Below are 49,175 nucleotides of genomic sequence, written 5' to 3' on the forward strand. Positions count from 1 at the left end.
TTGCCGCTCGCTCGTGTTGGCTCCGAGGTGCATGCCAATAGGAGAGTCATTTTGTTCAGCGGCATCGCCGGGTCTGAGATCGAGGAAGTCGCAGAGGTCGGCATGGGTTGGTCTGCCGTCGGAGTGGGAATCGGCGAAATGGGCGTTGCGCAGACGGCCCTATAGGCCGCTGCGGTGTGCATGCATCTAGGCATGCTTTCCTAAGACAAATGCGGAATTCCGCACAATCGTGGTCGCCGCTGCGAAATCCTGTCAGGGTGTGTTTCCGCTTGCGGCAATCAGGGGACTGGCGTGGACGTGAAGCTTTCGGCCGAGGACATGCAGACGCTGTTCGATGCGTTGCCCGACGTGGTGTTCTTCGTGAAAGATCGCACTGGCCGCTACACGCACGCCAACCTCACCTTGGTCCGCCGATTGCGGCTGAAGCGGCGCGAGGAGGTGATCGGCCGCAGCGTCGCGGAGCTGTTTCCCAGCACGCTGGGCAGTTCCTATGCTGCGCAGGATCGGCGCGTGCTGGCTGGCGAGACCATCGCCAACCAGCTTGAAGTGCATTTGCTGCCCAATCGCGCATCGGGTTGGTGTATCACCTGCAAATACCCGCAGCGCCAGCGCGGCGAAGTATGCGGCGTGCTCGGCATCTCGCGCGACCTGCGCCACCCCGATGGGCGCCACCCGACCTATCCGCGCCTTGTGCGCGCGATGGAGTACTTGCAGGAACACTACGCCAGGAGCGTGCGGGTGAGCGAGCTGGCGGCGCTGGCCGAGGTGTCGGTGGCGCAGCTGGAACGTCATTTCCGCAACGTGTTCCAGCTTACTCCGCAGCAAGCGTTGACCAAGCTGCGCATCGACGCGGGAATGCGCTTGCTGCGTGGCGCGGGCAGCGTGGCGGAGATCGGCCTGGCGTGTGGGTTCACTGACCAGAGTGCGTTCGCGCGTCAGTTCAAAGCCACGGTGGGCATGACGCCGCGTGAGTTTCGAAGCCTGCGCGACTGAGCCGGCCGGTCAAATTGAGCGATGCGTCGTCGTCTTCGGGTCGTTGCCGAGCATGGGCGTCACCCAGACACATGGCCGGCGATTGTCTTGGCCGCGCGCCGCCATCTGCGCGGAATGGCAAAAAAAGCCACCCGTGACGGGTGGCGGATGGGGAAAGCGTCGCCATGCGGCGGAAATTCCGTTTCCGCCTGCATTCGGTTTGCGCCGATGTTGATCAGTAGTCGTAGGTCACGCCCAACTGCACGTAGCGCGGGGCTTCCGTGCTGTACGGCATGAGGTAGTACGGGTAGGGCTGCGCCGGGGTGTTGCCGTTGTAGCTGGACTGCTGCTGGATGGATTTCTGCTCGTTGAACACGTTGTGCACCTGCAGCTGGAAATCCAGCTTGTGGCCGGCGAAGGCCGGACGGTAGTCCACCTGCAGGTTCAACTGGTGTGTCCACGGCGTGTTGCCGGTGGCGCCCGGAGGCGAGGGGATGCCGTTGCACCAGTGGTATGAGCCGCCGTAGCCGCCCGGATCGGTCTGGTTGGGGCCGTAGAAGCCGTAGCAGGACAGCGGCGTGCCGGAGGCGATGCGGTAGGTGCCGCCTGCGCTCCATTCCGGCGAGATCTGGTAGGAGCCGTACAGGCGCAACTGATGCCGCTGGTTGTTGGCCTGCAAGCCGTTGGCGTACGACATGATCTCGGGGAAGTCCCACTGGATGGTGGCCGATTGCGAGCTGCCGCCCTGGCCGATGGCCGACGCCACCGGACCTTCGTAGTCGCCGTAGCTGCGCGAGAAGGTGTAGTCGATCTTGCCCCACCACCTGCCGTCGAACGGATGCTCCAGGTACATGTCCAGCGCGTAGTAGCGGCGCTTGAGCTGTGGCATGTGGAAGTCCGCCCAGGGGATCTTCACTTCGCTGTAGCCGCCGCTTCCGTTCGGGATGGTCAAGGTGTTGGCGACGCCCGGATTGATCAGGATGCTGCCGAGGACGCCGTTCGGGTCGACGGTGACACCCTGTGCTGCGGCCGCCTTCTGGATGATGCCGAGATTCTCCGATTCCGAGCCGTACCAGTCGTCGATGGCGCGACCCATCCGGTTGACCGTGCCGCTCACGCCGTACACCCAGCTCTGCTCCAGCAGGTTGAACTGCTGCTGCATGCCGAGCACGAACTGGTCCACATACTCCGCCTTGAGGTTCTGCGACGACACCAGCCTGGGATCGACCGTCGTGCCGTTCTCGCCGTTGACGTAATAGACCCCGTTCGGGAAGGTGGTCGGAATGAGCTGCAACCCTTGCGGTACGCCGTTGGGGTTGATGCCCGTGTAGCTGAAGTACTGGTTCGTATACAGCGGATTGCTGGCCTCGCGCAGCGCCACGGAGGTGGGCATGGCGAGGTAGTAGCGGCCGGCGTTACCGAACACCTTCATGCTGGAATCGCCGAACACGTCCCAGCTGAAACCGAGGCGCGGTGCCCACTGCGGCTTGGTCAGGCGCAGGTAGGGCACGCCATTCGGCGTGTAGTTGGTGAACTGGTCGTTGCGCAGGCCGATGTTCAGCAGCAGGTTGGGCGTGACCTGCCAGTTGTCCTGCAGGTACTGCGCGCGCTGCACCACGGACACGGTGGCTTCGGTGGTGTACACGTTCTTGGCCACGTAGCAGCCATACGCATTACCGGCGATGGTGCATGGCGTGCCCGGTCCCACGGTGTAGCCGTTGAGCGACTGGATGTTCACGCCCGGGGTTTGCACACCGTAGGTCCAGGCGTAGCCGGGGCCGCCAAAACCATTGCCATCGTTCTTGTCGGTATCGGTGTCGTTGTCGATGCCGAACAGGATGTCGTGGTCGCCCAGTTTCCAATCGAGATCGAGGCGCAGGTTGCGTACTTCGGAGGTGTGCTTGGGGTTGTTCGGCGCACCGGTGCCGTACGGGTTGAAGAGGAACTGGCCGGGGGAGGGCAGGTAAGCCGGGTTTTCCCAGGTGACGCTGTAGGTCGACGGCAGGCTCTGGCCGATCCTCGCCGCGTCCGAAGCCACCGGCTGGTAGTAGAAATAGCTGCCGTCCATCTTGCCGTAGGTGGCGTTCAACGTCAGGTTGTCGGTGATGTACGAGGTGTACTTCAGGATCCACAGGTCGAACGTGGTTTTGTCGCGCTGGCCCAGGCTGGAGAGCGCGCCCTGGGTATGCGTCGCGTAGTCGTAGGTGTAGGTTGCCGACGGGTCGTTGGCGGCCTGGTTGCGGATGCCGGTGATCGATACGCTGTTGCTGGCGTTGATGTTCCAGTCCAGCTTGCCGTAGATCTTGGGATCGCTGTTCTTCCAGTAGTACATGTAGTTCGTGACGTTCGGCGTATAGGCGTCGACGCTGTGTCCTTGCGACTTGTTGGCCTCGTACGACAGGAACATGAACAACGTGTCCTCGATCAGCGGGCCACCGACGTAGGCGTCGTACACCGTGTTCCAGCTGCTGTTGCCGCGGCGGTATTCGTAGATCTGCCCCGGTTGCTGCCAGGCGTACACGTTGTTCGGGTTGGCCCAGTAGTAATTCTCGGTGCTGCTCTTGGCGAATGCCGGCTGCCAGATGGCCTGTGCGCCGAAGTGCCATTCGTTGGTGCCGCTTTTGCCCACCTGGCTGATTACGCCGCCGGCCGAACGGCCGTACATGGCGCCGTAGCCGCTGGTGAGAGTCTGCTGCTGGTCGATGGAGCCGTAGGGCAATGTGATGCCGCCGGTGTTGCTGAGCGGATCGGAGGTATTGAAGCCGTTGATGTAATAGGCGTTCTCGACGATGGACGAGCCGTTGAACGAGATCACCGGCTCGCCCGTGGGGCCGCCGCCCAGTTTGGCTGCACCGGACACGGTGCCCGGCGCGAGCAGGGCGATGGAGCCCGAGTTGCGCGCCACCGGCAGCTCGGTCAGCTGCTTCGCGGTGATGGTGAGGTTCTGGGTGGTGGAGCTCACGTCGATCGCGGGCAACGCACTCGCTGTCACAGTGACTGTGCTCAGCGACTTCGCATTCGCTTCGCCACGCTGCACGAAGTCTGCTTCGGACGCGCCGCCGGCCGCCGGATTGATGTGGTCGTGCGACTGCACCACGGCGCCGTTCTGGACGAGGCTGACCGTGTAATCGCCAACCGGGACGGTCACCGAATAGTGGCCGGTGCTGTCCACCGGCACGGTGCGGTTGAAGCCGGAGCCACCGGTGACCTGCACGGTTGCGCCGGAGGTGGGCGCGCTGCCGAAGATGGTGCCGGTGGTGGCTTGCGCGAACACCTGGCCGGTTACGCTGACACCGGCAACGATAGCCACGGCCAATGCCGTGCGGCGCAACGCCAAGGCGCGCGCGCACCGATCAAATTTCATGACGTTCATGAGATGTAAGGACTCCCCAGTGAAAGGCCGGTTTCTCCCGAATGCGCGAAACACGGCATCCCCATGCCGTCGTAACGTTGGTTACGGCATTCGGAAGAAACGGATTATTTGTTGCCAAGAAAGATGGGTTTTAAGTCGCTGCAGCGACTACGACCGTCTCGGTGGAGTTAATACCGAAACCTGCGAATTCCGTTTCGCATGTCAGGCACGGTATATCGCGATCAGCGCGCTTGTCGCGGCGCGATGCTGCATTGAGAATGCGGAAAATGACACAAAGGATTTAATGCGGCATTTTTACGACGAAGTCGGCATAAACATGTTTTTGAAGCTTCTGGCCTGGCCTGTCATTCCGGCGAAGACCTGGATCCGGTGTCTGTGATCGTTCGGGTGCAAAACCGCCATCGTGCATCGGCGTTCGCCGGTGCCGCGGCGACGACAGGCAGCCTCGGTCACCGCGGCGGCATTCCACAAGCCCCGGCCGAACGCTTGGTTGTACTGGCCCGGCACCGCCGAGTACGCGGCCTCCTTCCGTGAGAGGTAGCCATCGAGGCAATTGCCCCGGTCTTTTCGCCTGCGCTGAGCCGATGTCGTAGCGGGTCTGCGGCTGGATATGGGGCGGAGTGCCGCTTTGCAGGATCTGCGCATACGTACCGGCCAGCGGTGGCACGGTAAGACGGGTGTTGAGTCCTCCATCCAGTGTATGAGCTGACAACATATTGAAAATTAAAGAAATAGTAGGTTTGCGATCCCCTTGTCCGCGCCTTGATGACGGGTTCAAGGGATGGGCACCTTTTGGGGTGCGAGCTGACATCGTCTGGGCGCTTTCGGCGGCAGGATGGACAAGCGGACCTTATTTCTGTACGATTCGGTTCACTAAAAAGCCGTGAACTATCCGCGGCTTTAGCACTCCAACCACCAGAGTGCTAACCTGAAGCCCTTGCACCGGAGGTTTCACATGTCCCAAGCCTTGGCGACCACCAACCTGTCGCTGCCCAGCGTGGTCGGCAGCCTGGATGCCTACATCTCGGCCGTGCACCGTATTCCGGTGCTGAGCCAGGAGGAGGAGCAGGCGCTGTCGCGTAGTTACAACGTGGAAGAGGATCTCTCGGCCGCCAAGAAGTTGGTGATGTCGCACCTGCGTTTCGTGGTGCACGTGGCGCGTGGCTATTCCGGCTACGGTCTGCAGCTGTCCGACCTGATCCAGGAAGGCAACATCGGCCTGATGAAGGCGGTGAAGCGTTTCGACCCGGACCAGGGCGTGCGCCTGGTCAGTTTCGCGGTGCATTGGATTCGCGCCGAGATGCACGAGTTCATCCTGAAGAACTGGCGCATCGTCAAGGTCGCCACCACAAAGGCGCAGCGCAAGCTGTTCTTCAATCTGCGCAAGAGCAAGAAGCGCCTGGGATGGATGAACGCGGCCGAGGTCAGGGCGGTAGCGCAGGATCTGGGCGTGCCCGAGGCCACCGTGCGCGAAATGGAGTCCCGTCTGTCCGGGCGCGACATCGGCTTCGAGGCGCCGGCGGATGCCGACGACGACGCCAAGCCGGCACCGGAGGCCTTCCTGATCGACGAAGGCGCGGACCCGTACGACAACGTGGCCGAGGCCGACCAGTCCGACAACCAGCTGGCGACGCTGTCCACCGCCATGGAGAAGCTGGACGAGCGCTCGCGCCACATCATCCAGCGCCGCTGGCTGGACGAAGACAAGGCGACGCTGCAGGAGCTGGCCGATGAATACGGCGTTTCCGCCGAGCGCATCCGCCAGGTCGAGGCGAACGCGATGAAGAAGATGCGCGGACTGTTCGCCGCCTGATCCGGCTCCCGGCCGGCGGTGCTACGGTTGGAACGGCCTCCCCGCGGAGGCCGTTTCCGTTCCGGAAGCCGGGCGGCCATTCTGCAGCCACGCTGGAATCGCGATGCCACGCATCCTGGTCATCGAAGACGACGAAGTCACCGCGCGCGAGATCGTCGCCGAGCTGGGCGCGCACGGCATGGCGACGGACTGGGCCGCCACCGGCTGCGCCGGTCTGGAGCGGGCGCTGGCCGGTGGCTACGACCTGATCACGCTGGACCGCATGCTGCCGGGCATGAGCGGCATCGACGTCATCACCGCGTTGCGCGAGCACCGGATGGACACGCCGGTGCTGATGATCAGCGCATTGAGCGAAGTGGACGAGCGTGTGCGCGGCCTGCGCGCCGGCGGCGACGACTATCTCACCAAGCCGTTCGCGCCCGACGAGATGGCGGCGCGGGTCGAAGTGCTGTTGCGGCGGCACCGGCCACAGGCGGAAAATCGGCTGCGCGTGGCCGACCTGGAACTCGATCTGGTGCGGCACGTCGCGCTGCGCGGCGGCCAGCCGCTGTCGTTGCTGCCCACGGAATACCGGCTGCTGGAGTTCCTCATGCGCAATTCCGGCCAGGTGCTCAGCCGCACGATGATCTTCGAGCACGTCTGGGGCTTCCATTTCGATCCGGGCACCAATGTGATCGACGTGCACATCGGTCGCCTGCGCCGCAAGATCGACGTCGCGGGGCTGCCCGCGCTGATCCATACCGTGCGCGGCTCGGGGTATCGCCTTGCGCCCGCTGATTGACGTCTGGCGTTCGGCCACCTCGCGCCTGATCCTGATCTACGGCGTGCTGTTCGTGGTGTGGTGCGTGGTCCTGCTGGGCGCGATCCAGTGGGAAAGCTCGCGCTATCTCACCCATGTGCTCGACCAGATCGTGCTGCAACGCATGCAGTACCTGGTGCGAACGGATGCCGCGCATCTGCCGAGGGCCGTGGATGCGTCGGGCACGCTCGACCCGCACGGCATCCTGTCGGCAGGTTTGTTCGATGCGCAGGGGCGGCCGCTGGCGGGCAACATCGCCAGCCTGCCGCAAGGGCTGGTCGCCGACGGCCAATTGCACCTGCTGCCCAAAGGCGTGCTGCGCGTGGATCGCATGCACAGTGATGTCAGCGCACGCGCGATGGCGCAGCGCCTCGCCAATGGCGAACTGCTGGTGCTGGCCAAGGACACCAGCACGATCAACGGACTGGGCGCGATCATCCGCCGTACGTTGCTCTGGGGGCTGTCGCTGACGGTGATCCCCGGCCTGCTCGGCGGCCTGTTGCTCAGCCGTGGCCCGGCGCGGCGCATCCGCGAGATCCAGCTGGCCACCGAGCCGATCCAGCGCGGTGATCTCACCCGGCGCTTACCGGTAAGCCGTCGCGGCGACGAGCTGGATGTGCTGGCGGGCATCGTCAACACCATGCTGGGCGAGATCGAGCGCCTGATGGGCGAGGTGAAGGGGGTGTGCGACAACATCGCGCACGATCTGCGCACGCCGCTGACGCGCCTGCGCGCGCGGCTCTATCGCACCCAGCAGCAACTGGACGGGCGACCCGAGGCGGCGTTGGTGGAAAGCTGTGTGGCCGACATCGACGCCGTGCTGACGCGCTTCCGCGCTCTTCTGCGGGTGTCCGAACTGGAGGACAGGCACCGCAGCGCCTGCTTCAGCGAGGTCGACCTCGAACGCGTGCTGCACCAGGTGCACGACTTCTATGCGCCGCTGGCGGAGGACCGTGGTTTGCACTTCCTGCTGGAACTGGCCCCGTTGGCGCCATTGCGCGGCGACGCGCATCTCTTGTTCGAAGCCTTCGCCAACCTGGTCGGCAACGCCATCAAGTTCACGCCGGCCGGTGGTCGCGTACTGCTGCGTGCGCGGATGGAACATGGCGGGCCGCGCGTGGACGTGGTGGACGGTGGGCCCGGCATCCCGGCCGAGGAACGCGACGTGGTGACCCGACGTTTCTACCGGGGAGACAACAGTCGCAGCACACCGGGTTCGGGCCTGGGCCTGAGCATCGTCAGCGCCATCGTGCGCCTGCACGGCTACCGGCTGGAGATCGGCGACGACGATGGCGGCGGTGCATGCATCAGCATGCATTGCGTGGCGGCAGCCACCGTCGAGGCCGCCTAGCGGATATCTCTTTGGCGGGAGAAGAGGGCGGCCGGCTAGATGAAATTATCTTCATCCGTCCGGGCGCTCCGCATTGCGGCCCGCGTGAGAAAATTTGCGCGACGCACCATCCGCCCTCGGGAATCCCCACCCCATGATAGGCCTAGTCCGGATCGCGCTTTCGCGGCCGTATACCTTTGTCGTCTTCTCGCTGCTCATCTTGATCACCGGTGCGCTGGCCGCTCTGCGCATGCCGGTGGATATCTTCCCGAGCATCAACATTCCGGTGATCGCGGTGGCCTGGCAGTACACCGGCCTGCCGCCCGACCAGATGGCCGGACGTATCGATACGCCGTTTGAGCGCGCGCTCACCACCACGGTGGACAACATCGAGCACATCGAGGCGAACTCGTACAACACCTTCGGCATCATCAAGATCTTCTTCCACCCGTCGGCCAACATCGCCATCGCCAACGCGCAGGTCACCGCGATCGCGCAGACCTTGCTCAAGCAGATGCCGCCGGGCACCACGCCGCCGCTGATCATCAACTACAGCGCCTCGACCGTGCCCATCATCCAGCTGGCGCTGTCTGGCAAGGGCCTCAGCGAGCAGAACCTGACCGATCTCGGCATCAACCAGGTACGTACCCGGCTGGTGACGGTGGAGGGCGCGGGCATTCCGTATCCGTTCGGCGGCAAGACGCCGCAGGTGATGTTCGACCTCGATCCTGCCGCGCTGCAGGCGCGCGGCCTCACCGGCAACGACGTCGCCAATGCGCTGGCCGCGCAGAACCTGCTGACGCCCGTGGGTACGCAGAAGGTCGGCGACACCGAGTACGTGGTCAACCTGAACAACGCGCCGTCGGGGCTGGAAGACCTCGCCAACCTGCCGATCAAATCGGTGAACGGCGCGATGGTCTACATGCGCGATGTGGCCAACGTGCATTTCGGCAGCGCGGTGCAGACCAACATGGTGCACGTGGACGGCAGCCGCTCGATCCTGCTCAGCGTGTTCAAGAGTGGCACCACTTCCACCCTGGACATCATCAGCGGCATCAAGAAGATGCTGGCGGAGATCCGGCCGTCGCTGCCCGACGCATTGCAGGTCAAGCCGGTGGGCGACCAGTCGGTGTTCGTCAGCGCGGCGGTGAGCGGCGTGATCCGCGAAGGCGTGATCGCGGCGGCGCTGACCAGTCTGATGATCTTGTTGTTCCTCGGCAGCTGGCGCTCGACCGTGATCATCGCCGTGTCGATCCCTCTGGCGGTACTGGGTTCGGTCGCCATGCTGTCGGCGTTGGGCGAGACGCTCAACATCATGACCCTGGGCGGTTTGGCGCTGGCGGTGGGCATCCTGGTCGACGACGCCACGGTGACCATCGAGAACATCAACTGGCACCTGGAACACGGCAAGAACGTGGAAGCCGCGATCATGGACGGTGCGGCGCAGATCGTGACGCCGGCCTTCGTCTCGCTGCTGTGCATCTGCATCGTGTTCGTGCCGATGTTCTTCCTGCAAGGCGTGGCGCGCTACCTGTTCGTGCCGATGGCCGAGTCGGTGATGTTCGCGATGATCTGCTCGTTCTTCCTGTCGCGCACGCTGGTGCCGACGATGGCGAAGTACCTGCTCAAACCGCATGCGTCGCATACCGACGAGCACGGCACCAACGCGGAGCTGCCACCGTCGCGCAATCCGCTGGTGCGCTTCCAGCGCCGCTTCGAGGCGGGGTTTGAGAGGATCCGTCGCGGCTACCACGGCCTGCTCGAACTGGCGCTGCAACATCGGCGCGTATTCACGATGGGCTTCCTGGCCTTCGTGGTGCTGTCGTTCGCGCTAGCGCCGTTCCTGGGCCGCAACTTCTTCCCGTCGGTGGATGCCGGCCAGATGCTGCTCCACGTACGTGTGCGCGTCGGCACGCGGCTGGAGGACACCGCCGCGAAGTTCGGCCGCATCGAGCAGGCCATCCGCCAGGTCATCCCGGCGAAGGACCTGGATACGATGGCCGACAATATCGGCGCGCCGTTCCTGTCGTCGATCAACACCATCTACAACAACACCGGCACGATCGGCGAGCAGGACGGCGACATCCAGATCGCGCTGCGCGAAGGTCATGCGCCGACGGACGATTACGTGAAGCGCCTGCGCGAGGAACTGCCGAAGCGCTTCCCCGGCGTGACCTTCTCGTTCCTGCCCGCCGACATCGTCAGCCAGATCCTCAACTTCGGCACGCCGGCCCCGATCGAGCTGCAGGTGCGTGGCCGCGATCTGCCGGCCGACTTCGCCTACGCCAACACGTTGCTGGCGCAGGTTCGCCGCGTCACCGGCGTGGCCGACGCGCGCATCCAGCAGTCGCAGTCGCTGCCCACGGTGAACGTGGACCTCGACCGCACGCGCGCACAATACGTCGGCGCCACCCCGCGCGATGTCACCAACAGCATGGTGGTGAACCTGGCCGGCAGCAGCCAGGTGGCGCCGACCTTCTGGCTCAACCCGAAGAACGGCATCACTTATCCCATCGTGATGCAGACGCCGCAGTACCGCATGGACACTTCCGCCGCGCTGGCCGACATGCCGGTCAACGCCGCAGGCAGTCCGACCACGGTGCTCGGCGGTATCGCCGACATCAAGTACGACCGCGCCAACGCGGTGGTGTCCGAGTACAACATCCAGCCGATGGTGCAGATCTTCGCCAGCACGCAAGGGCGTGACCTCGGCGCGGTGGCCGCCGACATCCAGAAGATCATCCATGCCAACGCCAAGGACGCGCCCAAGGGGGCTACCGTGGCCTTGCTCGGCCAGGTCGAGACCATGAACGGCGCGTACGAGGGCCTGCTGTTCGGCCTGCTCGGCGCGATCGCGCTGATCTACTTCCTGATCGTAGTGAACTTCCAGTCCTGGGCCGATCCATTCGTGATCATCACCGCGTTGCCCGCCGCGCTGGCCGGCATCGTGTGGATGCTGTTCGCCAGCCACACCACGCTATCGGTGCCGGCGCTCACCGGGGCGATCATGTGCATGGGTGTGGCCACCGCCAACTCGATCCTGGTGGTGAGCTTCTGCCGTGAGCGGCTGGACGAACACGGCGACGCGGCGCGGGCCGCGCTGGAGGCCGGTTTCGTGCGATTCCGCCCGGTTTGCATGACGGCGCTGGCGATGGTGATCGGCATGTTGCCGATGGCGCTTGCGTTGGGCGAGGGCGGCGAGCAGAACGCGCCGCTCGGCCGCGCGGTGATCGGTGGCCTGGTGTTCGCCACGGTGTCCACCCTGTTCTTCGTCCCTGTCGTGTTCAGCATCATCCATCGGCGCTATGGCGAGAAGCATGCGCCGCAAGGCCATCCCGGAGAGATCCATGTCCCAGCTTGATCCTCACACCCAGCCGCAAGCCGCGCCACGCGGCCTGCGCACGGCTGGCATCGCCGCTGCCGTGGTGGCGGCGATCATCGTCGTCTATGGCCTGGCCAGCCGCGTCCACGGTACCGAGCAGATGCACGACTGGACGCAGCAGCAGGCACTGCCGGTGGTCACGGTGGCGCAGCCGGAGGCGGCCTCGGGCCAGTCCGCCCTGCAATTGCCGGGTCGCCTGCAGGCCTTCGTGAGCGCACCGATCTATGCGCGCGTTTCCGGCTACCTCAAGAGCTGGAACACCGACATCGGCGCGCACGTGAAGAAGGGCGACCTGCTAGGCACCATCGAAACACCGGACGTCGACCAGCAGCTCGCGCAGGCACAGGCCAGCCTCGGCGTGGCGCAGGCCAACGCCAAGCTGGCGCAGATCAGCGCCAAACGCTGGCAGGCGATGGCCGGTACCGACGCGGTCGCACAGCAGGACATCGACCAGCGCACCAGCGCGCTGAACGCGGCCGAGGCGCAGGTGAAGGCCGCGCAGGCGCAGGTCGACCAGCTTCAGGTCGAGAAAGGTTTCGCCAGGCTTCTTGCGCCGTTCGACGGCACCGTCACCGCGCGCGACACCGACGTCGGTGCGCTGATCAACGTCGGCAGCGGCGCCGGTCCGGAATTGTTCGTGGTGTCCGATACCAGCAAGCTGCGCCTGTACGTCAACGTGCCGCAGAACTACGTGCCGCAGGTACCCAAGGGCACGCGCGCCGTGTTGCGCGTGCCGGAGCATCCGGGCAAGCCGTACACGGCTACCGTGCTCGACTCGGCGGGATCGGTCAACGCTTCCAGCGGCACCACGCTGATGCAGTTGCTGGTGGACAACAGCAAGGGCGAACTGATGCCCGGCGGCTTCGCCAGCGTGGATCTGGATCTGGGAACGGCCCACGTCGACTTGAGCGTGCCGTCCAGCGCGCTGGTCTTCAACGGTAAAGGCATGCAGGTGGCCACGCTCGGCGCCGGCGACAAAGTCACGTTCAAGCCGGTGACCGTGTTGCGCGACGACGGCAAGCAAGCCGTGATCGGCGCCGGCCTCGACGCCGGCGACAAAGTGATCGACAGCCCGCCCGATGGCATCGGCACCGGCGATCACGTCCGCGTGGCCGAGCAGCAGAAGGCGGACGACTCACATGCGAAGGGCTGACCGCCTCCTGCTCGCGTTGCCGATGGTCGCGGCGCTGGCCGGTTGCAACCTGGCGCCGACCTACAAGGTGCCAGCCACCCCGGTCGCCGCGCAGTACAAGGACACCGGCCCGTGGGTGCTGGCACAGCCGGCGGATCAATTGCCGCGGGCGGACTGGTGGTCGCTGTATGGCGACCCGCAGCTCGACCAGTTGCAGCAACGCCTGCTCGCCCACAATGCCGACCTCGCTGCCGCGCTGGCGCATTACCAGCAGGCGCAGGCCTTGTTCCACGAAGCGCGCTCCGGCTATTTCCCGCAGATCGGAGCCAGCGCCGGCGCGGTGCGCCAGCGCCAGTCCGACACCGCGCCGCTGCGCGGTCCCACGGCGCCAGCGGATTACGACACTTACACCGCAGGCGCGCAGCTCAGCTACGAAGTGGATTTGTGGGGGCAGGTGCGCGACACCGTCGCCGCCGGCAGGGACGAGGCGCAGGCCACGGCGGCCGACCTCGCCTCCGTGCAACTCAGCCTGCAGGCGCAGCTTGCCGACAATTACCTCGCGCTGCGCGGCCTCGACCAGCAGTTGCAGTTGCTGCAGCAAAGCGTCGATGCCTACCAGAAGGCGTTGCAGCTTACGCAGACCTTGCATGGCGGCGGCATCGTTTCCGGCCTCGACGTGGCGCGCGCACAGACGCAGTTGTCCACGGTGAAGTCGCAATGGGCGCAGACCGCGGCACAACGTGCGGAGATGCAGGACGCCATCGCGGTATTGGTGGGCGAATCCGCCTCGCAGTTCGACCTGCCGGCGCAAACGGCGGCCATTCCGCTGCCGAAGATTCCGCTGGCCGTGCCATCGACCTTGTTGCAGCGCCGTCCCGATATCGCCGCCGCCGAGCGTCGTACCGCCGAGGCCAATGCCGACATTGGCGTGGCGCGCTCGGCCTACTTCCCCTCGCTGACGCTGAACGCGCAAGGCGGTTTCCTCAGCAAGCGCTACGCCGACCTGCTCACCGCGCCCAATCAGGTCTGGGCACTCGGCCCCTCGCTGTTGTTCGACCTTTTCGACGGCGGCAGGCGCAAGGCACAGGTCGCAGCCGCCAAGGCTGCGGCGGACGAGGCCGGGGCGAAATACCGTGGCGTGGTGCTGGGCGCGTTCCAGCAAGTCGAGGACAACCTCGCCCTGCTCGACCGCCTCGGCTCCGCCGCGGTCGACCAGCAGGCTGCCGCGGTCGCCGCGCAGCGCGCACTGGACCTGGCGATGAAGCAGTACAAGGCGGGCGCGGCGAGTTATCTCGATGTGGTGCAGGCACAGACCGCGGCATTGCAGGCGCAGAGCGGCGTGCTGAGCCTGGGTACGCAGCAGTTGCGCGCCAGCGTGCAGCTCATCCGCGCGCTGGGTGGCGGCTGGTCGCGCGGGCAGCTGGCGCAGAAGTCCGCGCACGACGGCAGCACGATCGGCGGCGGCTGAAATTCCCGGCCTTGCAACAGGCCGGGCGCGGCATCAATCGCGATCCGCGCGCTCGTCCGCGCCGGTGATGATCCGTGCGTGCCGCGCCTGGGTCCAGTACGCCATCGCCCAGTCCAGCATCACCACCAGGCGGTTGCGGAAGCCGATCAGGAACCAGATGTGCGCGCCCAGCCATACCCACCACGCAAGCAAGCCGGACAGCCGCAGCCGACCGAATTGGGCCACCGCCGCCATGCGGCCAATGGTCGCCAGCGAGCCGGCGTCGCGGTAGCGGAACGGCTGCGGGCGACGGTCGCCGCGTAGGCGGGCGGCGATCAGGCGGCCCACGTGCTGGCCCATCTGTTTGGCGGCGGGTGCCACACCCGGCACCGGGCGTCCATCCTGCTGCACGCTGGCGAGGTCGCCCAGCACGAACACCTCCGGATGGCCGGGCAGGCTGAGATCGGCTTGCACGATCACGCGGCCCGCGCGATCCAGCGGCGCGTCGAGGCTGCGGCCCAGCGGTGAAGCGGCCACGCCCGCGGCCCACAATACGGTGTGCGCGGCGATGCGCTCGGTACCCAGCGTCACGCCTTCGCCGTCCACCGACGTCACCGCCTGACCGATGCGTACCTGTACGCCGAGATGCTCCAGCTGCCGCTGCGCCTTGGCCGACAGTGCGGGATCGAACGCCGCCAGCACGCGCGGTCCCGCTTCCACCAGCAGGATGTTGGCCGCTCGCGGCTGGGCGCGGCGGAACTCGCCGGTCAGCGTATGGCGCGCGATTTCCGCGAGGGTGCCGGCCAGTTCCACGCCGGTGGCTCCACCGCCCACCACCACGAAGTTGAGCCAAGCCTGGCGGCGGGCGGGGTCGTCCTCTTGCTCGGCGCGCTCGAACGCGGTGAGCACCCGGCGGCGGATCGCCAGCGCATCGTCCAGCGACTTCAGTCCAGGTGCATCGGCCGCCCAGCCGTCGTGGCCGAAGTAGGCATGCGCCGCGCCGGTGGCGACGAGCAGCCAGTCATAGTCCAGCCGTTCGCGCGTGAGTTGTACGCGGCGCTGCGCGAGGTCGATACCGGTGACCTCATCCATCAGTACGGTGACGTTGCGCTGGTGGCGCAGGATCTGCCGCAGCGGGGCCGCGATCGACGGCGCCGACAAGCCCGCGGTGGCGACCTGGTACAGCAGCGGCTGGAACAGATGATGATTGTGCCGGTCGACCAGGGTGATGCGCGCCGGCGTGCGGGCCAGGGCCTGCGTCGCGGTGAGCCCACCGAAACCACCGCCGAGTATCACGATGTGGGGCAGTGCGTCGGACATCGCGAAGCTCCTGGGACACAGCCCGTGATTGTAGGTCACGTCATGGCGGCTTGAAGCCGGGGCGCGATGGATGCCTGTCAGTGACCCGGCGATCCCCATCCCGGCGGCATCACGACCAGCAGCGCCCGCCTTTTCCAAGAGTCTGCCTGCCGGATATCGCGCCAGAGCAGGTCGATTTCGCCGAAGTAGGTGTCGGTGAAATCGTTGGGCTTCTGCGGGCGGCTCAGGCCGTATCTGGGCCTGACCCCGGGAATCTCGCGGCGAAGCGTGCCGAACAGCTTGTCCCAGATCGGCAAGGTGTTGCAGTAGTTCGTGTCGATGTATTCCGGATTGCTGGAGTGATGGACGCGGTGATCCGAGGGCATCAGCAGCAGCGTGTCGAGGAAGCAGCCGGTTCTGCCGGACGGCCAGGCCTCCTCGCTGAAATGGATCAGCGAGCCCCAGCATGCATCGATCACCATGCAGAGCAGCAACAGCTCCATGGGCACGCCCAGGATCGAGCAGATCGCCGTGCGTATGAAGTTCGCGTAGGTGCCTTGCAGGAAGAAGGCAGCGAAGATCACGCCGAGATTCATGTGCGTAGGGGCGTGGTGCGGCGAATGCAGCACCCACAGCAGTCGGACCCTGTGACAGGTCCAGTGGTAGACGAAGTGGCTCAGTTCCCATACGACGTAGGCGTAGAAGAACCAGAGGATATGCAGCGGCGCGGTGAATGGCGCGACCGCGGCAAAATGCCGTTGCGTCCACAGGAAGACGTCGACGTTGACCAGCACGCCGATGACCCAGTTGAACGCGTACATCAGCACGGGAATCTTGTAGACCGCATAGAGCCTGCCCGGCGAGCGGTGGTAGGCCCAGACGAGAAAGGCGATCTCGCACATCAGGATCGCGGGGAAGATCGGCGAAACCACCGCCTCGATGCCCTGGATGCTCTTGAACGAGGCCAGCGTCAGGTGATGCGTGGACCTCAGCGTCTCAAGGCCGCCAAGGCCGAAAAAGTTGACCAACGCTTCGGGCAGTTTCATGCGGTCTCCCCATCGTCATCCGGCCGATCCTAACGCGCACGGAACTTGCCGGGGCGAAACCGCGTCACGCCATCAGTAGAGGTCGATCGGATCCACGTCCAGCGACCAGCGCACCTTGCGCGCGTCGGGCAGGCGCGCGAGGTGCGCGGCCCACGGGCGCAGCGTGGCGTGGAGTTCGCGACGGCTGGCGGCTTCCAGCAGCAACTGGCCGCGTTGGCGGCCGGCGCGCAACGGCATCGGGGCGGGCATGGGGCCGGCGACCTGCAGGCCGTGATCCGGAGGAAGTGCGGCACAGGCCGCGGCGAGGAAGGTATCGACTGCCGCGCGTTGGGTGGCCTCGGCGCGCAGCAGCACCTGGTGTGCATAGGGCGGAAGCATGACCTGCCGCCGCTCGGCCAGCAGGGTCTGCGCGGCAGCGGCATAACCGTGCGCCAGCAGCTGGCGCAGCAGCGGGTGATCGGGGTGGTGGGTCTGCAGCAGTACGCGGCCCGGCTTGGCGGCGCGACCGGCGCGGCCGGCGACCTGCACGAGTTGCTGCGCCAGCCGCTCGCTGGCGCGGAAGTCCACGCTGAGCAGGCCTTCGTCCACGCCGACGATGGCGACGAGGGTGAGATTGGGCAGGTCGTGACCCTTGGCCAGCATCTGGGTACCCACCAGGATCGCGGGCTTCGCCTCGTCGCGCAGCGTGTCGAGCAAATGCTCGAAGGCATCACGACGGCGCGTGGTTTCGCGGTCGATGCGCAACACCGGTGTGCCGGGGAAGTGCGCGGCCAGCGTTTCCTCCAGCCGTTCGGTGCCCTGGCCCTGCGGCTTCAGCTCGGTGGCGCCGCAGGCCGGGCAGGCGGGAGGAACGCGGCTGTGATGATCGCAGTGGTGGCAGATCAGCGCGCGGCGACCGGCATGCAGGGTCAACGGGTGTTCGCAGCGCGGGCAGTCGGCATGCCAGCCGCAGGCATGGCATAGCAGCACTGGCGCGTAGCCGCGGCGGTTCTTGAACACCAGCACCTGTTCGCCGCGCGCCACGGTGTCGGCGACCGCGGCGAGCAGGGTCGGCGAGAGGCCGTGCTGCAGCCGTTGTGCACGCATGTCCACGATCTGCACCTGCGGCGGTCGCACGGCGCCGGGGCGCGCGCGCAGGTGCAGTGCGCGATAGCGGCCGGCCTCCACGTTTGCCAGCGATTCCAGCGAGGGCGTGCCCGAACCCAGCAGCACCGGTACGTTCAGTGCGCGGGCGCGCACGACGGCGAGATCGCGTGCGTGATAACGGAAACCTTCCTGCTGCTTGTAGGCGCCGTCGTGTTCCTCGTCGACGATCACCAGCCCGGCATGCGGCAGCGGCGTGAATACCGCCGAGCGAGTGCCCAGGATCACTTTCGCCTCGCCCGAGCGTGCACGCAGCCAGGCACGGGCGCGCTCGCCTTCCGCCAGGTTGGAGTGGATCACCTCCACCGCCACGCCGAGGCGTTCGCGCAGGCGGCGCACGGTCTGCGGGGCGAGGCCGATTTCGGGCACCAGCAACAGGGTTTGCCGGCCCTGCGCCAAGGTGCGTTCGATCAAGGCGAGGTATACCTCGGTCTTGCCGCTGCCGGTGACGCCATCGAGCAGGAAGGGTTGGTAGTGGCCAAGGCTGGCGGCCACCTCGGCCACGGCCTGCTGCTGCTCTTCGCCCAGCACGGGTGCGGCGCGGGTGGCGATGGCGTCGGTGGCCTTGCGTTCGCCGCGCTCGAGCAGGCCGGCCGTGAGCAGCCGCCGTGCCGCGGCGCGCCAGCCGGGGAGGCAGGCGTCGAGTTCGTTGGCAGCCAACGGACCGGCGGCGAGTTCGGCGAGCAGCGTGCGGCTGGCGCCACGGCGGCTGCCGGCGTCCAGAGCACTGCGGCCGGAGGTGGTGAGCGACCAGCACTCCTCGCCCAGCGGAGGCAGCGGCTTCGCTTCGCGCAGCGCCAGCGGCAGCGCATTCGCATAGGCCTCGCCGGGCGCGCCCAGCCAGTAGTCGGCGGCCCAAGCCAGGGTGTGCATCAGCTCGGCGTCGAGCAGGGGGGCGTCGTCGAGCAGGCGCAGCGCGCGTTTCAACCTGCCCGCGCCCACCGAGGGCTCCACGTCAGTGGCCACCACCACTCCCACTGCCTGGCTGCGGCCGAACGGCACCAGCACCCGGCTGCCTGGCCGCGGCTCCCCGCCGGACGCGGGCGGCAAGTAGTCGAACAGGGTGGGCAGGGGTACGGGTAGGGCGACGCGCAGGACGGCGGGCATCATGGCAACCAAGTTTAACGGCCGGGCCGGTCTTGCTGAGGCCGCATTCTCCGCGCAAGGGGCAGGCGGGACGGCGTTTGCGGAGACATGCTGTCCAAGGGTCGAGGAGTCAGGTGCAAGTCACTCAGCCGCACAGGTTTTTTCGCTTATCCACAACGCCTGTGGATAAGTCTGTGGACGGCGCGGGGACGAGGGGCGCCGAAGCGCATGGCGGCGCCCTTCGCGACAGTCTGGACACGTTTTGGTCATGTAAAAAACAATTTATGCATCAATGACTTGCAATTCGCGTCTAGCGGGCGTTCATCGAACGGACAAACAAGGCGGCGTGCCTTGACAGGTCGATGATGCTGTGCAAAACCGCGGCCAGACGGCTTCCGCTGGTGCGTCGTTCAGTGCGCCAGACCCAGCACAAATGCGAACAGCAGCACAAAACCGAGCAGCCAGAAGTAGCACCAGCCGATGCACCAGTACTTCAGCAAGGTCATCGGCCAACCCTGCCGATAGATCCGTTTTTGCATCATCAGCAGGTAGACCGGAGCCCAAAGGACCAGGAGCCGTTCCAACCAGTTCAGCGGCGTCGTCGTCCACAGCGCGTGCGGCTCCAGCCAATGGGCGAACATGGTCAGCAGCGTGCACAGCAGCAGCCACAGGAACAGAAAGGCGTGGCTGTGCAGCGCCACGATCAGGTGCTCCATGTAGAGCCGCCGCTTGAACACGTAGAACAGCTTGAGTAGCAGGGCGAACACCGGCACGAGCACCAGCATGGCGCCGGGCAGGTTGCCGAAGACGCCGCTGACCACGCGCTCTTTGGCGGCCTGGCGGCTTACCGCATCGCCATGCCGGAAGGCGTGCCAGTTGTCGTCGATGTGCTGGCGAACCGCGTTCAGGCGCTGATTGGCGAAATCGGGCAGCCAGGCGACGTGCACCGGCTCCACTTTGCTGGTGGTCGCCGAGCTCGGGCTGGCCGGAGGGGCGGTGTCTGCCTCGGCGGGCAGTGGCTGGGCATGCAACTCGACCAGCCGTTGATTGGCGGCGGCGCGCAGTCGTTGCTTCGTGGAGGTTGCCTGCGCTGCCATCGCGTCGTCGCCGAAGGTCTGTACGGCGTTCAAGGCGTTGACCTTCTCTTCGAGCTGCTCGCGTACCTCGTTCGCGCTGTCGGCCTGCGCGAAGTCGGTGCCGCGGTCGAGCAACACCTGGTGCTGGCGTTGTTCGATGCTGTGGTTGATCGCCGCCGAGGTGGCCAAGTGCAGCACGAAGAAGCACAGCAGGCTCAGTACGAACATCAGCCGGAATGGCGCGATGTAGCGGACGCGGCGTCCCGAGAAGTATTCCAGCGTGAGGAAGCCGGGCTTGACGAACAGCGGCGGCAACGTGTGCACGATGCGGCTGTCGATATGCAGCACCGTCTCCACGGTTTCCTCGACCATGTGGTGCATCGGCTTGAGCACGCTGTGCATGGATTGCCCGCACTCGTGGCAGAACTCGCCGACGAGCGGGGTCGCGCAGTTGGCGCAGTACTGGCCTTCGTGGCTGACCAGGGATTTCATCAGTGTGCCCCTCGATGTTGCTGCAGCGCGCGATCTTGGCACAGCATGCGGCTCCCGACAGCCCTGCCCGCTAGAATGGCGGCTCCTAGGAGCCTTCGATGAAACCGTTTCGCCCCGAGCGTGCCCGTGTGCGGCACGAGATCGGCGCCACCGTGCGCCTCGCCATTCCGCTGATCCTGGCGCAATTGGCCGCGGTCGGCAGCAACGTGATCGACGCGATACTCTCCGGCCACGTCAGCGCCCATGTGCTGGGCGCGGTGGCGGTGGGCGCGAGCATCTGGTCGCTGGCGATCGTTTGCGGCATCGGCATGATGATGGCGGTGCCGCCTTCGGTGGCGCAGCTGGACGGCGCCGGGCGGCGCCACGAGGTGGGCGGCGTGTTCCGCCAGGCGCTGTGGCTGGCGCTGGCGATGGGAGCGCTGCTGTGGTTCGCGGTGCGCCATGCGGGGCCGTTGATCGACCTGATCGGCGTGACGCCCAGCCTGCGCTACGACGTGGAGCGTTTCCTGTCCGCGATCAGCTGGGGCGCGCCCGCGCTGACTTGCTACTTCGCGCTGCGCGGACTGTCCGAGGGCTTGTCGCTGACCCGGCCATCGATGTATTTCGGCTTCGGCGGCCTCGTGTTGCTGGTGCCGCTTGGTTATGTACTGATGTTCGGCAAACTGGGCATTGCGCCGCAGGGCGCGCACGGCTGCGGCATCGCTACCGCCACCGCGTTATGGCTGGAGATGCTGGGTTTTGGCGTCTATGTGCTGAAACACCGCAACTACCACGGGCTGAACCTGTTCGAGCGTTTCGAGTGGCCGCACTGGCGACGTATCGGCGCGCTGCTGCACATCGGTCTGCCGATGGCGGTGACCCTGCTGGCCGAGGGTGGGCTGTTTGTGGCTACGGCGCTCGTCATCAGCACGTTGGGCGAGGACGTGATCGCCAGCCACCAAGTGGCGCTCAACGTCGCCACGGTGTTCTTCATGGTGCCGCTGGGCGTGGCGATGGCGATCACCGTGCGGGTGGGCAACGCGGTGGGGCGCGGCGACGCGCGCGGCGTGCGCTACGCCGGCCTCTGCGGTATCGCCCTGACCTTGGCCACGCAGCTGGTGTCCGCCTCGCTGATGCTGGCGCTGCCGCATTTCATCGCCATGCTGTACACGCACGACGCCAAGGTGATTGCGCTGGCGGCGCAGCTGATCGTGCTGGCGGGGTTGTTCCAGTTCTCCGACGGCATCCAGGTGGCCGCGAACGGCGCGCTGCGCGGACTCAAGGACACTCGCGTGCCGATGGCGATCACCTTGTTCGCCTACTGGGGCGTGGGCATGCCTGCCGGCTGGTGGCTGGCCTTCCACCACGGCCTGGGTGCGCGCGGCATGTGGATGGGGCTGATCGCCGGCCTCAGCGTGGCGGCGCTGCTGCTGTTCATCCGCTTCTGGCGCAGCGCCTGGCGCGAGCGCTGGCGGCGGCACATGCTGGCGCCGGCGGAGCAGCCGGTGCCAGTCGCCCCAGGCATGACGTGACGCTGCGCGAACGGCTACGCTAGGGCGAACCGCCCGGGGAACCCGCACCGATGCAGCCACCGCCCATGCCATCCCGTTCTTCGCCGCCTACAAACCGGCCGCCGCGCCAGTACGGTTTCTGGGCGGTGCTGTGCGGCATCGGCCGCGGCATCAACGTGGTGCGGCTGCTGATCATCAACGCGGTGTTCTTCTTCTTTCTGCTGATCGTGCTGCTGTTCGTGGTCGGTGTGATCGCCGGCAGCCGGGATGAGCACACGGTGGCGGACGGCAGCGTGCTGGTGCTGCAACCCGAGGGGCAACTGGTCGAGCAATACAGTGTCGGCGCGCTGCAGCGCACGCTGGCAAAGCTCTCTGGCGACAAGGCGCAGCAAGTGCAGCTGCGCGACCTGGTGGACGCCATCGATGGCGCGGCGAAAGACAAGCGCATCAGCCGCATCTTGTTGCTGCCGGACGAGCTGCACGCCGGTGGCTTCGCCGCGCTGCACGAGGTGGGGACGGCGCTGGATCGCTTCCGTGCCACCGGCAAGCCGGTGATCGCCTGGGCGGCGAACCTGGGCCAGGGCCAGTACTACCTTGCCGCGCATGCCGACCGGGTGCTGCTCGATCCGCAGGGCAGCCTGATGCTGACCGGCCTCGCGAATTACCGGTTGTTCTACAAGGATCTGCTCGACAAGCTGGGCGTGGACGTGCACCTGTTCCGCGTGGGTCAGTTCAAGAGCGCGGCGGAGCCCTTCATCCTCGACCATGCCTCGCCTTCCTCGAAGGAGGCCGACGGCTACTGGATGGGCGGGCTGTGGGACGAGTACCTCGCCGAGGTGGCGAAGCTGCGCAAGCTCGATCCCGCGACGTTGCGTGCCGATGTCGACAACCTGCCGCAGACCATTGCCAGCGCCCAGGGCGACCTTGCCAAGCTCGCGCTCGACGAGCACCTGATCGACGGCACCGCCACCCGTGCCGAGCTGATCGCAATGCTGCGCACCCAAGGCGTGCCCGCGGGGAAGAATGGCCACGGCTTCCGCGCGGTGGACCTGGCGCATTACGGCGCCGACCTGCCGAGCGGGAGTCTGTTCGCGCAGGGCGTGACCGTGGTGGTGGCCGAGGGCGAGATCGGCGGCGGCAAGCGCCCGCCGGGGGCGATCGGCGGCGAATCCACTGCGGCGCTGATCCGCGACGCGCGCGAGGACAAGCGCACCAAGGCGCTGGTGCTGCGGGTGGACTCGCCCGGCGGCGAGGTATATGCCGCGGAGCAGATCCGCCGTGAGGTCGCGCTCACCCGCGAGGCCGGCATTCCGGTCGTGGTGTCGATGGGCGACGTGGCCGCCAGCGGCGGCTACTGGATATCGATGAACGCCGATCGCATCATGGCTGAGCCGAACACCATCACCGGTTCGATCGGCATCTTCGGCATGTATTACACGGTGCCGAACACTTTGGCCAAGTTCGGCATCCAGAGCGACGGCGTGGCCACCGGGCCGATGGCCGGCGCGTTCGACATCACCCGCCCGCTCGATCCCAAGGTGGGTGCAGTGATCCAGGCGATCATCGACAAGGGCTATCGCGACTTCGTAGGCGGCGTAGCCAAGGCGCGCGGCAAGAGCTTCGATGCCATCGACGCGATCGCCCAGGGCCGCGTGTGGACCGGGAGCCAGGCGCTCGATCGCGGCCTGGTCGACCAGCTTGGCGGCCTGGGCGACGCCACGGCCGCAGCCGCCGGACTTGCCAAGCTGGGCAAGGACTACCCGGTGCGCTACCAGGAGGCACCGCTGGGCACGTTCGAGCGCCTCCTGGTCGACTCCAGCCAGAGCGCGAGCGTGCAGCTGCTGCAATCCTGGGGGCTGCGCTTGCCGCCTTGGTTCGCGCAGGTCCACGCCTTGGCGCCGGAGCTGTCGCTGTTGCGGGACGCCAGGGCCGGTACGCCGAACGTCTACGCGTATTGCTTCTGTTCGCCGCACTGAGCGCGGCGAGAGGCGTTCAATCGATCGCGGCGTGGTACCACTCGCCACGCTGCGTCGCCCGGATCGGCAGATCGAATGCCTCGCTCAGCGCGGCGTCGGTGAGCGTATCGGCCTTGTCGCCTTGCCGCAGCACGCGGCCGCGCTTGAGCAGCAGCACCTGATCGATCTCGGGGATGATTTCCTCGACATGGTGGGTCACCAGCAACAGGGTGGTGCCGCCGCGCGCCAGGGTGCGCAGGCCCTCCAGGAAGCGGCGGCGGCTGGCGAGGTCCAGTCCTGCACAGGGCTCGTCCAGCAGCAGGGCGCGCGGGCGGTGTACCAGGGCGCGGGCGATCAGCACGCGTCGTGCTTCGCCGGTGGACAAGCCCGCCATCTCGCGGCCGATCAGGTGGCTGGCGCCGAGCTGTTCGAGCGCCGCATTCGCGCGTTCGCGCATGCCTTCGCTGACCCGATGGTCCAGCCTCAGACCGCGCGCGGCGTAGAAGCCGGAAACCACCGCGTCGAACACCTCCAGCGGCATCTCGCTGGTGTAGTCGCGCTGCAGCGCGGGCGAGACGATGCCGAGCAGGCCGTGCAGCTCAGCCACGTTCCAGCGCCCGCGGCCGAACACGCGTACCGGACTGCGGCAATCACCCCGCGCCAGCGGGTAGAGCTGGCGGGCGATCAGTTGCACCAGGGTGGACTTGCCCGAGCCGTTGGGGCCGAGGATCGCGGTGTGCCGGCCCGTGTCGACGCGCAGGCTGAAGTGGTCGAGCACCGGCTGGCCGTTACGCAGTACGGTGGCGTCGTCGATCTCCAGCAATGGCGGTGCGGGGACGGGCAAGGTGTCGGCATGCATGCCGGCACGATGCCGGCAAAGCCGCCGGATGGCAAGGTATTCGGACGTCGAGACGTCCAAATGGCGATTACTGCTCCTGTGCCTCGATCTGTTTGCGCTGCTCTTCCGCTTGCTTGTCCACGATTTTCTGCACGTCCTTTGCCCGCTGCTCGTCGGCCTTCATGGCATCCCACGGTGTGGCGACGCGGCTGCTGGCTGCGGTGGCCGGTTGCGCGGTGGTCGTGGGCGTCGGCGGCTTGCCGGAACAGGCGGCGAGAGAGAGCAGGCACAGCAGCGGAAGCGTGATTTTCATCGTGCGAGCCTCATGGAATGCAGGCGTTGAGTGTCCCGCTGCATGGACCCGCCGGCAAGACCATCGTGTAAGCTCGCCTCATGAACAGCCGCACCGATGCCTGGCAACTGCACGGCCATACCGCCCTGATCACCGGCGCCAGCAAGGGCATCGGCTACGCCACCGCGCACGAACTGGCCGGGCTGGGCGCGAACCTGTTGCTGGTGGCGCGCGACGAGGATTACCTCGAGCAGGTGAGGGTGGAGCTGGCCGACGAGCACGAGGGTATCGAGGTCTATGCGCTGGGCGCCGACCTCGCCGATGCGGAGGATCGGCTCGCGGTGTTCGACTGGGTGGCCGACATCGGCCTGCCGCTGTCCTTGCTGGTCAACAACGCAGGCGGCAATGTGCCGAAGCCGGCGCTGGAGTACGGCGACGACTATAGGGAGATCTTCGAGCTGAACCTGTTCGCCGCCTTCGAGATGTGCCGGCTGGCGCATCCACAGCTGGTGCAACACGCGAACGCGGCGATCGTGAACGTGGGCTCGGTGTCCGGCGCCACCCACGTGCGCACCGGCGCACCGTACGGCATGAGCAAGGCTGCGCTGCACCAGCTCACGCGCAACCTCGCCGCGGAGTGGGCGGTGGACGGCATCCGCGTCAACGCAGTAGCGCCGTGGTACATCCGTACCCAGCGCACCGATCCCGCACTGGCCGACGAGGATTACCTGGAAGAGGTGCTGGAGCGCACGCCGCTCAAGCGCATCGGCGAGCCGGAGGAAGTGGCCGCGGCAATCGCCTTCCTGTGCCTGCCCGCGGCCAGCTACATCACCGGCCAGGTGCTGGGTGTGGACGGCGGCTTCCTCAGCTACGGTTTCTGAGGGCCTGCCCGTGATCCCGGCGTGGCCGTGCCGGGAAGCTGTTCGCGCGCAGGCGAGGCTCAGAATGCAGCCTCGTGCTCCTCGGCAGCAAAACCCAACGTCACCGCGCCTTCGCCCACATTGACCATGCCGGTGATGCTCATCGGCGCTTCCATCAGCGTGACACCGCATTCTTCGCAGGCCGTGCGCAGGCCGGCGTAGCCGGGCAGGTGCGACAGCACGGCGAGATCGCCGCCGTAGCTGGCACAGACCATCGGCACCAGCAGGCCGGCGCGCACGCGCGCGGCGGCATAGTCGAACAGCTGCTGTGCGCCCTGCTCGAAGCCGCGCGCCTTGCCTACCGGCCCGGTCTCGCCGCGGAAGCAGCGCAGGATCGGCTTGATGTCCAGCGCCGACCCCAGCATCGCGCTGAACAGGCCGACGCTGCGGTCGTTCTTCTTCTTGGCGCGGGCGCGCAGGTAGTACAGGTCGCGCGGCAGCATGTAGCCGTAGCTGTGGTTGGCGATGTGATTGAGTCGTTCGCGGATCGTGGCCGGGGCCTCGTCCGCGGCGATGAGCCGTGCGGCCTCGAAGACTGCTGGCGCTGCGCCGGCGAAGATGTTGCGGGTATCGATCACCCGCATCAGGAACGGACCATTGACACCGGCCGGCTCGCGCACCTCGCGGTAGCCGCGCAGCACCGCGAAGCTGGCACGCACCACGTTGTCGTGGATCGGGCTGCGGGTGGCGGTGATGGTGAGGCTGAACACGCAGTCCTGCTCCAGCACCAGGCGCTCAAGGAACAGCTGCTGCACTTCCTCTGCCGAGGTGGGCTCGGTTTCCGCCGAGTGGCTGCGGCTGCCGAGGCGACGGTTGATGAAACGCTGGATCTCTGCGGGATCGCGATCGTCCATGAAGGTTTCGCCATCCACCTTCACGGTGATCGGCATCACCGTGATGCGGTGCTCCTGCAGAAACGCTTGCGGCAGATCGCAGGCGGCGTCCATGGTCAGGCCCATGCGCATGTGTCATCCCCCTCGAATGGCATTCGCAACATAACACGAGGGTACGCCGGCGGCAGCCGCATCCATTCATAATGGACGCAGGCCAGAGGACCCCGCCGGCGTGGCGTCGCCGGCACCCTCCGCAGGCGCGGAGGCACTAACGGACAAGGCAACACTGCATGAAAGAGAAGCACGAGATCGTCGCCAACTGGCTGCCGCGTTACACCGGCACACCGCTGGAGCAGTTCGGCCAGTACATCCTGCTGACCAACTTCGGTCACTACGTGGACCTGTTCGCCGAATGGCATGGCGTGGAGGTGCAGGGACGCGACCGACCGATGCCGAACGCCACCGCCGATGGCATCACCCTGATCAACTTCGGCATGGGCAGCCCCAACGCAGCCACCGTGATGGACCTGCTCGGCGCGATCGAGCCGAAGGCTGCGCTGTTCCTGGGCAAGTGCGGCGGGCTCAAGAAGAAGAACCAGATCGGCGATCTGGTGCTGCCGATTGCCGCGATCCGTGGCGAGGGCACCAGCAACGACTATCTGCCGCCGGAAGTGCCTGCGCTGCCGGCGTTCCAGCTGCAGCGTGGCGTCTCCACCATGATCCGCGACCTCGGCCACGACTACTGGACTGGCACTGTCTACACCACCAACCGTCGAGTCTGGGAGCACGACGAGGCGTTCAAGGATCGCCTGCGGCAGACGCGCTGCATGGCGATCGACATGGAGACCGCCACCATCTTTGCCGCCGGCTTCGCCAACGGCATCCCCTGCGGCGCGCTGCTGCTGGTCTCCGATCAGCCAATGATCCCCGAGGGCGTAAAGACCGAAGCCAGCGACCGCAAGGTCACCAGCCAGTACGTCGAGGCGCACATCCGTGTCGGCATCGAGGCGCTCAAGCTGGTCCGCCGCAACGGCCGCAGCGTGAAGCACCTGCGGTTCGAGGGGGATGGCGAGGGGGAGTGAGGGCTGGCTGTCCGCATTCGGCCCGGGTCCGGGAGGGCCTGGGTCGCGGATGCGGCGTCACCCGACTGGTTCGCCCAGTCGGGCCTCCAGTGAGAGGCGCAGGGGCTCCAGCTGTCGCGCATAGGTTCGCCACTGTCCCAGGCTACGTGCGTGTATCGTCTCGCGCACCTGGGCGGCGCTGGGGGTGGCCACGGGGGAGGTGTTGCGCTCCGGCCGGAAGCAAGCCTCTTCGACCGGTAGCCCACAGAAATCCAGGATTCCGCGAACGGTAGCCTCGGTTTGTTGCACCAGGCCGGCATACGGGACATCGAGCACGGCGCCAGGCATTGCGGCGTTCCAGTGTCGGGCGAGGCGCGTGTACTGGCCGAAGTAGTGCGCGAGGGCTGCAAGGTCATAGCTGTACGGCGAGATGTTGCCGAACATGGCCTTGTAGTTGGAAAAGCACGTGTCCATCGGGTCGCGCACCATGTGCAGAATGGGCGCATGCGGCAATGCCCGCCGGATGAACGCGACCATCTGGATGTTCGCAGGCAGCTTGTCCACGTACCAGGCCTTGCCCTGCGCGCGCCATTGGGTCTGCTTCAGGTAGCGTTCCCCGAGTTCCCGGTAGTTGATCCGGTCGCTGCGCCGGATCACTTCTAGCAGCCCTTCGGAACGTGCCGGGGTCACGTCGGCTACCCAGTGCAGCTGACGCCAGAAATCAATGATCTCCCCGGCCGAGGCGACCTGCGAATGGCTGGTCAGGATGCGATCCAGCAGGGTCGTGCCAGAGCGGGGCATGCCGACGACAAAGATGGGTACGGGGCCGGGAGGGGGGGCGCACGGAGGTGTGCTGGTCACCGGCATGTTGGCCAATGCGTCGACAACTTCTTCCTCGACGTTGGCGCGGTAAGGGTTGAGGGCGTGCATCAGCGCGTTACAGCGCGACAGTGCAGACCATGCCTCCTCATGCCGACCGAGGTCGTCCAGTGTCTTGAAGCAAGCATATTCGAACTCAGCCCGTACGAAGTCGCGTTCGGGGCTGGTGCCGGTCGCAGGCATTTGCCGCAATTGTTCACGCAGCCAGGCCAGCCGGTTCGATTCCGGCAATTGCTTGCGCAGGTTAGCTAGCACCATGGCGGCGTCGCCGAAAGTCGGCCACTGCGCAAGGCAACGTTCCAGCACGGCATGCGCTTCGTCGATCCTGCCACTGAACTGGAGCAGCATGGCGTACATGTGCAGCTCGCCCGGGGAGTTGGCGCCGGCTTGGATGGCCCGTGCCATCAATTCTCTGGCCATGGCGATGTCACCGAGCACAAAGCGCAAATGGGCCTGCGCGGCCAGCAGTTCGGCAGGCGGCTCGGGTGCTTGTGCTAGCAGGTCGAGGCAGGCACGTGCGGCCACGATTTCGCCGGTGGCGATCAGTCGTTCTACCAATGAAAGGATGAGTGGCACATTGCGCGGCAACCGGGTCGCGGCCAGGAGCAACGGTTGGCTGGATGCCCGGAGCTGCCCACGCTGGAACATCACTGTGGATAGCTCAATCAGTGCGGCAACATCATGAGGTGAGCGGCCGATCCGCGACTCCAGGGCGGCCTGTGCCGCGGAGAGACGGGCATCGTCTTCGGGCCGGGTAGCTTGCGGATCTGACGTAAGTTGTGCCGATGGAGACGCTATCGAATTCATCGATCGATGGTAGTGCCACCGATGGCGCCACTCAATTCGTCAAGGCATGCCTTTGACAGCCTGGTCATCGACAGGTTGCGGGGGAACCCGGAAGGGCTAAGGCGGTTGTGCCGCTGGGGCGGGTACGCAGCCCATTGCGTTAAACGATAACGGTCGCGGGTGACGAAACGCTCAGCCTGCGTGGCGGTGTATTTCCGCGCGCGACAAGGATGTTACGTCTATTTATTTCGTTTTCAATGTAACTCGTTGATTGGATTGGCAATATCTTACAGTCGAGCACGGGCTTTGCCGGGGATCTTTCGACTAGATGTTGCGGAAAAGATAAAATTTTGTTGACTAACGCGTTTTTGCGGTCTTATTTTTTGCGACTAGGCGGACCGTACGAGGAAGGGTTCGCAAGAATTTACAGTTAGTTCTTGCGAAATAGGTTTTGATCCGCCGAACAATGATGTGTCTCTGATGCATCAGTCGTCTATCAATTTGGGGAGAAGCATTCAATGAATATTCGATATGGAGTCAGCGCTAACACCTTCCGCTGGCGCCCGACAGCCTTGGCGATCGCCCTGGGCCTGAGCTTCAGTGGCGCTGCACTTGCCCAGAGCACCGTCGGCAGCATCTTCGGCCAGGCCCCTGTCGCGTCCGGCGAAACCGTTGCGGTCAGCAGCGCCACGGGCTTCACCCGCGAAGTGGCGGTGGACAGCACCGGCCGCTACCGCGCCGACAACCTGCCTGTGGGTACGTATACCGTCACCCTGAAGCAGAACGGCACGGTCATCAGCACGCACCCGAACGTTTATGTCTCGACCGGTGCCGCCGCGGGCATCGACTTTGCCTCCAGCAGCGCCAACGCCAAGGAGCTGTCCACCGTAACCGTTTCGGCTAACGCGCTGCCTGCCATCGACGTCACCAACGTCAACTCGAGCACGGTCATCACTGCGGCCGACCTGCAGCGCCTGCCTGTGGCGCACAGCGCCGAGGCAATTGCGTTGCTTTCGCCTAACACCACGTCGGGCAGCGGCTTCTTCACCGGACCTTCCGGCGGCTCCTTGGTGTCGTTCGGCGGTTCCAGCGTGTCTGAAAACGCCTACTACGTGAATGGCTACAACGTTGGCGAACCGTACAAGAACCTCGGCGGCTTCCAGCTGCCCTACGGTGCCATCGAGCAGCAGGAAACCCTGACTGGCGGCTATGACGCCAAGTACGGCCGTTCCGACGGCGGCGTGATCAACCAGGTCGGCAAGCGCGGCAGCAACGAATGGCACTTCGGCGGCCAGATTGCCTGGCAGCCGCGCTTCCTTGAAGGTGATCCGGTCAACTACCGCTATGGCAATCCGACCATTCCGGCGTCGAGCAGCCTGGTCAACTACGCACCCGCGCCGAACGCGCCGGGCTCGTTGCGTCAGTATCGCAACGACAACAAGGAATGGCAGACGATCTACTCGGCCTACATCGGCGGTCCGCTGATTAAGGATAAGCTGTACCTGTTCCTGGCGGGCGAAACCACCAAGACCCAAGGCACTAATGTCGAGATCATCGACAACGCCAAGGTGCAGGATTTCCACGACAAGGAAACGAAGTTCTACGGCAAGCTGGACTGGAATATCACCGACAGCAACATCCTGGAACTGACCGCGCTGCGGAACAACAGCAGTAACGGCGCGGGGAAAACCTACGTCTTCGACTACGACACGCTGCAGCGTGGCGCGTACTCCAGCAAGAACGACGTCGCCAAGGACAACGCCCAGTTCTACATCGGCCACTTCACAAGCTACATCACCGATGCAGCTACGTTGAGCATCACTGGTGGCAAGGCGCAATTCCAGGATCCGGTCGAGTACGGCAACACCAGCCCGCTGCCGTTCATTTCCCGCGGCAGCAACGCCACGCTGCCCGACGGCAGCCATCCCACCAACGCCCAGACCAACACCTCGTGGACCTCGCCCGGCGCCAAGAACTCCACTCGTGGGCTGCGTGTGGACTTCGACTACAAACTGGGTAACCACGACCTGCTGGCCGGTATCGACAATATGTACTACCGGGCCACCGATCAGGGCCCGAACCAGCAGAATCCGTTCAATCCGGCGGTGAACTACTACTGGCGCTACCTGGGCGGCGGCGAAGTGCAGAAGCGCGAAATCGGCTGGGCGACCAGCATGACCATGTCGCAGAAGGCCTATTACCTGCAGGACAACTGGCAGGTGGCTCAGAACGTGTACCTGAGCATCGGCCTGCGCAACGACCGCTTCACCAACTACAACGACCTTGGCCAAGCCTTCGTCGACGAGAAGAACCAGTGGGAACCGCGCCTCGGTGCCAGCTGGGACGTGTTCGGCGACTCCTCGTTCAAGGTCTATGGCAATGCCGGCCGCTACTACCTCGCGCTGCCCAACAACGCGGCGGAGCGCGCAGCCAACCGTTCGACCTACCTCACCACCAACTACTCGTACACCAGCATCGACCCGGTCACCGGCGTTCCGCAGGGTCTGACCCAGCTGGGGCCGACGACTTCGCCAGACGGCGAGACCGGCGCGCCCAAGGATCCGATGCAGGTCGCCGCACGCAACCTGAAGCCGGAGTACCTGGACGAGTTCATCGTCGGTTTCGACAAGAAGCTGGGCGACAACTGGGTGTACGGCGCCAAGGCGATGTGGCGCGAACTGAAGGCCGCGATCGACGATGAGTGCTCGCCGGGCCAGATTGCCACCAAGATGACCAGCATGGGCCTCGACCCGAGCCTGTACTCCAATTCGCTGTATGGCGCGTCGTACTGCCGCCTGTTCAACCCCGGCCGAACGAACAACATGCTGGTGGTGTCCGACGATGGCAGCAAGAGCGTTCTCGTGCCGATGACCTTGAAGGACTGGGGTTTCGATCGCGGCGCCGTTCGCAAGTACGGGTCTCTCAACATGTACCTGGAGCATCCGTTCGACGGCAAGTGGTATGGACGCGTCGATTACACCTTCACCCGTGGCTTCGGCAACACCGAGGGTCAGGTGCGTTCCGACTTCGGCCAGGAAGACATCTCCAAGACCGAAGATTGGGATAGCTGGCAGCTGATGGACGGCCAGTACGGCGAGTTCGCCAACGTCCGCAAGCATCAGATCCGGTTCCGTGGCGACTACCAGATCACCCCGGAATGGCTGCTCTCGGCCACCTTGCTGGTGCAGTCTGGTATGCCGAAGGAGTGCTTGGGCTACTTTGGCCCGCTGACCCAGGGTCCGGGCGGTTACCTCCCTGGTGGAGCCAACGACCCGACCGGCTATAACAACTCGGGCACCGGTAACTACCACTGGTGCAACGGCAAGCGCATGCCTCCGGGTTCGGCGGGCCACACGCCGTGGACTGAGCTCCTGAACCTCGGTGTTCATTACCGCCCGGCGTTCGCAGATCACAAGCTGAGCTTCAACCTGGATGCCTTCAACGTATTGAACCAGCAGCGTGCACTGCAGACCGATCCGTCGATGCCCAGCTCCTTCAACCGACTGAACAACACGATCTACGTCAATACCGACTACGGCCAGCCGTTGTTCACCACACCGCCGCGCACCGTGCGGCTGTCGGTGACCTACGACTACTGATAAGCATCAGCGTTGACGCTTAGCAGCCACCGGCCGTCATGGCCGGTGGCTTTTTTCATGGAGCGAGCGAACAACGCACTCAGAGGGCATCGCGTCGGTTCACCGGGCGCTCTGGAGGTCGAATCGGGGTGCGCGTCATGTTCATGCCAGAGCCACCTGACTCGATGGAAGCTGCCCTGTAGATGGTGTCATCGGCGACCTTTAGGCGCCTGATGCTGCTGTTCCCTGTGCGGATCAGGCGCGAGGATATTCGATCTAGCCTTGTTGGCTGTTTTGGGACGAGTCAGTGGCTGTCGCCAGGCGACAGCCATGTTCTCTCGCTTGCCCCGAACTGGCGGCATCGCTTTCTGCTGATACGACTGTATGCATAGTTCATCAGTGCCTGGCCTTCAGGCGAGGTCATCCTTGCCCGTGCATCTGTGTCGCTGGATCGGTATCAGGATCCGTCGCCTAAGCAAGGCGTTCCCAGGGGGCTGCTAAGCCAGCAGCTGCTTCAGGCGGTTGATGTCGGTAGGCTCCAAGTATCGAACTTGTTGAGTAGTGAGCCGTAGAAAGCCATGCTGAAACCGCACTGTTGGCACAGTTCCTTCACTGGCATTCGGCTTCCTCCATGAGCGGGAGGTCGGTGTACCGCCTAGGTACGCCGTATTCAAATCCCATTCGAAGGCATCGAACCACCGTGCCGTCCAGATATGAAGAAGGTCAGCGCCCTGGTTGACTCGGCCCGTTTGGGCCGTCATCAGCCTATGTTGTCCAATGAGTTCCCGTGGACACTTGGCGTTCGCGAAAAATTGCGCGCTCGACCGGAGGGACGAGTTCGAGTGCGGCACTCCATGCCATTGAAAGTACGAGGCTCCGAATGACTCGTGCGCCCAAAAGCCCGTTCAAAATATCTTGCGAATCGATAATACTTTCTAATTATCGATATTTATTTCGTAATAATTTTACGCATCGATTTATTTTTCGATATAGAAAGCTTAATAAATTGTTGACAGCGATCATTCATGAAAACTAGATTAAAAACGCTCAGAACTTCTATTTAAGGATGGAAGAAATCTGTAAGCCGCGACCGCGGGTTCCTCGGGGGCTGTCCCTCGGCGCGGAGATTGCTGAGCAAAGGTGTCGAATCGAACTTAATTCCATGCAAGCCGCAGTCGCTGCTATCCATGTGGTCCGGGTGGGGCGAGTCCAACTACCCGCAAGGGCTGTTTTTTTGGGGAGAGAAAATGAACAAGCGCTATGAACGAGGGATGCACTACCGCCGCACTGCCCTGGCTACTGCCTTGGCTATGGGGCTGGGGGTCACGGGTCTGGCTTATGGTCAGGCCACCACGGGTTCGGTCTTCGGTACCGCTCCGGTCGCGGCGGGTGAGACGGTACGTGTCGTCAACAACCAGACCGGCCTGACCCGCGAAGTCGCGGTTGGCAGCGATGGCCGCTATGGCGCCAACCAGTTGCCGGTGGGCGACTACACCGTGTCGCTGGTGCAGGGCGGCAACGTAGTTGCCAAGCGTGAGCATGTGCAGGTGAGCGTTGCGGGTGGCACGGCGGTGCCGTTTGCCTCCACCGAAGCCGGCAAGAATGTCCAGAATCTTTCCAGCGTCACGGTCACTGCCAACTCGCTGCCAGCGATCGACGTATCCTCCACCCGTCAAACCTCGGTGATCACCTCAGAGCAGTTGAAGAACCTGCCGCTGGCACACAGCGCCGAAGCGATTGCCTTGCTGGCTCCGGGTGTGAACCAGGGTCCTTCTACCCTTGGCAAAGGCCCTACCGGTACGCCGCTGGTTTCCATGGGCGGCAACAGCGTCGTGGAAAACGCCTATTATCTCAACGGCTTCAACACCACCGATCCGATCGGCGGCTCGGGCGGCATTGCGCTGCCGTACTTCGCCATTGCCGAGCAGCAGACCATCACCTCCGGCTATGGTCCTGAATACGGTCGTTCGACCGGCGGTGTGATCAGCCAGATCGGCAAGCGAGGCAGCAACGACTTCCATGCAGGTGCATACGTGTCCTGGCGGCCGTCCTTTGCGGAAAGCACCTACGACAACATCTACTACAGCAACCCGCGGACGCCGGTCGGTGCTTTGGGATCGAACGGTCAGCCTTGGATGACTAACCAGGGCACCACGGCCTATCCTGCCGGCTTTGGCCAGATCCAGACGGGCAACAAGCAGAACAGCGACTGGCAGACGGTGTATGACGCCTATGTCAGCGGTCCGCTGATCAAGGACAAGCTGTTCTTCTTCGTGACGGCCGAATGGCAACACGATAGCCAGCAGTACGGTGTCGGAAACACGGGTACAGCATCACCGTCGGGTTTCTGGGCGTCGACGGGGGACTCCGCGCCCAAGCTGTATGGCAAGCTGGACTGGAACATCAACGACAGCAATGTGTTGGAGTTGACGGCTGCCCGGACCAAGGATCAGGACCTTACCCACAACTACTACAACTACAACTACACGAACCAGAGCGTCGGCTCCTATTACGGTCCGGGCGTGTTGACCAAGAACACATTCGACGTAGGCATCCTTAAGTACACCTCGTACATCACCGACGACCTCACGCTCGAAGTCTTGTACGGCCAGATGGGCGGCCAGTACTACACCAGCCTGTCGGGCGGCGGGAATTCGGCGCCGGTGACCTTTAGCCCGGGTGTGACGGTACCGGGGGGGGTCGTCGTCCCGAACCTGGTCCAGACAACGATCGGTAACCCGGAACACACCACCAAGACCGCCAATCTGCGCGTCGACTTCGACTGGAAGATCTCGGCCGACCACGATCTCAAATTCGGCATCGACAACCTGCAGTACCGCGACGACCACGATGGCATCACAACCCTTGGCGGCGGTAGCTGGGTATACCTCACGCCTGGCAGTTTGCCGCCCTATGCCTCCACTGCGCCTTACGTCACCCCCCCTGTTGGTGGCAACTACGTGGTGCAGAACCTGTTTGGTTCGAACGTCTCGCTGGCTGTCCGCCAGAAGGCGCAGTATGTGGAAGATCGCTGGCAGGTCACGCCCAACGTGTTGCTCGACCTTGGCCTGCGTAACGACCAGTTCACTAACCTCGGCCCCGGCGGCATTCCGTACGTGCGGGAAACGAAGCCGCAGTGGGCGCCACGCCTAGGCTTCAGCTGGGACGTGTTTGGCGATAGCACGTTGAAGCTCTTCGGTAATGCAGGGCGTTACTACCTGGCTCTGCCGGCGGGCCTGGCTGCACGCAACGCGGCCATGGGCACGATCAACGGCGAAGTCACCTATACCTATACCGGCATCAGCCCGAATGGCGTCCCGACAGGAATCAGCCCGGTACTCATGAACTTGGCGCCGGGCGTGACGACGCCAGGTTACTACTCGCCGGATGGCGAGAACGGCGTCCCCGGCAATACCAAGAACTATGCCTCGACCAACCTAAAGGCCTCGTACCAGGACGAATACGTGCTGGGCTTCCAGAAGATGCTCGGTGATACCGGCCTGGTGCTCGGCATGCAGGGTACCTTCGAGAAGGTAGGCAACCTCGTGGACGACACCAACGTCGTGGCGTGCGGCACCGTTGCTGGCGGCTTGGTCAATCCGGGCAAGACCAACTACATCCCGGAACCCTGCGGTCTGGCCACATGGGATCCGAACACCGGCAAGGGCGTCCTGACGAACTTCGTTAATACGTTCCCGAAGCCGTCGCGTAAGTACTACGCCCTGGACACCTATTTGGAGCACACCTGGGACGGCAAGTGGTACGGCAAGATCGACTACCTATTCTCCAAGTCGTACGGCAGCAGCGAGGGTCCGACCGAAACCGGTACGGGGCAGATCACCAACCAGAAGAACGGTGGCATGTCCGGTTCGACCACGGCACAGTGGGACTTCCCGGATCTCATGCAATATGCCAACGGCGAACAGGCCAATAGCCGTCGCCACACCCTCAAGCTTTTCGGCGCATATTCCGTTACGCCTGAGTGGACGCTTGCTGCTACCTTCATCATGCAGTCGGGCGCGCCGAACATCTGCTTGAGCGGTTACGGCGACACGATTGATCCGGATCTGTACGGCGGTCCCTATCAGCACTTCTGCGGTGGTGTGCCGAGCGGCAATTCGACTGTACCGGATCCCAACAACCCGGGTGGGTTCTTGGGTCATGGTGGTGTCGGGTCTCCTCCGGGAGCCAGTGGTCACACACCGTGGACTCATCAGCTCAATCTGAGCGTGTCGTACGTGCCGGAATGGGCGAACAAGCACCTCACCTTCCAGGCTGAAGTGCACAATGTGTTCAACGAGCAGAATACGTTGTTGTTCGCGGGTCCATCCAACGGTTACGTCGTGTACCAGGGTGGAACGGGTTACTACAACCCGATCTACAAGACCGCGGTTTCGACGGAACCGCCGCGCTATGTAGATTTCAACGTGAAGTTCGACTGGTAAGCCACACCCTCTTGACCTCGTGCCGTCGTTTGCAACGGCACGAGGTCAAGAAGCGCAGAAACGAACAAGGCCGCCGGGCAGCCGGCGGCCTTGTTCGTTCAGCGCGCGAGGCGGTCGCGCAGTGGCTGCAGCAGTTCCAGATACGGCGTGCTATGCGTCGTATCGCGCTGAATGGGCTGACGTACCTGCGCCGCGCTGGCGGTGCTGAGTACCTCGCGCTGGGTTCGATGGGGTGCCAGGCAGGCTGGGTCGAAAGACAGGTCGCAGAACGCGAGCAGGCGGCGGATCTGCGCTTCGGGTTCCTGCAGCAGAGCCTCGTAGGAGAAATCCAGCATCTGATCCGGATGGCGCGCCAGCCAGAATTCGCTGAGGCGCAGGTAATCCCAGTAGTGATCGGCCATATCATCGAGGTCGTAACTGAAGTGCACGCCATGCCGGAACAGATGGCGGTAGCAGGAGAAGCAGGTTTCGACCGGGTCGCGATGGCAGTGGATGATCTTCGCGCCAGGCAACATGGCGAGCGCGGCGCCGACCAGTGGCCAGTTACAGAGTTCCTTGTCGGTGAAGCGAGGACGCTTTTCGCGCCAATGGGCGGTGCGTGCGAGATAGTCCTTGCCCAGGCGCTCCCAGTCGCTGGCGGTCGCCGCGGCGACCCACGCCGGGAAGGGCTGGCCGCGACGGCGCGATTCGTCTTCGATGACTTGCGGAAGGTCCGGGATCTCGTTGGCACCCTCGACATCGGGATGCGATGCAAGGATGTGTTCGAGCAAGGTCGAGCCCGAGCGCGGCAGGCTGACGATCAGAATGACTTCACGACCCAATTCGGGATTCACCGGCGCAGGCGATGGAGCTTGAAAGGCTTCCATGATGCGGTCGACCTTCGCGCGCTCGGCGGCGGCGTCCCATTCCACTTGGCGGCGTTTGTCCGCGTTTGCCTGGCGCAGCGCCTCGAAGGCGCCGGCATAGTCCCGTTGGTCCTCCAGCGCCCGGAACAGGCTGAAGCCTAGTGATATCCGCATATCAGGCTTGAGGCCCGGGTTAAGTAGCGCTCGACGGAGTTGTTCGACATCGGCCGTACTCAACGGCTCGGTCTTTAGGTTGGCCAACCCGTGCCATGCCTCGGCGCGATCGGGCTGGAGGCGCAGCACGTGCCGGTACTCGGATACGGCGCGGGCGATATCGCCCTGCATGGTGGCGATATCGGCCACGCCGATGCGGGCCAGCACGTGTCGCTCATCCAATGCCAACGTGCGGCGAAATGCCTGATCGGCCTCCTGCAGCTGCCCTTGCTGTTTCAGCGCCTTGCCGAGGTTGTACCAGGGCGATGCGTGTCGCGGTGCCAGTTCGCAAGCCCGATGCAGACGATCCAGCGCTTCGCCCGGTGCGCCAGCGTCGTGCAAGGCGCATCCGAGGTACATCAGCATGTTGGCGTCGGTGGGGCGTTGCGCGACGGCCTTGCGCAGGAAGCCGACGGCCTTGGCGGCATCGCCGCCCATAAGGCAGGTGAGGCCGTAGAGGAATTGAGCGTCGGCAAGTCCGGGGTTGCTAGAAAGAACTTGCGTCAATGCGCGCTCGGCGAGATCGAATCTTCCCTGGTTGAGCGCTTTGCCTGCTTCCGTCATCAGCAGGCCGGTCGTTGTGGAGAATGAGGGGTGCTGCGACATTGGGGGCGCCACTTCAGGAGATGCACCGAATCATAACGGTTGTTGCGAACGCCATTCGATTTCGGGCGCAAGTCAAGCGAGCGCATTAGTTTTCGAATTATGTCGCAACTAATTGCGTAAATTGCAATTACGAAATTTCTTGAACGTTGACTTTGTGTTATTTGAACGACTATTTTCAGTTGGCGAGTGGCAACGCGTTACTGGTGGCGTTTGTTGTGGCTCGGCCGGCTTCACCTCAGGTCGCGTCATTCGGGGCCTGTGGCGAGCATCGGACTGAGTTGCGCAATTGCCGTGTTTCTACCTACTGAAGAAACCGTATTTTTGCGAGGGGAGTTCCCAATCTCATGAATGTCGTTAAACACAATAAGCACAATCGGGAAATGCGCCGTTCCGCGCTGAGCCGCACCGCGCTGGCCGTGGCCATCGTCGCCGGCGTTGGCATGACGGGCCAGGTGCTGGCGCAGGCCACCACAGGCACCATCTTCGGTAGCGCGCCAACCTCCGGCGCCACCGTGCAGGTCACTGGTGGTGCGGGCTTCAACCGCACTGTTCCGGTCGATAGCACGGGGCACTACTCGGTGACCGTGCCAATCGGCAGCTACACGGTCAACCTGCTCCAGAACGGCGCCGTGGTGCAGTCGCACAGCAACGTCAGCCCTGTCGCAGGCGGCGCGTCCGAGGCCGACTTCGTGCAGGCCGGCGGCCCGAACGCGAAGTCCCTGAGCACGGTGACCGTGACGGCGAATGCGTTGCCCGCGATCGACGTGACCTCCACCACCCAGAATCTCACCATTACCGCGCAGCAGTTGAAGCAGTTGCCGCTGGCTCACAGCGCAACGGCCATCGCCTTGCTTGCGCCGGGCACCACGACGGGCGCAGCCATGCTGGGCGGCGACAGCCTGGGGCATTCCGTGATTTCGTTCGGCGGCTCCACCGTCGTCGAGAACGCCTACTACATCAACGGCTTCAATACGTCCGATCCGCTTAGCAACACTGGCGGCATCGATCTGCCTTATGGCGCCATCGACCAGCAGCAGACCCTGACCAGCGGATACGACGCCAAGTACGGTCGTTCGACCGGTGGCGTGATCAGCCAGGTGGGCAAGAGCGGCACCAACGACTGGCACTTTGGTGGTCAGGTGCAGTGGCGGCCGGAGTTTGCGCAGAGCACCGCCGACAACATCTACTGGAACAACCCGCTGAGCACCCGCGCTGGGCAACAGGCCGGGGACCTCCAGACCTACCAGAAGCCAAATGGCCTGTGGGAGACGATTTACGACGCTTACGTCGGTGGCCCGCTGATCAAGGACAAGTTGTTCTTCTTCGTTGCGGCCGAAGCCGACAAGACGCAGGGTCAGACCAACCACTCCGTCAACGCGGGCGACATTCACTATTTCAAGCAGAGCCAGCCGAAGTTCTACGCCAAGCTGGACTGGAACATCAACGACAGCAACATCCTGTCGCTGACCAACATCCGCAACCAGAACGCCCTTCAACCCGATTCGGTCTACGCCTACAACAACACGACGCACCAGGTCGGCGCGTTTGAAAGCCTGACCCAGCGCACGAAGAACGCCTTCGACATCTGGATCGGCAAGTACACCTCGTACATCACCGACAACCTGACGTTGAACGCGATGTTCGGCAAGATGGACTCCACGTATTACCAGATGCAGGCGCCGTTCCCCGGGTATGACCCGAGCGTGGCGAACATCCTGAGTTCGTCGCTGGAAAACCCCGCCTACACGCCGAACGGCCCCGTACACACGTCCAATATCACCACGAACGTGACCAGCCCGGAGCACAAGGCAGAGGAGCTGAATTTCCGTCTCGACCTCGACTGGAAGCTGGGCAATCACGACCTGCAGTTCGGTATCGACAACGCCACCACCACGGACAGCAACGACGGCAACATCATGACCGGCCCGGGCTATGCCTGGAATTACGGTCAGACCGCCTCGCCGACCTCGCCGATCCCGGGCGGCGGCGGCGCACTCGGTACCCCGTGCAACAATGGCGCGGCGGGTTGCTATGTGTCGAAGTACGTGTTCGCGAATGCGGCTACCGTCAAGGTGGCGCAGCGTGCACAGTACGTCGAGGACAACTGGCAGATCACCCCGAACTTCCTGCTGAATGTCGGCTTGCGCAACGACCAGTTCACCAACTACAACCCGAATGGTGTCGCGTACCTGCGCCTGACCAAGCCGCAGTGGGCGCCGCGCATCGGCTTCAGCTGGGATGTGTTCGGCGACTCCTCCCTCAAGGTGTTCGGCAATGCGGGTCGCTACTATCTGGCCATGCCGGCTTCGGTGGCCTTGCGCGAGGCCGGTGCCCCGACGTACACCCAGACGTACTTCACCTACACGGGCATCACTGCCACGGGTATACCGACCGGAACGGTGCAGGTGGCCCCGACGACTTTCGTCAATGGCGAGAACGGCACCTCGCTCGACCCCAAGCTGATCGCCTCCCAGAACATCAAGGCGGAGTACCAGGACCAGTACGTACTGGGCATGCAGCAGCAGTTCAAGATGTTCGATCAGAGCTGGGTGTACGGTGTGACCGGTACCTACAACAAGCTTGGTCGCATCATCGACGACACCTATGCCAGCCTGGGCTGCGGCAATCCGGCTAACGATGTCTGCCCGGTCAACCCGTTGCAGGAAAATGCGCTGGCCATCGTGAACGCCGGCAAGGCACAGGGCGTCAACGTCGATCCCGCCAGCCTTCTCGGCAGCGTCCTGATCAATCCGGGCAGCACTCAGATCCTGACCGTTCCGACCGTCGGTGGCGGCTATGGCCAGGTGAGGATGTCGCCGTCGGATTGGGGTTTCCCTGCGGTCAAGCGCAAGTACTACTCGCTGGAGCTCTACCTGGAGCACCCGTTCGACGGCAAGTGGTATGGCAAGATCGACTACGTGTTCTCGCGCAGCTACGGCAATACCGAAGGCCCTGTGCAGTCGAACATCGGCCAGGGCGGTTCCTCCCAGTCGGCTACCGAGCAGTGGGACTTCAGCCAGATCATGTCGTATAGCAACGGCTTGCTGGCCAACGACCAGAAGCACCAGTTCCGGCTCTATGGTTCGTACCAGATCACTCCCGAGTGGATGGTCGGCGCCACCTACGTCATCGGGTCGGGCCACCCCAGGTCGTGCCTGGGCTTCTTTGGCCCGAACCAGACCGATCCTTCGACGCTTGGAGGCGCACAGGGCGGCTACGGCTCGTCGTATCACTGGTGCAATGGCCAGCCGACGCCGGGTGGCACCACTGGCTTTACGCCATGGACGCATCAGCTGAACCTGCAGGTGGACTATCGTCCGGCCTTCGCGCAGCACAAGCTGGATTTCAGCCTGCAGGTGCACAACGTGTTCAACGAGCAGAACGCTTTGCAGTACTCGGCGACGTACAATACCGGCGGCGGTGGCATCAACCCCGGCTATCTGTTGCCGTTCAGCCTGGAAGCGCCGCGTTACCTGATGTTCGGCGCGGCCTACGACTTCTGATCCAGAACGTCGTTTGATCGCTCCAGTAATGGAAAAGGCCGCCAGGAAACTGGCGGCCTTTTCTTATGCTGTGCCCAGGATGGTTTGATTGTGTCGGCCGTCCCGAGGCAGCGGGAATGACAGGTAAAGAACAGTCCGTTTGATGCGGTGCTGGCGTATGCCTATTCGATTTCCAGCCGGCGCAGAAGGTCGCGCAGTGGGTCGAGCAAAGCGCCGTAGCGAGATGCACGCGAGGTGTTCGCCTGCAAAGGCTGTCGAACCTGGGCGGCACTTGGCGTGCTACGGACGGAGCGCGGCGTCTTGTGGAACTCCAGGCAACCCTGCTCGAATGGAAGTCCACAGAACGCAAGGAGTTCGCGAATCCTTCCTTCCGGATCCGCGAGCATGTCCTCGTAGACGTGATCGTGCCAGTTTTCGGGAAAGCGCTCTTTCCAGAATGTGCTGATGCGAACATATCCTGCGTAGTAGTTCGCCATGGCTTCAAAGTCGTAGCTGAAAGCAGCGCCGTCCTTGAACAGTTGGCGATAGCAGGCGAAGCAGGTTTCCAGCGGATCGCGCAACGTGTTCACGACGCGTGCGCCCGGCAGCATGGCCAGTGCAGGGCCGACAAGCGCCCAGTTGCCAAGGTTTTTGTCGGTGAAGAAGGATTTGCCCTTGCGCCAATACGTGGTGCGCTCGAGGTATTCGCACCCCAGGCGATGCCAATCCTCGGCGGTAGCGAGCGGTCCCCACTGCGTCAGGAACTGCCCTCGGCGGCTAGATTCGCCGGTGATGACAGCTTGCAGCTCCGATATCTCGTTGGCGCCCTCCACCATGGTGTGAGAGGCGAGTATGTGTTCAGTCAGTGTCGAGCCGGAGCGAGGCAGGCACGAGATAAAGATGACCCCATGGCCGAGGTTTGCATCCACGGCGCGAGGCAAGGGGCGATCAAACGTCTTGATGATGCCGTCGATACGTTCGCGCTCCGCCTGGATGTCCCATGGGGCGAGGCGATACCGTATCGCGCTAGCTGTTTGCAGCGCGTGGAACGATGCGGTCAGGTCACCCTGATCCTCTAGTGCCTTGGCCAGCGCATAACCCAGCAATACCTGGTCGTTAGACGATACACGAGGGCGCTTCAGCAGTTCCTTGATGTGTTCTATCTCGCTGCTGTCGAGCCGGGTCGTCTTGAGGTTGCAAATATCGAACCAGGCTTTTGCATGATCCGGTTGGATTTTAAGCACGCTGCGGTAAAGGCTGACGGCCTCCGTAATCTCCCCCAAGGTGCTGTGCACGTGCGCCAGGGTCATCCTGGTCATGACGTGCGATGGATCCAGTTCCATCGCACGCATCAAACTGGGTTTCGCCTCATCAGGCTTGTGCGCCAATTGCATGGCGCGCCCGAGGTTGTACCAAGTGGCGGCTTCGGTGGGTGCAAGTTCGCAGGCGCGGCGCATGCTTGCGAAGGCGGCATCGGTGTGCCGACACTGGAACAGTGCGCTGCCGAGGTTCATGTGCGCGTTGAAGTCGTCGGGCTTCAGCTCGACCGCCTTGCGCAAGAATCCAGCGGCTTTGCCTGGGTTGTCGCGCATGAGTTGCACCAAGCCCGAGAGCCGCTGCGCCTCGGCCGAGTCTGGCGCGAGGGCCGCGGCTTGCTTCAAGGTCAGCTCGGCATTCGCTAACTTCCGAGCCGCCATGGCCCGGGACGCACTGGCCAACAAGTCGTCTAGCGACACGGATGTCTGGTTGGTGTCGATGGAATCCATGCGGGTACCAATGTCGAGTGGGACATGAGACCGAGCGCGCTTCAGCTGTTCAGTGATGGCGCAACCGAACGGACGCTCAATGGCTGCCGCTGAGCGCCAGCATCCCGCCTGCCACGTTGTGCACGTTGCTGAAGCCGTGCGCGGCGAAGCGTTCGGCCACGCCCTGGCTGGAGATGCCGCGCATGCAGATGAAGGCGAGGGCGGTGTCCTTGGGCAGGGCCGCGAGCGTCTCGTAGCCTTCGTCCTCGAGGATGCGCGCCTGCGGCAGCGGGGCGAGTTCGGCGCGGGCGGCGGCGGGACGCACGTCGATCAGGGTGATGCTGCCGGCGGCGAGGCGTTGCTGCAGTTCCTGCACGGTCAGCGACTTCACTTCCTGGGCGCCGGGAAACTTCAGGCTCAGGCCTTCGCCCTGCACGGTGGAGACCCAGTCGATCACGATGCCCTTGGCGCGCTGGGCACTGGCCGGGTCGAAGTGCACTTCGAGGCCGTTGGCGTGGGCCACGATGTCATGTTCGCTGGCGGGGGCGAGCTGGAAGCCGGCGCTATGGTCGGGGCCGATCTCCAGATGCAGCGCCAGGCCCTGCGCGTTCGCGGTGCCTTCGCGGATCGCCTTGGCGGCAGCATCGGTGATGGTGATTTCTGGTGGGGTGCGGTCGGGGGCGGCCACGCCGAACAGTGCGTGCAGCTCACCGCTGCCGTACATCTGGCGGATGATGTCGGCGCCGCCGACCAGCTCGCCTTCCACGTAGAGTTGCGGAATAGTGGGCCAGTCACCGTAGGCCTTGATGCCTTCGCGGATCTCCGGGTCCTCCAGCACGTTCACCGTGTGGTATTCGGGCAGGATTTCGTTGAGCGTGTTCGTCGCGGCGGCGGAGAAGCCGCAGGCCGGGGCGTGGCGGCTGCCCTTCATGAACAGCACCACGCGGTGGCTCTTGAGCAGGGATTCGATGCGTTCGCGGGTGGTGGCGTCGAGGGACATGAGGGGGCTCCGGCAAAGAGGCTAATGATACGCCCGATATGCCGGCGCCGCCGCGCGGCTTCAAGCCGCGGGCGCGGCAGCCAGCATGGTCCGGACCGCGGGCAGCGCGGCTCCGGCCCACAAGCTGTACTGGGCGGCCGACGGGTGCAGGCCATCGTCGGCGAGCAGGTTGGGGTGCCGGCGCGAGATGGGGGTGATGTCCACCCAGTGCGCGCCCAGCCGCAGGGTTTCCTCGCGAGCGGCGGTGTTGTAGGCGTCCAGTTCGGCAGCGATGCGCGCGATGTCGCGGCCGCTGTCGTGGGCGAACGGGGTGACCCCCCAGTCCGGTATCGACAGCACCAGCGCCCGGTCGACGCGATCGGCGGCCAGCGCGACCGCCCGCCCGAGCAGGCGGCGAAATTCGCCGCGGTACTCATCCACGTCGCGGCCACGGTACTGGTTGTTGACCCCGATCAACAGGCTGACCAGATCGTACGGCGGCGCGAACACTGCACCGTCCATGGCGGCGGAAAGCTCGTCGGTGGTCCAGCCGGTGGTGGCGATGATCGCCGGATCGGCCAGCGGCACGCCTTCGTCGCGCAGCGTGGCGGCCAGCTGCACGGGCCAGCGGCCTTCTGCTGGCACGCTTTCGCCGATCGTGTAGGAATCGCCCAGGGCGAGGTAGGTCAGCGGCATGGATCGTCTCCTTGAACTCCTCTCCCGCGGGCGGGGAGGGGCTTCATTCAAGCGACGGCGCGGCGTGGCTGTTCCGCCGCCATGCGCGCCAGCACCCGTTCGATGCGCACGAACACCTCGCGCAGCTGCGTGGGCTGCGGCAGCAGGGTGAGGCGCAGGTGGCGGCTGGCCGCCACGTTGAAGCTGGAACCGGGCACCACCAGCACGTGTTCCTCTTCCAGCAGGCGTAGCGCGAAGACGTTGTCGTCGAAACCGGGAATGGTCTCGATGCGCACCTGCGGGAAGGCGTACAAGGCGCCAGCGGGTGGCACCAGTTCCAGGTGCTCGCTGGCGGCCACGCCATCGAGCACGGCCTGGCGCGCCTCGTGCAGCCGGCCGCCCGGCGCGGTGAGCGCGGTGATGGTGGGGGCATCCTGCAGCGCAGGGATCACGGCCCATTGTGCGGTGACGTTTGCACACAGCCGCAGCGCGGCCAGCAACTGCAAGGCGTCGCGATACTCGGCGCTGCGCGCGGGATCGCCGGAAAGGCTGAGCCAGCCCACCCGGTAACCGCAGGCGCGGTGCACCTTGCTCAGGCCACCGAAGCTCACGCACGGCAGGTCGCCGGCCACGGCAGCCAGCGGCTGGAATGGCGCGCCGTCGTACAGGATCTCGTCGTAGATCTCATCGGCCAGCAGCAACAGGCCGTGCCGCGCGGCCACCGCCACGATGCGTTCCAGCAGCGCGCGCGGATAGACCGCGCCGGTGGGATTGTTCGGATTGATCAGCACCAGCGCGCGGGTACGCGGAGTGACCAGCGCCTCGATCTCGTCCGGATCGGGCAGATGGGCGTTTTCCGCAAGGCAGCGGTAGTAGCGCGGCCGACCGCCGTTGAGGATGGTGGCGGCGCTCCACAGCGGATAGTCGGGGCTGGGCAGCAGTACTTCGTCGCCGGGCTGCAGCAGGGCGCGCAGGCTGAGATCGATCAGCTCGCTGACGCCGTTGCCGATGAAGATGCGTTCCGCCTCCACGTTCCGCGCCCCGCGAGCGCGCTGCTGGGCGGCGATCGCCTCGCGGGCGGCTTCCAGCCCTTGTTCGTGGCCGTACGCTTCGCTGTCAGTGAGGTGTGCAGCGATTGCCTCGCGCAGGTGCGCGGGCGTCTCAAAGCCATAACGGCCCGGGTTGCCGATGTTGAGCTTGATGATGTCGCGGCCGGCCGCTTCCAGCTCGCGGGCGCGGCGGGTGAGTGCACCGCGAATCTCGTAACGCACGTCCGCCAGATGCGTGCTGGGTCTGATCGAAGCCAACGCCGGAACCCTCGTGGCCGGCGCCAATGCCGGTTTGCGTCGATGCTAGCAGCATGGTGCGGCGCAGCGCGAGCCGCCGGGCTGGCTTTGCGCGGGCTTGTAGAGCCCGTTCGATGTCTCCGCATGGCGGCCACGGCAAGGAACCCTTCGGGTCGGGCATGTTTGCCCGCGTGCCAGCGTCATCCCTCGGTCGTGGACGGACCCCTGCGCTCTCCGCCAGAACAAAAAAAGCCCCAGATCTTCAGGGGCTTTTTTCGGCATGTTGATCAGCGGCTTTACCGGTAAGCAGTAATCACCGCTATATCAGTCAGCGCATGGGGCTGCGGTGATCAGTCCACCATGTGCCACGGGCTCCGAAAGCCTTACTGAACCAGGGCGGCTCCAGTCGGCGCGCCGGCGGTGTTGTTGCCGGCCGAGAGATTGTTGGCGGCCGACTGGACGCTACCGCCACCCGATCCGATGCCAACACCGTTGTTCAAGATGCTGACGTTTGACATGGCAATCGACCCCGTTGGTGCCGTCTGCAATCCGGTGCCGTTGTAAGCAACGGCGCTGTCGGCCAGGTGGATATATCCAACGGAAGCGTAGACCCCGTAGGTGCTGTTGCCCTGAATGGTGGATCGGGTGATGTCGACCACACCACGCTTGGTCTGTACGCCCACGCCAGCTCCCTGGATGGATACGTTTTTCAGAAACGCAACCACAGGACCCGGACCTGACGTGCCATCGATCGAAACGCCTATGGCGCCACCCGTCATGACCGAATCCAGCACCGTCACATAAGTCGGGGACGTCACGGCTATTTCGACGTTATCCGTGGTAAATCCCTGGAACGTGCAGTGATCGATGATGACTTTGCCAGCGCTCTGAATCAGGATGCCGGAAAGGCCGGTCCCAATGCCGTTGAACTCCATATTGCGCAGGATCACGGTGTCGGTCGGGCCGGCGTTAATGACAATGCCGTTGGTGCCGGAGACAAGGACGCTTGCCAGCTCGCCACCGCCGCTGAGTGTGATGGCTTTGGTAATGGTCAGTGCGCCAAAGCCGCCTGGATCAAGCACTGATATCTCGCCTGACGCTATCGTTTTGGAAATAGCTCCTGCAAAGGTCTTGCACGGGGCGGTTCGGCTGCAGGGATTGGCGTCGTCGCCCACCCCTGATACCCAAGTACGTGTTGCTTGTGCATGTGCCGTTGCCGCGAACCCGAATGCGACTAGGACAGACAGCAGGACTATCTTCAGTAAACGCTTCATGGAATTCCCCCTGTAGGTCGAAAAGCGCCAACATCCATGGGTCCGGGACCTAAATGCGTCGTACGGCCGGGCTCATGGATGCACTAGCTATGTCAGTTGCGGGAATGCCGCGCCGACGATTAAGCATATAGCAACCGATAGAAAACGTGACGTAAGTCGCTATTTTGATGGTTCCGGGTCATGGCAGCAAAGGCCTTGGGGCGACCTGTCACGACAGGGCCGGCTATGTCACCACTCGCCGAGAACAGGTGCATGACGGCTGGGTGACAGCCCCGCTTTAGGCCATCCGCCCATCTGCCCCTTTTCAGGCGGCTCGGGGGCGCTCTCAAGGCAGCTACCTCGCCAAAGCGATGAACCTCATCGGTAATCCCCCCGTAAATTAGCAGACGCTGAAAGTGGAATTTTCTCGTAATCTTTCCCGAGGAGGTTCCATGAAGAAGTCCCGATTCAGCGATAGCCAGATCATCGCCGTGCTCAAGCAAGCCGAGGACGGTACGCCCGTCCCGGAGCTCTGCCGAGAGCACGGCATCAGCTCCGCCACGTTCTACAAGTGGCGCGCCAAGTACGGCGGCATGGATGCCTCACTGATGGGGCGCATGAAGG

At 64.4% G+C, this 49,175-nt stretch carries 30 protein-coding genes; 15 read left to right on the forward strand and 15 right to left on the reverse strand.

Features of this window, described 5'->3' with window-relative positions; all coding sequences use genetic code 11:
* Positions 1 to 318 precede the first annotated feature (318 nt).
* Entirely contained in the window at positions 319 to 993 is a 675-nt protein-coding gene (locus tag ISP14_RS05830; protein ID WP_404537145.1) for an AraC family transcriptional regulator, read from the forward strand.
* Positions 994 to 1,207: 214 nt separating this feature from the next.
* Here ISP14_RS05830 and ISP14_RS05835 read toward each other — a convergent pair whose 3' ends face one another.
* The gene (locus ISP14_RS05835; RefSeq protein ID WP_404537049.1) at positions 1,208 to 4,282 is read right to left on the reverse strand and encodes a TonB-dependent receptor; all 3,075 of its coding nucleotides are present in this window, start codon (positions 4,280 to 4,282) and stop codon (positions 1,208 to 1,210) included.
* Positions 4,283 to 5,300: 1,018 nt separating this feature from the next.
* Between ISP14_RS05835 and rpoH the strand changes: the two genes are divergently transcribed.
* The 6 genes from rpoH to ISP14_RS05865 all read left to right on the forward strand — a co-directional run bounded on the left by rpoH (position 5,301) and on the right by ISP14_RS05865 (position 14,269).
* Positions 5,301 to 6,158, forward strand: coding sequence for an RNA polymerase sigma factor RpoH (rpoH, locus tag ISP14_RS05840; protein WP_404537050.1), 858 nt, complete (start codon positions 5,301 to 5,303; stop codon positions 6,156 to 6,158).
* A gap of 103 nt (positions 6,159 to 6,261) precedes the next feature.
* Entirely contained in the window at positions 6,262 to 6,939 is a 678-nt protein-coding gene (locus tag ISP14_RS05845) for a response regulator transcription factor (protein ID WP_404537052.1), read from the forward strand.
* A complete protein-coding gene (locus tag ISP14_RS05850) occupies positions 6,923 to 8,308 on the forward strand; it encodes a sensor histidine kinase (protein ID WP_404537054.1) in 1,386 nt (461 codons plus the stop codon). The genes ISP14_RS05845 and ISP14_RS05850 overlap by 17 nt, the downstream gene beginning before the upstream one ends.
* Positions 8,309 to 8,441: 133 nt before the next feature.
* Positions 8,442 to 11,648, forward strand: coding sequence for an efflux RND transporter permease subunit (locus ISP14_RS05855; RefSeq protein WP_404537056.1), 3,207 nt, complete (start codon positions 8,442 to 8,444; stop codon positions 11,646 to 11,648).
* Positions 11,635 to 12,822, forward strand: coding sequence for an efflux RND transporter periplasmic adaptor subunit (locus ISP14_RS05860; protein WP_404537058.1), 1,188 nt, complete (start codon positions 11,635 to 11,637; stop codon positions 12,820 to 12,822). The genes ISP14_RS05855 and ISP14_RS05860 overlap by 14 nt, the downstream gene beginning before the upstream one ends.
* Complete coding sequence (locus ISP14_RS05865) at positions 12,809 to 14,269, forward strand: efflux transporter outer membrane subunit (protein WP_404537060.1); 1,461 nt, start codon at positions 12,809 to 12,811, stop codon at positions 14,267 to 14,269. Before ISP14_RS05860 ends, ISP14_RS05865 begins: the two co-directional genes overlap by 14 nt.
* Positions 14,270 to 14,302: 33 nt before the next feature.
* On the opposite strand, the gene ISP14_RS05870 is transcribed toward ISP14_RS05865, so the two are convergent.
* From ISP14_RS05870 to ISP14_RS05885, 4 genes are all read right to left on the reverse strand, one after another.
* A complete protein-coding gene (locus ISP14_RS05870; RefSeq protein ID WP_404537062.1) occupies positions 14,303 to 15,568 on the reverse strand; it encodes an NAD(P)/FAD-dependent oxidoreductase in 1,266 nt (421 codons plus the stop codon).
* Between the two features lie 77 nt (positions 15,569 to 15,645).
* Entirely contained in the window at positions 15,646 to 16,593 is a 948-nt protein-coding gene (locus ISP14_RS05875; protein ID WP_404537063.1) for a sterol desaturase family protein, read from the reverse strand.
* Between the two features lie 72 nt (positions 16,594 to 16,665).
* Positions 16,666 to 18,843 carry a primosomal protein N' gene (locus ISP14_RS05880; RefSeq protein WP_404537065.1) on the reverse strand — a complete coding sequence of 726 codons (2,178 nt, stop codon included), beginning with the start codon at positions 18,841 to 18,843 and terminating at the stop codon, positions 16,666 to 16,668.
* A gap of 389 nt (positions 18,844 to 19,232) precedes the next feature.
* Entirely contained in the window at positions 19,233 to 20,390 is a 1,158-nt protein-coding gene (locus ISP14_RS05885) for a DUF3667 domain-containing protein (RefSeq protein WP_404537067.1), read from the reverse strand.
* Positions 20,391 to 20,488: 98 nt separating this feature from the next.
* On the opposite strand from ISP14_RS05885, the gene ISP14_RS05890 reads away from it, so the two are divergent.
* Positions 20,489 to 21,901 (forward strand): MATE family efflux transporter, encoded by a 1,413-nt coding sequence (locus ISP14_RS05890; protein WP_404537069.1) that lies wholly within the window; start codon positions 20,489 to 20,491, stop codon positions 21,899 to 21,901.
* Positions 21,902 to 21,966: 65 nt separating this feature from the next.
* Positions 21,967 to 23,856, forward strand: a complete 1,890-nt coding sequence (sppA, locus tag ISP14_RS05895) for a signal peptide peptidase SppA (protein ID WP_404537071.1) — start codon at positions 21,967 to 21,969, stop codon at positions 23,854 to 23,856.
* Between the two features lie 16 nt (positions 23,857 to 23,872).
* Here sppA and ISP14_RS05900 read toward each other — a convergent pair whose 3' ends face one another.
* Both ISP14_RS05900 and ISP14_RS05905 read right to left on the reverse strand, forming a co-directional pair.
* Positions 23,873 to 24,694, reverse strand: coding sequence for an ABC transporter ATP-binding protein (locus ISP14_RS05900; RefSeq protein ID WP_404537073.1), 822 nt, complete (start codon positions 24,692 to 24,694; stop codon positions 23,873 to 23,875).
* Positions 24,695 to 24,761: 67 nt separating this feature from the next.
* Positions 24,762 to 24,986, reverse strand: a complete 225-nt coding sequence (locus tag ISP14_RS05905) for a hypothetical protein (RefSeq protein ID WP_404537075.1) — start codon at positions 24,984 to 24,986, stop codon at positions 24,762 to 24,764.
* Positions 24,987 to 25,066: 80 nt separating this feature from the next.
* Between ISP14_RS05905 and ISP14_RS05910 the strand changes: the two genes are divergently transcribed.
* On the forward strand, positions 25,067 to 25,846 hold the full coding sequence (locus ISP14_RS05910; RefSeq protein WP_404537076.1) for an SDR family oxidoreductase: 780 nt from the start codon (positions 25,067 to 25,069) through the stop codon (positions 25,844 to 25,846).
* Positions 25,847 to 25,905: 59 nt separating this feature from the next.
* Here ISP14_RS05910 and ISP14_RS05915 read toward each other — a convergent pair whose 3' ends face one another.
* A complete protein-coding gene (locus ISP14_RS05915; protein ID WP_404537078.1) occupies positions 25,906 to 26,850 on the reverse strand; it encodes a DegV family protein in 945 nt (314 codons plus the stop codon).
* A gap of 158 nt (positions 26,851 to 27,008) precedes the next feature.
* Here ISP14_RS05915 and ISP14_RS05920 point away from each other — a divergent pair, with 158 nt between their 5' ends.
* Positions 27,009 to 27,800 (forward strand): AMP nucleosidase, encoded by a 792-nt coding sequence (locus ISP14_RS05920; protein ID WP_404537080.1) that lies wholly within the window; start codon positions 27,009 to 27,011, stop codon positions 27,798 to 27,800.
* Between the two features lie 57 nt (positions 27,801 to 27,857).
* On the opposite strand, the gene ISP14_RS05925 is transcribed toward ISP14_RS05920, so the two are convergent.
* Complete coding sequence (locus ISP14_RS05925; RefSeq protein ID WP_404537082.1) at positions 27,858 to 29,465, reverse strand: tetratricopeptide repeat-containing sulfotransferase family protein; 1,608 nt, start codon at positions 29,463 to 29,465, stop codon at positions 27,858 to 27,860.
* A 497-nt stretch (positions 29,466 to 29,962) separates the two neighbouring features.
* Between ISP14_RS05925 and ISP14_RS05930 the strand changes: the two genes are divergently transcribed.
* Both ISP14_RS05930 and ISP14_RS05935 read left to right on the forward strand, forming a co-directional pair.
* A complete protein-coding gene (locus tag ISP14_RS05930; RefSeq protein ID WP_404537084.1) occupies positions 29,963 to 33,043 on the forward strand; it encodes a TonB-dependent receptor in 3,081 nt (1,026 codons plus the stop codon).
* 1,226 nt (positions 33,044 to 34,269) lie between these two features.
* Positions 34,270 to 37,467 (forward strand): TonB-dependent receptor, encoded by a 3,198-nt coding sequence (locus tag ISP14_RS05935; RefSeq protein ID WP_404537086.1) that lies wholly within the window; start codon positions 34,270 to 34,272, stop codon positions 37,465 to 37,467.
* Positions 37,468 to 37,565: 98 nt separating this feature from the next.
* On the opposite strand, the gene ISP14_RS05940 is transcribed toward ISP14_RS05935, so the two are convergent.
* Positions 37,566 to 39,131 carry a sulfotransferase gene (locus ISP14_RS05940; protein WP_404537088.1) on the reverse strand — a complete coding sequence of 522 codons (1,566 nt, stop codon included), beginning with the start codon at positions 39,129 to 39,131 and terminating at the stop codon, positions 37,566 to 37,568.
* A 380-nt stretch (positions 39,132 to 39,511) separates the two neighbouring features.
* Between ISP14_RS05940 and ISP14_RS05945 the strand changes: the two genes are divergently transcribed.
* The gene (locus ISP14_RS05945) at positions 39,512 to 42,634 is read left to right on the forward strand and encodes a TonB-dependent receptor plug domain-containing protein (protein ID WP_404537090.1); all 3,123 of its coding nucleotides are present in this window, start codon (positions 39,512 to 39,514) and stop codon (positions 42,632 to 42,634) included.
* 161 nt (positions 42,635 to 42,795) lie between these two features.
* Here the strand turns inward: ISP14_RS05945 and ISP14_RS05950 are convergent, their stop codons facing one another.
* The 5 genes from ISP14_RS05950 to ISP14_RS05970 form a co-directional block, all read right to left on the reverse strand.
* Entirely contained in the window at positions 42,796 to 44,379 is a 1,584-nt protein-coding gene (locus tag ISP14_RS05950; RefSeq protein WP_404537093.1) for a tetratricopeptide repeat-containing sulfotransferase family protein, read from the reverse strand.
* A gap of 76 nt (positions 44,380 to 44,455) precedes the next feature.
* Positions 44,456 to 45,358, reverse strand: coding sequence for a Grx4 family monothiol glutaredoxin (gene grxD / locus ISP14_RS05955; protein ID WP_404537096.1), 903 nt, complete (start codon positions 45,356 to 45,358; stop codon positions 44,456 to 44,458).
* 60 nt (positions 45,359 to 45,418) lie between these two features.
* Positions 45,419 to 46,033, reverse strand: coding sequence for an SGNH/GDSL hydrolase family protein (locus tag ISP14_RS05960; protein ID WP_404537098.1), 615 nt, complete (start codon positions 46,031 to 46,033; stop codon positions 45,419 to 45,421).
* 47 nt (positions 46,034 to 46,080) lie between these two features.
* The gene (locus ISP14_RS05965) at positions 46,081 to 47,319 is read right to left on the reverse strand and encodes an aminotransferase class I/II-fold pyridoxal phosphate-dependent enzyme (protein ID WP_404537100.1); all 1,239 of its coding nucleotides are present in this window, start codon (positions 47,317 to 47,319) and stop codon (positions 46,081 to 46,083) included.
* A gap of 362 nt (positions 47,320 to 47,681) precedes the next feature.
* Complete coding sequence (locus tag ISP14_RS05970; RefSeq protein WP_404537102.1) at positions 47,682 to 48,572, reverse strand: hypothetical protein; 891 nt, start codon at positions 48,570 to 48,572, stop codon at positions 47,682 to 47,684.
* 431 nt (positions 48,573 to 49,003) lie between these two features.
* Between ISP14_RS05970 and ISP14_RS05975 the strand changes: the two genes are divergently transcribed.
* A partial coding sequence (locus tag ISP14_RS05975; RefSeq protein WP_404537147.1) for a transposase occupies positions 49,004 to 49,175 on the forward strand: 172 nt, incomplete at its 3' end.

Origin of the sequence: Dyella agri, assembly GCF_044904705.1 — a bacterium.
In the GTDB taxonomy this organism is placed as follows: Bacteria; Pseudomonadota; Gammaproteobacteria; order Xanthomonadales; family Rhodanobacteraceae; genus Rhodanobacter_A; species Rhodanobacter_A agri.

What these genes read in the sequence shown, in the direction of transcription:
- ISP14_RS05830 (WP_404537145.1), top strand. Translation starts at nt 319, where the DNA reads ATGCAGACGCTGTTCGATGCGTTGCCCGACGTGGTGTTCTTCGTGAAA.
- rpoH (WP_404537050.1), top strand. Translation starts at nt 5,301, where the DNA reads ATGTCCCAAGCCTTGGCGACCACCAACCTGTCGCTGCCCAGCGTGGTC.
- ISP14_RS05845 (WP_404537052.1), top strand. Translation starts at nt 6,262, where the DNA reads ATGCCACGCATCCTGGTCATCGAAGACGACGAAGTCACCGCGCGCGAG.
- ISP14_RS05855 (WP_404537056.1), top strand. Translation starts at nt 8,442, where the DNA reads ATGATAGGCCTAGTCCGGATCGCGCTTTCGCGGCCGTATACCTTTGTC.
- ISP14_RS05860 (WP_404537058.1), top strand. Translation starts at nt 11,635, where the DNA reads ATGTCCCAGCTTGATCCTCACACCCAGCCGCAAGCCGCGCCACGCGGC.
- ISP14_RS05865 (WP_404537060.1), top strand. Translation starts at nt 12,809, where the DNA reads ATGCGAAGGGCTGACCGCCTCCTGCTCGCGTTGCCGATGGTCGCGGCG.
- ISP14_RS05870 (WP_404537062.1), bottom strand. Translation starts at nt 15,568, where the DNA reads ATGTCCGACGCACTGCCCCACATCGTGATACTCGGCGGTGGTTTCGGT.
- ISP14_RS05875 (WP_404537063.1), bottom strand. Translation starts at nt 16,593, where the DNA reads ATGAAACTGCCCGAAGCGTTGGTCAACTTTTTCGGCCTTGGCGGCCTT.
- ISP14_RS05880 (WP_404537065.1), bottom strand. Translation starts at nt 18,843, where the DNA reads ATGCCCGCCGTCCTGCGCGTCGCCCTACCCGTACCCCTGCCCACCCTG.
- ISP14_RS05885 (WP_404537067.1), bottom strand. Translation starts at nt 20,390, where the DNA reads ATGAAATCCCTGGTCAGCCACGAAGGCCAGTACTGCGCCAACTGCGCG.
- ISP14_RS05890 (WP_404537069.1), top strand. Translation starts at nt 20,489, where the DNA reads ATGAAACCGTTTCGCCCCGAGCGTGCCCGTGTGCGGCACGAGATCGGC.
- sppA (WP_404537071.1), top strand. Translation starts at nt 21,967, where the DNA reads ATGCCATCCCGTTCTTCGCCGCCTACAAACCGGCCGCCGCGCCAGTAC.
- ISP14_RS05900 (WP_404537073.1), bottom strand. Translation starts at nt 24,694, where the DNA reads ATGCATGCCGACACCTTGCCCGTCCCCGCACCGCCATTGCTGGAGATC.
- ISP14_RS05905 (WP_404537075.1), bottom strand. Translation starts at nt 24,986, where the DNA reads ATGAAAATCACGCTTCCGCTGCTGTGCCTGCTCTCTCTCGCCGCCTGT.
- ISP14_RS05910 (WP_404537076.1), top strand. Translation starts at nt 25,067, where the DNA reads ATGAACAGCCGCACCGATGCCTGGCAACTGCACGGCCATACCGCCCTG.
- ISP14_RS05915 (WP_404537078.1), bottom strand. Translation starts at nt 26,850, where the DNA reads ATGCGCATGGGCCTGACCATGGACGCCGCCTGCGATCTGCCGCAAGCG.
- ISP14_RS05920 (WP_404537080.1), top strand. Translation starts at nt 27,009, where the DNA reads ATGAAAGAGAAGCACGAGATCGTCGCCAACTGGCTGCCGCGTTACACC.
- ISP14_RS05925 (WP_404537082.1), bottom strand. Translation starts at nt 29,465, where the DNA reads ATGAATTCGATAGCGTCTCCATCGGCACAACTTACGTCAGATCCGCAA.
- ISP14_RS05930 (WP_404537084.1), top strand. Translation starts at nt 29,963, where the DNA reads ATGAATATTCGATATGGAGTCAGCGCTAACACCTTCCGCTGGCGCCCG.
- ISP14_RS05935 (WP_404537086.1), top strand. Translation starts at nt 34,270, where the DNA reads ATGAACAAGCGCTATGAACGAGGGATGCACTACCGCCGCACTGCCCTG.
- ISP14_RS05940 (WP_404537088.1), bottom strand. Translation starts at nt 39,131, where the DNA reads ATGTCGCAGCACCCCTCATTCTCCACAACGACCGGCCTGCTGATGACG.
- ISP14_RS05945 (WP_404537090.1), top strand. Translation starts at nt 39,512, where the DNA reads ATGCGCCGTTCCGCGCTGAGCCGCACCGCGCTGGCCGTGGCCATCGTC.
- ISP14_RS05950 (WP_404537093.1), bottom strand. Translation starts at nt 44,379, where the DNA reads ATGGATTCCATCGACACCAACCAGACATCCGTGTCGCTAGACGACTTG.
- grxD (WP_404537096.1), bottom strand. Translation starts at nt 45,358, where the DNA reads ATGTCCCTCGACGCCACCACCCGCGAACGCATCGAATCCCTGCTCAAG.
- ISP14_RS05960 (WP_404537098.1), bottom strand. Translation starts at nt 46,033, where the DNA reads ATGCCGCTGACCTACCTCGCCCTGGGCGATTCCTACACGATCGGCGAA.
- ISP14_RS05970 (WP_404537102.1), bottom strand. Translation starts at nt 48,572, where the DNA reads ATGAAGCGTTTACTGAAGATAGTCCTGCTGTCTGTCCTAGTCGCATTC.